The sequence below is a fragment of the Paraliobacillus quinghaiensis genome (genome assembly GCF_003426025.1).
GTDB lineage: Bacteria > Bacillota > Bacilli > Bacillales > Amphibacillaceae > Paraliobacillus_A > Paraliobacillus_A quinghaiensis.
This window is the reverse complement of record NZ_QJSH01000004.1, coordinates 57,672-115,342: the sequence shown is the minus strand read 5'-3', so window position 1 is coordinate 115,342 and position 57,671 is coordinate 57,672. Positions and strand designations below refer to the sequence as shown.

The following is a 57,671-nucleotide window of genomic DNA, read 5'->3' as shown; positions in this document are numbered from 1 at the left end:
ATTGGTGATGTTAATGTGGTAGCAGATGCATTAGTTGGAGTACGCTATCAACGACAAGCATTAGAAGAAGCACTAAAAGATATTGACGTACCGCATTATTTAGGAAAAATAACAAAAGAACAATTAATCGATTTGATATATTAATTTTAAACTGCCCTTATTTTTCGATAAGGGTAGTTTTCTATATTGAATGAAATGGAGTGCGAACATGAAGAAAATACTGCTTTCCTATTTTATTTACACAGTTATTGTATTCGGTTATTTTCTATATTTCTATCCGCTAGAATCTTTTAGTGATACCAAGTATGCAGCAATTGCGCATGCAATTTTCTTTAGCAAACTTCCGCTTGTCTTTATTCTTTTATATGCTGTGATCACAAAACAGTGGATAAAGAAGTGGCAAACAATCTTTCAGTGGCGGAATCGATTAATTGAAACGAGTATGATTGGATTGTTTCTACTGTTACTATATCGATTGATCCAATTACCATTCGTTCTTTTTTGGTTTTACGTTACCCATGCTGTTGGAGTAAGTCATCAATCTTTATTGGATTGGTTTTGGGAATTAGGTTTAGATCTTTTGCTACTATGGTTAGCTTTAACAGCTCTTTTGTTAGTCTTTCAATTATTAGTAAAAAAAACAGAACGTTTCTGGCCGTTGTTTCTGTGGTTGGTCACCATACCTGTAGCTGTATTTGTAATCTACGTTCAGCCAGTTTGGATTGATCCACTATATGAAGATTTCACGCCATTACCAGAAGGAGACTTGCGTACGTCAATTGAAGCACTAACAGCTGAGGCTGGATTAGAAGATGCCACACTATTACAGGTTGATATGAGTGAAAAGGTAACAACATTTAATGCCTATGTGACAGGTATTTTTGGAAATGCACGTATTGTCTTATGGGATACAACGTTAGAGGGCATGAATCAGTCTGAGATATTATTTATTTTAGCTCATGAAATCGGTCACTATGTGATGCACCACGTATACTGGGGAGTTACAGGTTATCTTGTATTTGCACTCGTTTTACTAGTTCTGATTGCACGTGTTTACCATGCTATTATGCGCAAAAAGTTTCCACATACACGGCTTTATGATGTGCGCGCGATTCCAGTTCTTCTTTTTATTACCATGCTTTTCTTAACTGTACTTGAACCAATTTCTTTATATGTGTCTCGGGAAATGGAAAAACAGGCAGATGCCTATGCGATAGAACATACAGAAGAACTAGAACCAGCTATTGAGGGTTCAATACGAATGGCGGTTCAATCTAAAAGTGATATTGATCCCGTCTTTTGGGTGAAGTGGATGCGTTATAGCCATCCACCAATGCAAGATCGGATTGAATCAATTAAAAATGCGATTGAAGAACGTGAAACCAAATGAATAATAGGATCGTAGACAATATAGAGGTGATATGATGCGTGTAGAACATAGTCAATTAATCAAAGCTAAGGAAAATATTCGATCCTTAGAAAAACTTGAACGGGAGTTAGTGAAGATAGATCAAGAACATAACGAGCTGGAGCTTAAGGAAAAACGGTATCATAAAAAGTTAATGGAAGAGAAAGTCGATGTTGAACGATTAGAAGGTATTAGTGTTACGGGAATATTCACAACGCTTATCGGCAAAAAACAAGAAAAATTAACAAAAGAAAAACGTGAAGTAGCAGAAGCGCAATTAAAATACCAAGAAGCAAAACAATCAAAAGCTGAAACCCGTCAAGAATTGGAAGAAATAAAAGAAAAAATGCAAGCGCTTGGAAATCCAAAAGAAACATATGAACATTTGCTTAAACAAAAACAACAAGAAATAGTAGCTGAAACAAGTGAAACTGGTGTAAAGTTGTTGGAATTAGATGATACGATCGCAGATTTGAAATCGAATAAAAAGGAAATGGAAGAAGCGTTTGTAGCAGGTCAACAAGCAAAGCATGCATTATCTGAAGCGTTAACCTCCTTAGATAAAGCAAAAAATTGGGGAACAGTTGACATGTTTGGTGGTGGTTTTATCACAACGACGATTAAACATGGAAAAATTGATGATGCTAGCCGAGAGGTTCACCAAGCGCAATCCCTATTAAGAAAATTCAGTAGGGAATTAGATGATATTGGACAGCAATTTAACGCTGACTTATCCATTTCTGGTGGGTTAACATTTATGGATTACTTTTTTGATGGGATTATTTCTGATTGGCTTGTTCAAGATGAGATTAACCATTCAATAGAAAAAGTAGAAAATATCTATCAGCAGACAAATGACACGTTAGTTAAACTTGAAAAATTAATTGAGGAAACATATAACACACTTAAGTTAATGAATGAGAGATGGGAAAGACTTATTTTAACGATCTTAGGCGAGAATTCCTCCACCTCCTACGGAGTGTAAGGTGGGGGATGAATCGCTCTTTTTTATTTCTTTTCCGATTAGAAAAAGATGAATATTGGAGAAAATTAGATAGTTTGTTATAATTTATTAAGAACATATATTCTTGTTCTAGGAGGTGAAAATGATGATCCGAGCGCATAAAACAAAGTTTTTTGCTACGAAATATAATATAGATCGATTATTCGAATGCAATCGAATCTCTGGAGATATTTGGAATGATGTACTAGAAATCGCAAAATTTTATTATGTATCGCACGGAAAATGGGTTAACAAAACACAGTTGCAGGCGGAAACCAAAGGAAATTATCCGATCCATTCTCAATCGATACAAGCAGTATGCCATAAGTATCTCTTCTCTCGAGATGCTGCAAAGAAAGCTCGAGACAAAGGGTTCAAAGATACCAAATATCCTTATAAGAAGAAAAAACACTTCAACACAAAATGGGTGGACCTTGGCTACAAAATCTATGAAAATGGAAAAATTGAATTAAGTCTAGGCCGCGGAAGAAAACCTATTATAGTATGGGTTAAACCTGATAACCTTCCCGAAGGGAAGATCAAAGAGATTGAGCTCTCTTATGATAACGGTCTCTTGCTAAGTATGTCTTATGACGATGGAAAAGAAGAAAAAGAAAACACTAACACCAATCGCGTCGCGATTGATCCAGGAGAGATCCACTCCATTTCTGCTTTCGCAGAAAATGGGCAAGCAACCATTATTACGGGGCGAAAGGTTCGTTCCATTAAGCGACTGCGCAATAAGAAGTTGGGTGAACTTCAAAAGAAGATGTCCAAATGCAAAAAAGGCTCGAAGAAATGGAAAAAATACAATCGAGTAAAGCGCTACATCCTATTAAAGTCCGGAAGACAACTGAAAGATGCACTGCATAAAACCACACGCCAATTCGTGGAATGGTGTAAAGAAAACGAGATCAAAGAGGTCGCTATCGGTGATGTTGAAGGTGTTCAACGAAATACATCAAAGCGAAAGAAAAATAAAAAGAAACGCAGAAGTCGTAAGACAAACCAAAAAACTGCTCAATGGCATTTTGGTCAAATCTACAAATATCTAGAATATAAATTGCATGCCGAAGGCATGTCTATTAACAAACAGGAAGAATCCTACACATCGCAAACGTGTCCCGTTTGCGGGAAGAAAAAGAAAGTTTCTTCTAGAAATTATAAATGTAAATGTGGTTATGAATGTCACCGAGATATTCATGGGGCTCGGAATATCCTTTCGAAGTATATCTATAAAGATATTCGAGACCTTAAAATCGATATCGAAAACATAACGTATCTACGTATTGCTTAACGCAAGAAGTAGTAGATGGTCTGTCACGACCCTCGCACCTACGGTGCGTGTTGCTTGTTGTACCCTTTTGCGTATTCTTCCGCACCAATGTGCATGTAGATTTGAGCAAACCTCGAACTACTTAGAAGGAACCTGAAGGTTTTGACAAGAAACCCCCACTTCAAATTTTCGTCAGAAAATTAAGTGGCGGGAGTGTTCATGGGATACTCCCTTTTCGGTGCACTGATTAGGAATGCATAAAATTTTAGCAGCCAACGTAGTAAAAATTTTTTAGGAAATCAGTATAAGTCCAACTAGGCAATCACCTGCGCCAGGAGGAATGGTGCTAGCCAAGTTTTCTTTATTATCTAGGACGTACATTCGTAATCAGATTTTCTTCATCGGTGATATAAAACTCAGCGTGTGGTCGGTAGTCTAGTAGGTTTAATTTCTCTAATTTATGATAACTTACTTTGTGGTAAGGATCGCCATGAATGACCGGGAGATCATCCAATTGTTGCACATAGGTATCAACAGCACGTTGTACGTTATCAAAATCAACAGCGAGTTGTCGATCTTCTTCTTCAAATAAATCATATGTTTCACGAGACATGTAATAGTTTTTACGAGGGATCCCTTTTAAAATTGGAGCAAGCAATTGATAATCAATACTTAAGTCATCTTTAACTACTATACTTAATGGAATTTCTTTTGGGAGCTCCATTCCATATTCATGAAGAGCATGTTTTAATTCGGTTATTGATATATCAATAATCGGATAATCTTTTTTCTTGTCAGATTCATTTGTTTTCTTTTTTTTGAATGGGTTCCACATATAATACTCCTTCCTAGTCCCGACAAGGACGATGTTAGTCTGTTCCCATATAACTATGTCTATATAGATTATACTTAATACCTATGCTCAGTATAACAAAATAAAGTTTTAATACGTAAATGTGACAAATTTGGGTACAAATCACTTTTATACTACCATTTTTTACAAAGTAATAGTATATTATAAATGTGTTTTCGGTTAAATATTCCATTTATTATAAGAATTTAGGTGATAAAGGTTGAAATTAATCGAAAAAGAGAATGAAGAAAGGAGAAACAGTTCATTAGTAAAGTAATTTAATTATGAAAGGAAGGCTGAGTAGATGGAAGAAAACAAAATCGAGAAGGGAATGGAGAATGTGAAAGATGAAACGGAAGTAAAGTCGGATTATGAAATTAACCCTTTAACAATTGCTATAATTGCAATGAAGGTGAATGGACATTACCATTCAAAAGTGATTGAAGCTAGTGAAGAATCAATTCAGCACATTAAACGTTCACCAAGAAAGATAATGGATTTAGGTTGTAAATACTTTGGAAGTAGTTTACAAGGCAGGCAAGAAGGCGCGCGAGATGTCTGCGGTATTCAAAATAAAGTTCCAATATCAGTCGATCCATCAAGTGGAATGTACTTTTTTCCGACTGCGTCTCCTCAGAATCCATATTGTTCTTGGATCTCACACACATATATTGACCGCATCCGTAAAGCTCCAGGCCGGGGTACAGAATTTGTTTTTAAAGATGGTAGCGTTATCATTTTAGAAGTTTCCTATGGCTCTATGATTAATCAACTTCAACGTACTGCACAATTCCGTTATTTATTGGATAAAAGAATTCATTTTACTACAATGAAGAAAAAGAATAAGGATACTAAAGAGACAGAGGAAGAAGATTTTTTCCTGTTTACGTAAAGATATTTTAAAAAACGTGTGTTCACAAATGCAAATTATTAATTGGTTATTCGTTTCATTCGAAAATATGTTGTATAACCCATAGATAATCTATAAGTAATACATACGAATACCTATATTTGTGAAAATCGTAACAAACTTTAAAAGAGTCCACTTTAATACTCGTGTGACTCTTTTAATTTAGACTTTTTTAAGACTAAATTAATATAAAGTACGACGTATATTAGTCAACCTACAGCATATTGTGGTTTTTGAAAAGTGTTTTTTTGAAAACGTCCTTTTTGGGGGGCTAACCATATGATGCGTCGTAAGAATCTAATCTGCTAAGTCAGCAATTAGTAACATATGTTACTAACCCGTTCCGGAAGCAAGGCTTTCCCTTTCCACGGGCACGGCCTTAGCTAACTTAGTAAAGCAAAAATTGCTTTACTAAGTGGATCTTCGGCTCGCGCTGTTCCCGTAGGACAAGGAATGCTTCAGTGAATTAACATCGCACGCAGAAAATCGGTTTGTATTTTCAAGGAGTGTCAAGCCTTTGCTTCCTTCACTAGTTTAGAGGGTTTAATCTGAGTGTATAGTAAAATTTATAAAACGAAAAAACTAGCGAATCAAATGAAACTGGCGACACTCCTGCAGGAACAGCAAATGTTTTCGATGGGGCGAGTAATCGCAGTCCCACGGAGCGAAAATCCATTTTTAGAAGTGATCTCCTTCTAAAAATTAGTTGAGGTCGTGCCTGCGGAAAGGGAGCCAATTTCATTTGAGTAGCGGGTAAAGAATTGATATCCTTAGTTATTGTGCATTTTCTATCAAGTACGTCTATTAAAAAGCAACAATGTTTATCCCGGTGTAATCGTCCGTAAAACTCCCACTTCAAAACATCGAGAAAAATCAAGTTGATTAAGTGGGAGTAAACGGACGCTAACACCCCGAATGGTTCAGCTAACAATCAGTGGGGGAAGTGCAAAACCCCCCACTGATTGAAGGTTCACTTTATGTGAATGGTCTTATTTTCAGGAGTTGGTTAAATATTGACTAGAAAAGGTGGTGGTATTCTCCATTAATTCACGTATGATCTGTTCAACTTTTTTGCGAATAGTAGGATTAAAATAATTGCGTTTTTCTTCTCTTCCTTGGCAAACGTATAAGTAAGAAGAAAAAGTATCATTTTTTTCTAGAGAAATGACTTTTACATTTTGCTTTCTCATATACTTATGCAATTGCTTTCTTTCTAAAAATGCCCTCTTTTCCATCTTCTGTAATAATTCAAGATATGGTTCTTTTATTTTAATTGAAGTTTCTTTTTCAATTGTTACTAAATCTTTTTGAATGACAACAATAGCCATCGATAAAAATAAAAATCTTGAGCCTAAGGCATATTCAGATTCTGTTAAATAACGCATGGTGTAACCTCCTTTTAAGAACGTTTGTTCTATTATAACGTATTATATGCATATTTGAAATACAAAATACATCAAATTAAAAAGAATTATTAAATATTAGGAAAGTTTGTTTGTTTACTTTAAAATAAGAAGTGGAATAATAAAAAGAAATGGTAAGATAAGGGGTCAAAGTCATATGTATCTATCTAACATAAATAACATCGATCAAATACAGGAATTAATAGAAGCAAATCAATTTGATACACTATTGAAACAATTGTTAAAAACATATGAAGGTTTTGGACCTATACCTGGATTGCTTCTACCATTTGTTGAAGCATTTTTACCATTTTTACCTTTAGTAGTTTTTGTAATGACAAATGCTGCAGCGTATGGTTTATTAGAAGGTTTCTTGCTTTCTTGGGCAGGTGCAAGTACCGGTGCTCTAGCTGTTTTCTTTCTAGTTCGTAAGCTAGGTGACAAACGATTTTTCCTATGGATTCGTAGGAATAAACAAGTACAACGTGTGACGCATTGGTTAGAACGTCACGGATTTGGTCCTTTATTTATTTTAATGTGCTTCCCATTTTCACCATCCGCGATAATTAACACGGTTGCAGCACTTTCGAATATTAGCAAATATCAATTTATATTAGCGGTTTTATTAGGTAAAACAGTAATGATCTTTACACTTGCGTATGTAGGGAGTAGTATTGCATCCTTTGCACAAAATCCAGTGAAAACAATTATAGTGGGTATTAGTATCTCGTTATTTTGGTTAGTTGGTAAATATATTGAGCGGCTATTGCAAAGAAGAACAAGGTATCCACAAGACTAGAAGAGTGACATGGGTATGAACACAACAGATGTTCATGCTCTATTTTTTTGATCATACGTGTTAAAATAAAATAAACGAACAAATAGTCGATTGATCTAGAAGGGGAGGGTAAATACTATGGGGATTCGGTTTTTAGTAGGAAATGCTACAGTTTCTAAAAGTACGCAATGTTTAGATGAAATAAAACAGTCATTGGAAGATGATCCACAAGGTTCAGCCATTATCTATTTAGTGCCAGACCAAATGACTTTCCAACAAGAATATGCCCTTTTGCAAGGAGAGCGTGTGAACGGCAGTATTCGTGCTCAGGTATTTAGCTTTTCACGTCTTGCATGGCGTGTACTGCAAGAAACTGGGGGAGCGACCAAGCAATTTGTTAGCTCAACTGGTGTACAAATGATGTTACGCAAAATTATTGAAGAGCATACGTCGGATTGGAAGATGTTTCAGAAATCAATTGAGAAAAAAGGTTTCATTGAACAAATGGAAAGAGTTATTACGGAATTTAAGCGTTATTGTGTAACACCAGACCTACTGCAGATACAAATTGCGGAAATGGATCGATTCCATCACCTTTCTCAAAGTGAACTTGGTTTAAAACATAAATTAGAAGATTTACATTATATCTATGAAAATCTCGCAAATGTGTTGTATGGACAATACATAGACAATGAAGATCAACTTGCTTTACTAGCAGAAAAAATCCCGCAAACGTCTTTTTTAGATGACGCGACAATTTATATTGATGGTTTTCATCGCTTTACACCGCAGGAACAACAAGTAATCGCAGCGTTAATGGAAAAAACGGATGATATGACTATTGCGTTAACACTGGATCAAGCGAGTCAAGATGAGGTCTCTTCATTTGATCTGTTTTCTCAAACAAAAGAAACGTATCATGTGTTAACACAAATAGCTGGGGATATTGGATTAAATGTGAAGACGGAAGTAATCCCAACAGATGAATCAGATGTACAACCATATTTTGCACACTTGGAAAAGCATTTTGAAACACGCCCTGCTCCCGCATACCAAGGGGAAGCACCGATTCAAATTGCCCAAGCCGTGCATCCTCGTGCAGAAGTGGAAGGTACAGCGCAGGAGATTTTAAGATTAGTGAGAGAGGAAGGCTATCGTTATCAAGACATGGTTGTGTTAGTTCGGGAAACAGATGTGTATCATGATTTAATTGCAACCATTTTTGAAGATTATCAGATTCCGGCTTTTATCGATGAAAAACGGACAATGCTACACCACCCACTAATAGAGTTAATTCGTTCTGCATTAGATGTGGTAGTTGGTAATTGGCGCTATGATGCTGTTTTCCGTTTATTGAAGACAGGATTAATTCCAGCGCAGGATAAGGAGTCTCCACTTGACGCAGACGCAATTGATACATTAGAAAACTATGTATTGGAGTATGGTATACGAGGACGTAATCAATGGCTTGGAGACAATGATTGGATTTTCCAACGTTTTCGTGGATTTGATCATGCCACACAAACAGACCAAGAAAGAAAAATGCAACAGCAAATCAATCGCTATCGAAAGCAAGTAGTCGAGGCTCTTGAACCATTAGAAGAAGGGTTACATCAAGCAGAAACTGTCGAGCAAAAAGCAGTCGCTATCTATACATGGTTAGAAGCGCTCCAGATCCCTGTCCAACTAGAAAAGCTTCGCGATAAATTAGATGATACCGGTAAAATTGAAGCGGCTCGTGAGCAAGAACAAGTTTGGGATGCGATCATGCAGTTATTAGATGAAATGGTTGAGATTATTGGTAATGAGAATATATCGTTACAGTTATTTCAGCAAAGTTTAGAAACAGGTTTTGAAACACTGAAGTTCGCACATGTTCCACCAAGTATTGATCATATTGTCATTGGAACAATCGATCGTTCGAGGGTTAGTGGCATTAAAGCAGCTTTCTTACTTGGTGTGAATGAAGGCACTTGGCCAATGAAGCCAAGTATTGATGGTGTGTTGTCAGAAGAAGATCGTTCCTCTTTACAGGAACATGGCATGCAGTTAGCGGATGGTGAAAGACAACAACTATTAGATGATTGGTTTTATGTTTATTTAGCATGCACTGTTGCGTCTGATCGTATTTGGGTAAGTTATTTACTAAGTGATGCTGAAGGAAAAGCAAAAATGCCATCAACCGTGATCAAACGGATACAGGATCTTTTTCCTGCTTGTAGTGAACCAGTCTTATTACAAGATCCAGAAGAAATGACACAAGCTGATCGCTTTGTTACAACACCAGCTAAGACAAAAGCAGCACTAACAGCGCAACTAGCAAAATATCAACGAGGATATCCAGTTGAACCAATTTGGTGGAGTGTGTTTAATTGGTTTGTTAGAAGTGAGAAGCAAGATAGTAAGACAAGCAGAATACTACAAAGTCTCTTTTATCAAAATAGTACGACCAATTTATCAAAGGATACAATAGAAGAGCTTTATCCAAAACAAATAAAAGCAAGTGTTTCACGTATGGAAATGTATCATCGTTGTTCTTATCAACATTTTGCCCAATACAGTTTAGGCCTACAAGAACGGCAGACATATAAGCTAGATGCACCAGATATCGGGCAACTGTTCCACGAGGCATTAAGGCAAATTACCGAATGGATTCAAGGGGAAGGAAAAGCATTTAATGATATTTATCAGGAAGATGCAACACAATATGCAACGCGAGCAGTTGAGAAGCTAGCACCAATTTTGCAACATCAAATATTACACAGTTCGAATCGCTATCATTATATGAAAACAAAGCTCGAACGCATTATTGCAAGAGCGACTTACGTGTTAAGTGAACAATCAAGAAAAAGTGATTTTTCTCCGATCGGTTTAGAGATGGGATTTGGGTTACCAAAAAGTGAGTTAGATCCACTGCAATTACAATTGCCTAATGGATATGAATTAGTTTTACGTGGTCGAATTGACCGTGTTGATAAGGCTACTTTAAACGAGGCGCTTTATTTACGAATTATTGATTACAAATCAAGTGCTAAGGGATTGAACTTAGTTGAGGTTTACTATGGATTAGCATTGCAGATGCTTGCCTATTTAGATGTGATTTTATCCAATTCGGAAAATTGGTTGGGACTTAAGGCCACACCTGCAGGAGTATTGTATTTTCATGTCCATAACCCAATGCTGTCAGAATCAAAAGCATTGAACGAACAGTCCATTGAGGAAAAATTGTTTAAGAAATTTAAAATGCAAGGTTTGTTAATGGAAGATGAAAATGTACTGCAAAAGATGGATACTGATTTAGATACCGGCATGAGTTCCATTGTGCCAGCTGGTTTGAAAAAGGATGGGACATTTAGAAGTGGTTCACAAATCGCTACGTCAGATACATTTAATGATCTGCAAGGTTATGTACGGCAGTTGATGACAGAAGCTGGAGTAGATATTAGTAATGGTGGGGTAACATTGAACCCTTATCAACAAAAGCAACAGACAGCATGTACCTATTGTGCATTCCGTTCTGTTTGTCAGTTTGATGCTACTTTACCAGAAAATAATTATCGCCGTTTGCAAGCTCTAAAAGATGATGAAGTATTACAGAAAATGAAAGAAAAGGGGGAGCTCTAATGCCACAATGGACAAAAGAACAAGAAGAGGCGATCTACACGAGTGGGAGTGATACGTTAGTAGCAGCTGCAGCTGGGTCAGGAAAAACCGCTGTACTAGTTGAGCGTATGATTCAAAAAGTAATTAACAAAGATGCACCAATTGATATTGATTCATTACTTGTTGTGACGTTTACCAATGCAGCTGCTCAAGAAATGCGTAACCGGGTGGCAGAAGCTTTAGATGCTGCATTAGAAGCTAACCCTGGCTCTTTTCATCTAAAAAAACAGCTATCTTTATTACAGCAAGCTTCTATTTCGACATTGCACTCTTTTTGCATGGATTTAATTCGTCGTAACGCGTATTTACTTGATATTGATCCAGGCTTTAGAATTGCAAATGATGTGGAAGCGGACTTGCTCCGTCAAGAAGTGTTAGAGGAGTTATTTGAAAGCTGGTATGGAAAAGAAGCGGAACAACAGGAAGCTTTCTTTTCAGTAGTCGATAGATTTTCAAATGATCGAAATGATTTAGAAGTAGAATCACTTGTTCTTAAATTATATGATTTCGCCATGCAAAATCCGTGGCCAGAACAGTGGTTGGATAACCTTGCAGCGATGTATCAGGTTAATCCAGATATGGAGGAAGACCAGCTTGTTTGGTTGAAAATCTTAAAAGAAGATGTGAAAAGACAACTTTATGCGATGCGTATAGAAGTGGAAAAGGCACTTGCATTGACAAGAGAAAGTGATGGGCCTTATCACTACGGGGAAGCACTTGATGCAGATTTATTAATGATCCAAGAAGCTAGCGCAATGCTAGAAATGGGCTGGGAAAATGTCCAACCTATATTTTTAGACGGAAAGTTCAAAGCTCTATCACGTAAAAAAGTTGACTGTGATGAAGAGAAGAAAGAACAAGTTAAAAATATTCGAAACAAGTACAAAAAACGATGGAATGACCTAGCAAGTGATTGGTTTTCTAGAAAACTATCTTCCTATTTAGCGGATATGGAAGCTTTATATCCAACGATGAAACAACTAGTAGTATTAGTAAAAGAGTTTAAAGAAAGTTATGCCACACTGAAAAAAGAGAAAGCGCTTGTTGATTTTTCTGACTTAGAGCATTATGCATTGGAAATTTTGTTGTCGGAAAAAGCCACACCAGAAGAGCCTCTTCCTTCTGCTGTAGCACAGGCATTACGGGCTAAATTCACGGAAGTACTTGTTGATGAGTACCAGGATACAAATGTGGTACAGGAAACAATTTTAAGTTTGGTCTCACAAAAAGATCCTGGGAACATGTTTATGGTTGGAGATGTTAAGCAGAGTATTTATCGTTTCCGTCATGCGGAGCCATCTTTATTTATCGAAAAGTATAAGCAATTTTCATATGAAGATCATCCAGCAAAACGAATTGACTTAGCACGGAACTTCAGGAGTAGACAAGAAGTATTAACGGCAACTAACTATATCTTCAGGCAGTTGTTAGATGAAGAAGTTGGTGAGATTGTCTATGATCAAGACGCAGAGTTAATTTATTCGAACTTCATTTATGATGAATTAACATTAACAGATGCGGATGCGGAAGTCGTCGTGATTGATCGGGAAGCACAGGAAGAAACAGAAGGAGAGGAAGAAACCGAAAGCTTAGAGGATTTGGAAAAAGCACAGATTGAAGCGAGAGCTTATGCAGCACGGATTAAACGTTGGATTGGCAATCAGGATACAGCTCCAATGCAAGTAGTAGATAAAGCAACCGGACAGAAGCGGAATATCCATTACCGCGATATTGTTATTTTAATGCGTTCCATGACTTGGGCACCAACCATAATGGAAGAGTTAAAGCAACAAGGGATTCCAGTCTATGCGGAACTTGCTACAGGTTATTTAGAAGCAATTGAAATAAAAGTAATGTTAAGCTTGTTAAAAGTAATTGATAATCCGAAACAAGATATTCCGCTGGCAAGTGTTTTACGTTCACCGATTGTTGGATTAAATGAGGATGACCTTGCCCAGATTCGGTTAGCTAAAAAACATGTCAGCTATTATGAGGCCTTACAACAATTTGTAAAGGCAACACAGAATCAAGCTAAACGAGCATCTGTTGAACTATTTTTACAACAATTACAAGCATGGCGCACAGAAGCACGTCAAGGCGCATTAGCCGATTTGATTTGGCAAATTTACCGTGAGACAGGATATTATGACTTTGTTGGTGGCATTCCAGGTGGAAGACAACGCCAAGCGAATTTACGTGCACTGTATGACCGAGCACGCGGTTATGAGGCAACCTCATTCCGTGGTTTATTCCGATTTTTACGTTTTATCGATCGGATGGAGGAAAAAGGGGATGACCTAGGCGCAGCGCGTGCTTTAGGGGAGCAGGAAGACGTAGTCCGTATTATGACAATTCATAAAAGTAAAGGATTAGAGTTTCCGGTTGTTATTCTAGGCGCAATGGATAAACAGTTTAATCAACAAGATTTACGTCAAAAGTATTTGTTACACAAAGATTTAGGACTTGGAAGTAAATACATTGACCCGGAAAAACGAATCATGTATCCAACCCTAGCTTATCATGCACTGAAGCAACAAATGCAGCGGGAAATGTGGGCAGAGGAAATGCGTGTATTATATGTTGCGTTAACGCGTGCGAAAGAGAAGTTGGTCATGATTGGAACAGTTGCTTCTTTTGAAAAGAAAAAGGCAAAATGGCAAGAGGTTGCAGAACATCCAGATTGGGTATTGCCTGCACACTATCGTTTGGAAACAAATACGTATCTGGATTGGGTAGGATCTGCTTTGATTCGAAATGAACAAGCGGATGTATTACGTGATCAACCAATAGATGTACAAGTTTCTGCTGTTATCAGAGAAGATGAAGCGAGATGGAATGTACAAGTTGAGCACGCGGATACGTATCGAGCCATGGAAGAAGAGGCTGATTTGGCATCAGTTGACCTGACAGATAAAATAAAAAACTGGCAGGAGATTGATCAAGTCGATCCAACCTTAGATGAAAAGGTTACAAAACGGCTGACTTTCACCTATCCATATCAACAAGCAGCAAGTTACCGTGCCAAGCAAACAGTGACAGAGATTAAGCGACAAAAAGAAGTAAAGGATGCATACAGTGATACCCAGCTTGTTCAATCATTTCAAGCACCAATTATTAGACGTCCAGCTTTTATGCAAAAAGAGAAACGATTAAGTGCGACAGAAATAGGAACAGCAATGCACACGGTAATGCAGCACATTCCGTTCACTAAGAAATGGAAGGCAGCAGAAGTAGCAGAAGTAGTGCAAGCAATGGTTGAAAAAGAAATCCTTACACAGGATCAAGCAGATGTAATCGATTTAGAGGCAATTGCTCATTTTTTTGAAACACCTATTGGAAAACGTGTGATTGAATCAACAGATCTTCACCGTGAGGTTCCATTTAGTTTGACTGTAAATGCAGAAGAGGTTTACTCAAATTGGGATGATCGCGAACAAGAGCGCGTCTTTATTCAGGGGGTAATGGATCTATTATTACCTGTTGAGGATGGATGGGCATTGGTTGATTATAAAACCGATACAATCCAAGGAAATATTGACCAACAAAAAGAGGAAACATTACGTGAACGCTATCGCGTACAAATGAACTTATATGCAAAAGCATTAGAACAGATATGGAAACAACCTGTTAAAGAAAAGTACTTGTACTTTTTTGATAAGGGAATAGTAGTGGAAGTAGAATAGTTAGTTCCTTTTAATTGAGTATATGTAAAAAAAAGTGGGGATTCCCCACTTTTTTTATGCATTTCCACTTACAACTTGATCGACAGCATCAGGGTCAAAAGAATTGGTTGCGTTTAAGCCGTTATTGGTGTTAATGAAGTCACCTGTGTTAAAAGCACCTGAACCAGCGGCTGTTTTAGAAGCGCTTTTTGGTGACAGGTAAAAGCTATCACCAAAGTTTATAACCCCTCCAACTTCATTTATTTTAATTGGACCGACTATTGATGGCATTTTTTTCACATCCTATATATTGATTTATTTATCTTATACTATTCAATTCATCATCAGCCTGTTCATCTTCTAGAATACGAATGTGCTTAATTCGTGATTCTGCCTCCACATTTTTTAGATTTCCTAATTGCACGACACCAGAACTAGTGACACCTGTGATATTAATTGCATCGACATGAAGTGATTTTTTGTGGTTGTATGTTTTTTTTGGGACATTGGTTATTGGGGGAAGTGGAGGTTTTTGTTTATCAAACAAGGAATACTTGTCAAATTCGTATCCTTCATCAGATTCAACTCCACCTTCCTTTTGAACAGCAATGATGTTAGTTTCAGGATAACAATGGGTAGCATCCCCAATCTCCAGGATTGATGAAAAAGCGACAGAGTTAACTCTAAAAAAGTTAACCTTGGTTGTTCGTATCATTAGCTGTTTCCACACCACCCACGCGACTTAATGGTACCAGTGATCCGACAATATAAGAATCCGGTGGAGTGTCATAGAAGGAATAAAGTTGCATACAATCATTATCCCCAACTAAAAATAACGAGGAGGAGGAGACTGCTTTGATATCTACATTCCCAACCTTTAAATCCCAGTTATGCACTTCAAAATACATAGGCTTTACTCTCCTTGATTTTTAAAGAATTGACGTAATGAATGGTCAATTTCCGTTTGGATTTGTTGATACATATATTTTTCAAACTGTTGCTTGGGAATACCTTGTTGTTTCGCTTCTTTTTCATAATAGGCAACGCGTGTAGGGAGTTGTTTTCGAATATCCTGTATGATTAAGTTCTTTTTTGTATCATCTAATGGTGATTGAAATTCAGTTTCAAATTGTTGTAACATCGCAGGCCCATCTTGATCTACGAATTCTTCCAAATGCCGAATCAACTGCGGGTATGGTTGATTGCTTGGTTGATTACGAAGAGGTAATGAGAAGTTATCCATTTTAGTTAGATCTTCAGGTGACAAACCAATATGCAACGTACCATCCATTCGCTCAATTTTTAGCTGATCAAAATGGTATTCTAATTTTTCAATCGTCGTTTGCTGGCCTTTATTTGGTTGCTGATATTCCAATTGATCTATGCGATCTGTAAGGTTTTGAATCTTTTTATCTTGTTCGATTATATGTTGATGCAGTTGATTAATATAGTCATACCAAGCCTGATCATTCATAATTCTCCCCTCCCTACAATTGTTTCAGTAGTAATAACATATGTGAAAATAGCCCAAGTGTGATTAAAGTGTGGGAGGAGTTAGTGGGACCAATGGTGTTTCGATAGCTGGCTCCGCCTCTTCAGCTAATTCCTGAAATTCCCCTGTATTGTTAAGATCAGCTGTAGATTGGATCGAGCCCGCACTACCGATTTGAAGAACAGAAGCATTTGAAACACTTCCTATTTTTAACATTTGAATCATAATTGATTGATGGACGGTTAAATGCATGTGCAGCACCTCTATATACTGGAAACTATTTGATCAAATTTATCTTGATCATTTATAAGTGTATTTGACTTATTTAACTCAACAGTAATACCATCTCCCGTGATAAAGGAGCCACCACCTGCAAAAGTTTTTGCGTTTGAGTAAGGTTGCATCATATAAACATCACCAATATGAAAAATACTGGATGAACCAATAGAAATAACTTTAACTGCCCCAACTATAGCAGGCATTTTAGATTCCTCCTTTTCTAGCAGTTTATGAAAATCGTCCAATTTTGTTCCTTTTGTGTAGAGTAAGATGTTCTTTTCATATAGAATAGAAGTCAGTACATATCGCGTAAAATAGAAAGGGGAGAAGCTCTCTTTATGAATTCAAATGCCACACCACTTACAGAGAAAAAAAGATTAACATGGATAGATGCTGCAAGAGGATTTGCTATTTTTGGGATTTTTATGGTAAATGTTCCAGCGTTTAATGCACCTTACTTTTTATATGGTGGAGAAGAAGTATTTCAGTCTAGTACTGCAGGTCATGTAATTCAAACGATTATTGATATTTTTTTTCAATCAAGTTTTTATACGTTATTTTCTTTTTTATTTGGATTCGGTATTCAAATCATTGTTGAAAATATTCAGAAGAGACAACAACCCGTTAATAAATTACTGTTTCGTCGTTTAGTAATTTTAATCGGATTTGGCTTGATTCACGCTTTTTTCATATGGCATGGTGATATCCTATTAACATACGGCATCATTGGCATGTTTCTATTTCTATTCTTTAAAAGAGCAGATCGGACTTTGGTTGTATGGGCACTTAGTTTATTGGTTATCCCGACTTTGCTATATACAGGTTTATTATATCTAGTGAGAGATCAATTAGATGGCTATAATCTAGCTGGGATACAGCAAGCAATTGCACATTATGGAACTGGTAGTTTATTTGAGGTATGGCAACAGAATTTTAAAGATTGGTCTTACAGTAATGGCATTTTCACATATATTATTTTGATATTTAACCTGTTACCATTATTTCTTTTGGGAATGGTGACAGCACGTAGGAAATGGTTACATGATATAGAAAGAAATCACTTGTTTTTGAAAAGAGTATGGCTCATTTCATTCATTTTATTTATTGGAATAAAAGCTGGTGTTTATCTATGGGGGAATCCAACCTGGTTATCGATGTTGCAAGATACAATTGGAGGCTCTGCTTCTGCGATCTTCTATTTAACTTCTATTACATTAATTTATCGGAGTAGTATTGGGGAAAAACTTTTCCAGCCGTTTACGTATGTTGGGAAAATGTCGTTATCCAATTACATCTTTCAATCAGTCGTTTGCTTTATTTTGTTTTATTCAGTTGGCTTTGGGTTATATGGTAGTATAAGCCCGCTTGGAAGTATCGGAATTGTATTTGCTGTTTATCTCGGGCAAATTTTCTTAAGCCGGATTTACATGGAACGCTATCGTTTCGGTCCTTTAGAGTGGTTATGGAGACGATTGATGTATATGGAAAGACTACCAAATAAAAGATAAAAAACTTATTAGAATGAAAAGTGAAAGAAAACATGCTAAGATTATATTAGTTTGGATGGAGGGAAAAGAATATGATTCATTTACACATTACATCTTGGGTATTAGCGCTTATTTTATTTGCGGTAACATATTCGCTTTATAAACAGGATAAACAAAAACCTGCAAAAATCAGCCATATGATTACAAGGGTAACGTATTTATTGATTATTTATTCAGGTGGCGATTTGTTGTATGGCTATATCACATCAGGTACGTGGGATGCATATATGGCAGAAATGATTGTGAAAATTGCCGCTGGTTTATGGGTAGTAGCTTGTTTAGAAATGTTATTAGTCCGTTATGCTAAAGGTAAACCGATAAAGGGCTTTTTTGTACAACTAATTGTAGCGCTAGTTATTGTGCTTGCCTTAGGATTTGGTCGCTTGCCATGGGGACTTTTACCGTTATAATATTATGAGGTGAAAGGGTTCTGCTTTTTAAAAATAACTAAATAATTTATACGTGAATAGAAAAGTGTTTTTGCTAAAAGGCAGAAACACTTTTTATTTTTTTAAGTTTACTTTAATAAAGTTAAAATAATTTTAAATTTTATTAAATATATAATTTATTTATGGTATAATTAAATAAAGGGGTGGTAATGGTGTCAATAAATAATTTGCCTGACTGGGCATCGAATTTGGATGAAGAAGATTGGGGCTTTATAAAAAGATTCATGCTTTCATCTGGTTCACTTAAAGAGGTTGCTACTCAATATGATGTAAGTTACCCTACGGTCCGTTTGAGACTAGATAAATTGATTCAAAAGATTAAAATTAACGATGATATCTCGAATGAACCATATATTTCACTGATTAAAAAGTTAGCAATCAACGATAAAATTGATCTTGATACAACGAAGTTACTAATAAATGAATACAAAAAATCGATGAAAGGGGAGAAAGAATAGTGCATATTATTTGGATATTAGTGACCATTCCAATGATTGTAGGGATCTGTTTGGTAGAATTTCTGTTACTTAGAATCAATAATAAACTAGGATTATTGATCCCTGTTTTTTCTGTGGTTTCAATTATTCCATTAGGAATTATAGGTATTATCCTAACAGTTCTAACCTTTTTAATCTATTTCATACAAAGTTACGTATGGGACAAAAAGAGAAGGAGGCAAAAGGAGGTTGAAAAGACGCGTATTAATGATTTGTAATTAAAGGAGGAGAATTACTTTGAAAAAAAGTAAAAAGATTTTCTTATTAATTTCATCTGCAATTATACTGTTTGGAATGTTATATGGTACCACTTATATTCCCAAAAAGATTATAACAATGGACGCGTCTGAAGTATCAAAAATAGATGTTTTTGACGGAAATCGGGGTGAACAGATTACTGTAATCGATTCAGAGCAAATAAAACATATAATATCCAATCTTAACAAGATCACCTTTAACAAAGGTAAACCAAGTATTGGGTACACGGGGTACAAATTTCGTATGACAATATACGATGGCAACGGAAAAGAACAAAAAGAACTTATAATTAATAGTAATAATAAAATAAGATATAAAGGTTTCTTCTATACAGGTAAAAAAAGCAGTATTGATTTTGATTATATAGACAAAATTTTCAAAAAAAGTTGAAATTTTAAATTAGTAGGTGCGTGCGTTTAACTAAGAGAAATATGCGTAAAGAGCTTTGGAAAATCGATTTTTAGAGCTCTTTTTGTTTTTAACAATCCGGATGACTTATAAAACTTACAGTTCCAAAAAATGTCGAGTTACGCTATACTAAAAGAAAAATAAAAAGGAGGTTCTTGTTTTTTGATTATTTTACCCCATCAAAAAACCCCCACTCAAATACAATTAGAAACACTTACCCCTAGACTGTCTACCCAAGATCCGTTATATCCAACATTACTTGAATATTTGAAGCGGGAGCAATCCGGATTTAGTGGAGAACGATCGCTTGATTTTTACTACAAACAGCTGCCTAAAACTCCTCTTCTACTTCATGGTCTTCGACTACGTGATGAATCATCTGCCTATTTTCAAATTGACACATTGATGTTTTTTCAAAATTTTATTCTTATAGTAGAAGTGAAAAATTATGCAGGTGTTTTAGCCTATGATGTTGAGACAGGATTACTTACACGTGAAAAGGAAAATGGCAAGATTGATCGATTTGATGATCCTATTGCACAAGTTCAACTTCAACGCTACCGATTGCAAAGGTACTTAAGTTTCGGCAACCTTCCTATTTACACTCTAGTTGTATTTTCCAACCCAAATTGCTTATTGCATATTCTTGGTCAACAACCAAACATGCTCCTACGAGAAAGACTACCACAACGAATCACTGAATTATTAACTGCAAATAAAAGCATTAATTGTAAGCAGTCAGAACTGTTGCAAATTGCAACTCAATTAAAAGATGCACACGAGCCATCTACAGTAAATATAATTGAAAAATTTCAGATTAACCACAGTGTAATACAGAGTGGCGTATGGTGCACAAGCTGTAAGCGCGAGTATATGATTCGCAAAAGTCGAAATTGGTATTGTCCAAGCTGTAGGCATAGAGATCCTGATGCATCATTCAAAACATTGCAAGAATATAAAACTCTTTTTGGAAGAGAGATTACTAGTAATCAAGCGGAAAGATTTTTGAATCTAGATTCCAGAAAAATAGTAAAAAATATACTGGTGCGTTCAAATTGTAAAAAAGTCGGAGAAAATAAAGGTGCAAAATATATAATTCCGTAAATTTTATACGAAGGGTAGATATATCTTGAGAAAGGGCCGATATAATCTCGTGAAGGGTAGATATCTCAGTCTAGAGGGTAGATATTTTCAGATGAAGGGTAGATATTTCCATGCGAAGGGCAGATATATCAATTTTCCTGAGCTATATCAACCCTTCAAGAACAAAATTTCAAAAACAACAAAAAAATAATCCCATAGGCACAATCTCACTACGTCATCATATAGATACATATACAGATAATCTTCAATAAGCGAAAGGATGTGGTGGTTAGATTATGTGTGGGATAACGGGTTTGATTGATTTTAACAATGATTTAACGAAGCAGGAAAGTCAGATAAAAACGATGGCTAATGCATTGCAACACCGCGGTCCAGACGAGCAACAGGAGTGGATCTCAGAGCATGTTGCATTTGGTCATAAAAGATTAATAGTAGTTGATCCAGCCGGTGGTAAACAACCAATGCATTGCCTACAAGAGGGAAACGACTACGTACTTGTTTATAACGGAGAACTTTATAATACGGAAGATATCCGAAAGGAACTACAAACGAAAGGGTGGAGTTTTAATTCACATTCTGACACAGAAGTACTCTTAAAAAGTTATATTGAATGGAAAGAGAAGTGTGTAGAAAAATTTAATGGTATTTTTGCTTTTGCTGTTTGGGACTCAAATAAAGAAGCACTCTTTCTTGCCCGTGATCGCCTAGGAGTTAAACCGTTATTTTATACAGAACAAGATGGTGCGTTGTTATTTACGTCTGAGCTCAAAGCATTATTAGCTCATGATGCTGTAAAACCAATTCTAGATGAAGAAGGTCTTAGTGAAATTTTATCACTTGGTCCATCGAGAACACCGGGAAATGGTGTCTTCAAGGGAATTCATGAATTACGAGCTGCCCATGTAGCGATCTTTGACAGAGATGGCTTGCGAACCAGGAGGTATTGGGATGTTGAAAGCAAAGCACATACAGAAACCCTCGAAGAAACAGCGCAAAGTGTTCGTACATTATTAGTAGATGCTGTAGAACGACAACTTGTATCAGATGTTCCAATAGGTACATTTCTCTCAGGTGGTATTGATTCTAGTGCAATAACTGCGATAGCTGCCAATTATTTAAAAAAACACAAAAATCAAACGCTCCCGACATTCTCAATTGATTATGAAGATAATGCACGTTATTTTGAAAAAAGCACTTTTCAACCGAATAGCGATGCGGACTTTATTGGAAAAATGGTAGATGCACATCAAACCGAGCAATACACCTATATATTGGATAATAAGACACTAGCAGAATTATTAAAAGAGGCAGTCGAATATCGTGACTTACCAGGGATGGCTGACGTTGATAGCTCATTATTATGGTTTTGTCAAAAAACAAAAAATGAAGTGACTGTGGCATTATCTGGTGAATGTGCAGATGAGATATTTGGAGGATACCCTTGGTTTTATCGGGAAGAAGATTTAGAGCGTGAAGGATTTCCTTGGATTCGCTCAAGCGATGTTCGTACAGGGTTACTTACAAAAGAATGGCAAGAAAAATTGGATCTTCACACCTATATGCTAAATAGATACCAAGAGACAATAGATGAAACACCAAAATATGAAGGCGATAGTGAATCAGAAAAAAAGCGTAGAGAAATGTTTTACTTAAACATGCACTGGTTCATGCCGACCTTATTAGATCGAAAAGACCGGATGAGTATGGGGGCTAGCTTTGAAGCTCGTGTTCCTTTTAGTGATCACCGATTAGTTGAATATGTTTGGAATATACCGTGGGAAGTGAAAAATTACCAAAATAGAGAAAAAGGAATTCTCCGAAAAGCACTTGAAGGTTTATTACCAGATGATATTTTATATCGAAAGAAGAGTCCTTATCCAAAGACTCACCATCCAGCTTATACAAATGCAGTAGTAGAGTGGATGGAACAAATTCTAGATGATCCAGATGCACGTTTATTTGAACTTTTTGACAAAGAAGCAATAAGAGAACTTGTCGCAACAAAAGGAGAAGAAATTGATGCACCATGGTTTGGGCAATTAATGAAGGGTCCACAATTATTAGCTTATTTAGCGCAAGTAGATTATTGGTTGCGTAAATACGAAGTTGAAATAGAAAAATAAAAAACAAGCAGAGCATTAATGCTCTGCTTGTTTTACATAAGATTTACGGACCCAAATTTTAGAACGCCAACGTCTAAGCATAAGAATGCCACGTAACCATTCATCTGCAATAAATCCGATCCAAATACCGATAAGTCCAAGGCCAAGGAAGATCCCGAAGAACCAAGCAACTGTCACACTAACACCCCACATCGATAGAATGCCCACGAATACTGGGAATTTCACATCGCCTGTAGCACGTAAGGAATTAATAATAACAATGTTAAATGCACGACCAGGTTCCAAAATAATAGTTACAAGTAAAAGCAAAGCGCCCTCTTCAATAATCGTTGGATTATCCGTAAATATCCCTAATAAAAAGTCACTTGAAAAATAGATGGCAATAGCAGCGAATGTACTAACTGCAATTGCAATTTTTAAACTTTTTAGCCCACGTTTATAAGCAGAGTCAATGTCACCTGCCCCAATCATATGACCAATTAAAATTTGTGAGCCTTGGCCAATTGCAATCGAGAATAAGAGGATAAACATCATAATATTTTGGACATATACTTTAGTTGTAATTGCCATTGTTCCTATTTGCGCAATAAAATAAGTGATTGCCATCTGACTGGCATTGTAAGAGAGCTGTTCTCCAGCTGATGGAATCCCAATATTCAACAAATCTTTTACATGTGCTTTCTCGTATTTATAAAACGACTTAAATGGAAAAGTACCTTTATTTCGTTTCACTAAAATAAATAATAATGTCAGAAATCCAAGGAAACGACTTGTAATTGTAGAGTATGCTACACCTTCAACACCAAGTACAGGGAATCCAAATGGGCCAAAAATAACAAAATAGTTACCAATTATATTTACAATATTCATACCAATTGTGACATACATCGTATCCTTAGTGAAGCCGTAACTTCTTAATATAGCAGACGTTGTCATGATTAATGCTTGCACGAATATTAATCCCCCAACAACATTCATATAGGAATCAGCTTCATGCATTAATTCGATTGGTAAGTCCATCATCTTTAAAATAGTTTGACTAAATAAAAATAATCCAAGGCTCAATAATAAAGAAAAAATTAAATTAAGACTTAAGGAGGTTACAGCAACTTTTCCTGCAACAATGGGCTTTTCTGCACCAAGGTTCTGTGCTACTAAAATTGCAGCCCCGGCTGCAACAAAACCAAACATAACGATAACAACAGATAAAATCTGATTTGATACACCTACAGCTGCAACAGCATTATCGGAATATTGGCTGAGCATAAGTGTATCAGCATTTCCCATTAACATGTGGAGCAATATTTCAATGAAAATGGGCCAAGTTAATGCAAATAATGTCATTTTCTTTGTTGTATTTGAATCTTTCAAAAAAACACCCCTTTATTTTCAGAAAAGAAATAGAACACTTAAAAGAACGTGTGGCTATTTCTTTACACACTTCATTACTTTACTGCTACTACAAAAAAAAGGCAATGACTTTTTAAAGAACCTAATACATTTTTCAATTTTTTACACAAGTTCACAAATATAAAAAGCAGGATCCTTTAAAAAGAATCCCACTTTCTCTGTTACTTTTAGAATATATATTAGATAGAATTTGAATAACTTTCCTCAGTCATACTTCACTGATCGATCACCCTAAACTTTTTTCTTAACCATTTACAATAACGCCACCATTTACATGGAGCATTTGTCCTGTGACATAGCTAGAATCTTGACTAGCTAAATAAACATATGCTGGAGCAAGTTCATACGGTTGACCAGGTCTTCCACTTGGGTTATCAGAACCGAATTGACCAACAGATTTAGCATCAAAGGTAGAAGGAATAAGTGGTGTCCATATTGGACCTGGTGCAACGCCATTGACTCGAATTTTTTTAGATACTAAAGATTGAGATAAGGAACGCGTTAATGACGTGATTGCTCCTTTGGTGCTGGAATAATCAAGTAAGTTAGCACTTCCATGATAGGCTGTAATGGAAGAACTGTTAATGATTGAACTGCCCTCAGTCATATGTGGCAAAGCAGCTTTAATCATATAAAAGAACGAAAATATGTTTACACGAAATGTCTTCTCAAGTTGTTCATTACTGATGTTTAAAATATCGTTCTGTGGATATTGTACAGCGGCATTATTTACTAGTATGTCAACTTTTTTAAACTGATCAATCGTTTGATCAACTGCTGATTGACAGAAAGTAGGATCACCAAGGTCACCACTAATGAGTAAGCAATTTCTACCTTCCTTTTCAATAGCAGTTTTGGTTACTTGTGCATCATCATGTTCATCAAAATAAATTATTGCTACGTCAGCACCTTCTTTAGCAAAGTGAACACTGACAGCACGGCCAATCCCGCTATCACCACCTGTAACAATAGCAGTTTTGTTTTGTAATTTACCACTTCCTTGATAGGATCCATTATCATAAATAGGTAGTGGTTGCATCTGTGATTCGATACCTGGCTGTCTGTTTTGATGCTGTTCTGGTTGAATTGTTTGCTTTTGATTATTTGGCATGATCAGGTCCCCTTACATAGTTAAAGTTACACTATGTATACCCTTATTTTTTACTCAATATACAAATAAGACTAGTAAATCTCAAACAATAATCAATAAAAAACCGCTACTATGTTTAGGTACACATAGTAGCGGTTTTATTACATATGAAGAATATAATTTCAATATCTTATTTATAAGTGTCATTCAGAAAAAATAATGCAATAGTACCTGGACCTGAATGTGCCCCAATACTCGAACCAACCATATTAATATGAATATCTTTTATACCAAATCTTTCCTCAATCATATCAGCCAATTGTTTTGCTGTATCATACGCATCACCATGGCTAATTGCAATCCGTTGGTTTATTAAGTCTTCTCCACGTTCTTCCATAATATCAAGCATACGTTTCCAAACTTTTTTAGATCCACGAATTTTTTCTAATGGGATTAATTTGCCACCTTCCATGTGAAGTAATGGTTTTATTTTAAGTAATGTACCAACAAATGCAGCTGATTTACTTACACGACCACCTCGATATAAGTATTCAAGATCGTCAACAGTAAAGATATGCTCCATATGGTCAACATGATATTGGGCAATTGTTGTAACTTCATTTAATTCTAAACCATTTTGTGCAGCTTCTGCAGCACGCATAACAACTAAACCAAAGCCGAGTGATGCGCATTTGGTATCTATAATTGTTAGTTTCCAATCAGGGTAAGTTGCTTTGATTTCTTCCTCCGCAATTTTAGCTGATTGATACGTACCTGAAAGTTCTGACGAAAAAGCAAGGTAGAGACAGGGTGTGTTCTCTTTTGCATATTTTGTAAATGTAGACATAAATGCTTCGGGTGTAACTTGTGATGTCTTAGGAATTTTTCCATCACGCATCGCATCATATATTGTTTTAGCTGAAATTGTCTTCCCGTCTTCATAGTCTTGATCATCTAAATGTACAGTTAATGATACTCTTTCGACTTGATAGTGTTGATAATCCTCAGATGATAAATCACTAGCTGAGTCAGCAATAATTTGAACAGTCATACACTTTCACCTCCAAATTTAATCTACCCATCTTTTGTAGAAAAAATAGATCTTTTATTTTTAAGCTTATAATCCATTGCATAGCAACTACTTCTAGTTTATAGTTAGCGAAGGTATTCGTCAAAGTAATTATAGTTTTTTGTATAGCTTTTTTAAAAAAATGTCTCTTTAACGCAAATATTGTTGCTATTTAAATTTTTCACGGACATTTAATACGTTATTTATACTAAAAACAGCTATTTTAAGCGGATGGCGGACATTTAGTACGTTATTTTAGGAGAATCACTTGAAATTGGTCGCTTTAGAGACAAATAGCGGAACAAATGTCCACAGCAGACCAGTCATAAATAGCAATATTTTAGAAAAGAACCTAAAAAATAGCTTACTTAGTTGTAATAATGGGTATGTATAACATATGTGCAGTAGAAACTATGGATGAGTTTGGTTAATAAGGGGGTTACATATTTTATGTTTTTGTTTGAAGCAAAAAGAATTATTGTGGTTATTATTGGTGCATTATTAAATGCATTAGCACTTAACTTCTTCTTGATTGGAGCAGATGTATATGCCAGTGGTTTTACTGGTATCGCACAGCTATTATCTACAGTCTTTTCGCAATACTTGGGAATAGATGCGGTAAGTACAGGTATTTTACTATTACTATTAAATATTCCAGTTGCTATATTAGGTTGGTTTAAAGTCGGTCGCTATTTTACGATTTATAGTTTCATTTCTGTTGCAGTTACAACAATATTTCTTGAGATTATCCCGATTATGAGCTTTTCAAGTGATATCATGCTGAATGCTGTATTTGGTGGGGTAATTGCTGGTATTGGTATTGGTATCACATTAAAGTGGGGTGCTTCCACGGGTGGTTCTGATATTGTTGCAATGGTGCTTTCACGAGTGAAAGATCGCCCGATTGGCAGCTATTTGATGATTATTAATGGTGTTATCATTGTATTAGCAGGTTACTTAAATGAACCAGAAAATGCGCTTTATACACTTTTGGCACTTTATGTCTCAACGCGTGTTATTGATGGATTGCATACGCGTCACGAAAAAGTTACAGCAATGATTGTAACGAAGAAAACAGATGAATTACAACAAGCTATCCACGATACCATGGTTCGTGGTATTACAATTTTACCAGCACGCGGCGCATATTCGAAAGAAGATAAGTCAATGCTCGTTTTGGTTATAACTAGATATGAATTATATGATTTAGAAAGAATCATTTATGAAGTGGATCCACATGCATTTACAAATATTGTACAGACAACAGGAATCTTTGGCTTCTTCAGAAAAGGAGATTAAATCTAATTATTTTTAACAATTAATATAATTGAATTTAAAAACGTCTGTGCTAGAGTTCAATCTAACACGGACGTTTTTTTAATAACCATATTTATTAATTATTTCTTCAACTTGAGGAACAAGGTTATCCCATTCCACATCCATTTTTTTATTAATTGTAATGAAATGCTGATAACCAAATACGTTATCGACACCTTCTAATTTCATTAAATCATTCATAATTTGAAATTCACTTGTTTGACCAGGCATAACCGATATACTGGCATCCCCTTCGAATATTAATGAATCAGTTGAGAACTTCATTGCATTTGGATTCGGTGTTGCTTCTACTATGACACTCATTGCTGTTTCCTCCTAAATCAATTAATGTATAAATAGTGTAGCAAATTTTTATTTAATACTAAAGCCAAAAAGCTTATTGCCATAGATACAATCATACTTTACGATGGATATAGATAGTAATAGAGTTAACAGATTATAAATAGTAGTAGAATATACAGTATACAATTGTTTAAAGTCATAACCCATTGGAGGTGGACACAATAAATAACTATCAAGATATCTTTATGAAACGATATAAAAATATAGTGGAAAGATGGAAGCACTCTGATGCCATTACATATGAAGAACTATATCAATTTTTAAAAGAGATAACAAATAGTGCTCATCACATTAAATTAAATAATTTATCTGAGGTTGCATCTACCTTACTAAATGAAATGGATAATCAGCCTGAAAAGTTATGGTCTGAAGAGGAATGGAGTAATTTTATTCAACCGCTTATCCTTTTATTTAGTGGAGAAGACACTAAGGTGATAAGTCGCAGGTCAGTATTATTGGTAGATGATAATATGGATTCACTAAATTATCTGAAGGAAGAATTAGAAGAACGAAATTATGAAGTCCTAATGGCAACAAAAATACAACGAGCAATGCAAATGTTTTATGATTATCATCCAGATATTATTCTGATTAATGGCTATTTGAAAGAAGAAGGTAAAATATTAAATATTTTAAATCAGTTTAGCCAACGCGCAAGTGAAACGATGATTCCAATTTTTGTGATTGGTGAGAAAGATTCTGACCATTTAAAAGTTAAAGTCTATGATGCAGGGGCGACAGATTTTATTGAAATGCCAATTCAATATGAGGTGTTAGATAGTTTACTGCGTAATCGATTAAGACAACAATTTTATTTTAAAAAGAATGTTCTAGTTGATGAGTTAACACAAGCTTTTAACCGTATTTCATTAGTTAATATATGGAAGGGTTTATATAAAAAATTTACTGATAGAGACCAAACCTTCAGTTTAGCATTAATAGATCTTGATTATTTCAAACGAGTGAATGATCAATATGGCCATGCGGTAGGGGATGTTATTCTAAAGAATTTTTCAACTTATATATTGGAGCATAAGCGCCAACAGGATGCCTTCATACGTTATGGTGGTGAGGAATTTATTTTACTTATGCCTGAATTAATGCTGGGTGAAGCTGCAGAATTTATAAATCAGCTATTACAAGGATTCACTAAGGTAGCGCATCAAGTAAAAGAGGATGAAATTCATATAAGCTTCACTGCTGGTGTTGCGGAGATGACCAAAGAGATCGATAAAATGGAATTATTAATTGAACAAAGTGATAGAGCTTTATATTACGGGAAAGAACAAGGACGAAAAAGGGTTGAAGTATACCAGTCAGAATTATACAATGATCCTGAATTTTCGAAATTACAACCTGTCCTAAAAATCGCCATTGTTGATGATGATCGTTTTATTCAACGTGTTTTACATGATAAGTTAAATAAGTTAGAAATTGAGCCATACAAGATTGAGAACACAACATTTAAGGATGGAGAAACATTTTTATCATCAGATTGGTATAAAGGACGAGAGAAAAAAATTGTGTTATTAGATGGTGTTTTACCAAAAATGGATGGGCTTGAGGTATTAAATTTATTGCGAGAAATGGTTAATGAAACAGAATTGGGTATCATTATGTTAACTGGCAGGAAAAAAGACAGTGATATGGTAAAAGCTTTGGAATTAGGGGCAGATGATTATATCACGAAACCATTTAGTTTAGAACAACTAGAAGCGAGAATTAAGCGGTTGGTAAAACGATTATTTACGAAATAAAGCCAAGCAGTATACCTTAAAGTATACCGCTTGGTTTTTTGCGTCTAGCGAGACTTCCCTCAATACGAGGGCCCGGAAAGTGGGGCGAATAATCTAGGGTCCCCAGTCCGTACATCGCTCCCCGGGCGCCTGGAGCTTTTGTTCTTATTGTAATTCTTGGTGATCTCTTAACTGCTGTTCTAATTGTTGTAATTCTTTTTGTTCTTCAGGTGTTGCTTTTGTATAAGCTGCTTGTATTGCATTGGTAGCAGCTTGCTTATCCTGATTTGAATAGTTTTCTCCAGTTGTCATGCGCTGTACAGCTTGTTTTGCTTGTTGGATAAATTGATTGGCCATAGTGTATTCCTCCTACAAGTCTGTTTTATTGGTTGTGTTATTTACTGTTTCGTCTAATCTTCCGCGATATGGAAAGCGTTCATCATGCTTTTTAACTGACTCTGCTCCTTGAGCAGTAAAGCGTTTTGATTTACTTTTTTTAGTCATGCTTTACCCTCCTATATCAATATGCGAAAAAAGCTTGCACCCAATTATGGATGCAAGCTTAGTTTGAAACAAATTAATAATTTTATTCAGACAAATGAATGAGTAAAGGATCTAGTTTGAATCAGATCGCATTACTTTTAAATTCAAATATTGCTCTAAAAATAAACCAACACCATCTTCTTGATTGGTCAGTGTTACGTGCTTTGAAACATCCTTAAGTTCTGTTATTGCATTTCCCATTGCAACACCAACCCCAGCATACTCAAGCATTTCTAAGTCATTGTCTTCATCACCAAACGCAATTATATTATCTTCTGAAATATGATAATAATGAGCAATACGTTGCAAACCAACTGCCTTGTTCATCCCTTTTCGTACAATTTCAATTATGTTCCATGGTGCTCCCCACTTGCGGTGCTCAATAACTTCTGCATGATCAAGGTCAAGTTGTTCGCGCAAGTTACTAATATGATCTTCACGTGGGTGAATTAATATGGATGTAGGATCCTCCTTTAATTCATTTTTAAGACTTCCTACCGTAATCGGGTTATCTTCATTGTCGGTATGTAAGATTTCCATGAATTGCTCATCGTATTGGTCTAGGTAGACGTCATCAATAACTTCTGCCATGATATTTTTAACTTCTAAGTCATAACAGGTCTGAATAATCGCTTTTGCGGTTCGAATAGAGAGCGGACTATGTAATGCATCCCATTTCGAGTCAGTTGGATGATGTATTAATGCGCCATTAAAGTTTACCATTGGTGTATGTAGACCCAGTTCGTGGTAATAATCAATACTTGCACGATGTGGTCGTCCAGTTGCAATTACAACAATATGTCCTTCTTCTTTTGCTTTTAAAACTGTTCTTTTTGTTCGTTCACTAATAACTTTGTCATCTGTTAATAATGTTCCATCTAGATCCAAAGCAATTAAATGTTGTTTATTTGTCATGTAAATATCACCTCTTATTAGTAAGTATAGTGTAAAGAAGAATTTAGTGTCTGTAAAGAATTTGTTGTTTTTGATAGCATATTTTTTGCATCTGACTAATGGAAAATATATGATAAGATTACATATATAATATTAGGTAGAGAGGAAAAATCGAATGATACATATTGAAAAAGAATATTGGCATGATATACCTATACTAATTGTTGTAGATAGCTTCAAAAAAGAACAGCCTTTACCAGTATTAACGTATATGCATGGTTTTACAAGTGCGAAAGAACATAATCTAACGATTGCATATTTGATGGCTGAAAGAGGTTATCGCGTTTTGCTTCCAGATTGCTTTTTACATGGGGAACGCGTAGTTGAAGTGAATGAAAAAGAGCGACAATTAAAATTTTTTGAAATTGTAAAACAAAACTTATTTGATCTTCAAACAATTAAAGATGAGCTTGATGCGCGTGGTTGGATAAAAGATAATCGTTTTGGTTTAGCGGGTACTAGTATGGGTGGAATTACTACTGCAGCAGCCTTAACACAATTTTCTTGGATTAAAGCAGCCGCTATTTTAATGGGGACACCTAAAATCACTTCTTATGCGCGTGAAGTGATAAACACGATCCAACAACAAGGAGCTCAGTTATCACTGACAGATAATGAGATAGAAGAAACACTTGAAAGTTTACATGAAATTGATTTGTCTATACATCCTAGCTTACTTGCTGAACGCCCGTTATTTTTCTGGCATGGGGAAGAAGATCAAGTTGTTCCATTTGATCATTCATACAGTTTTCATGAACAAGTCGTTAAAGATTATAAAAACCCAGAAAATATACGATTTTTACGTGAAGTCGGCAGAGGACATAAAGTAAGTCGTTTTGCAACTTTAGAAACAATTGATTGGTTCGATTTACAACTTTAAAATTTTGTGATTTAGATCATTTAATTTTAAAGCTTTTATGTTTATAATGTATTATAAGATGTATTATAAGTTAGAAAGGGGTTCATTATTATGGAAGAAGCATTACAAGAAAATTTAATGGGCGCTTTGGAGAATGTAATTGATCCGGAGCTTGGAATAGATATTGTAAACTTAGGACTTATATATGGTGTTGAACTTCAGGATGATGGGGTTGCGGTTGTAACTATGACTCTAACAGCAATGGGTTGTCCTTTAGCAGCACATATTGAAGAAGATGTTAAGCGAGTGCTTGAAGATCTGCCTGAAGTAAAAGATACACAAGTAAATATTGTATGGAGTCCACCATGGAGCAAAGATCGTATGTCACGTTACGCGAAAATTGCACTTGGTATTCCAGATTGATTAAAAAAAGTCTCTTCTGCTGAAGAGACTTTTTTTAATAATGGTCAATGAATAATAATTGATTTAATTTGTCTTTATCTAACATTAGGTTGCCGGAGGAATCTTTGGTAATAATTTGTTGCTTTTTCAGTTTGGAAAGTGTGCGGCTAATGGTTTCTCTACTAGAACCAATCATATTTGCAAGTTGTTGATTTGAGAATGCTGTATCTATCGTGATCCATCCGGTTGAATTTTTTTTACCATGTCTATCAGCAAGGCGTAATAATAACATAATGATTTGTTCGTAGGTATTATGTAATATTTGCTGTTCTAACCGCTTTTGTAAATCAATAATTAACTCGCCAAGTACATGAATTAATTTAATACTAATAGAAGGATTTTGAACTAAAAAATTTTCAAAAGTTTTGATAGGTAGAGAATAGATATCTGCATGTTCTGCGACTTCTGCATGTGCAGGATAGTTCCCTTGTCTGAAAAAGCCTTGATGCGGAAACATATCCCCTTTAGTTAATACGTTAACGATTTGCTCTTTCCCGTGAATATCTGTTTTGTAAATTTTTACACTTCCGCTTTTAATAAAATAAACAGTTGTTATTGGTTCATCTTGCATAAAAATATGTGCACCACGAGGGTACACTTGGGAATTTGTAAGGGAAAGGATAGGGTCAATTTCTTCTGTTGATAAATCTTTAAATAACGGAAGAGACTGAAATAGTTCTCTCATGGAGTCGTTTGCCATGTATCTTTTCTCCTTTTCTTTTGATGCTTTTTAGTCAATCGTACAGAGTACTATTGGACAGTTTTCGCAATTTATTTCGTCTTTTAGATAGTCTAAATCGTAAATGGTTATCTTTCCCTTTTCCATTCCGATGATTTCATTTCTTTTTAACTCATTTAATAAACGGTTAACACTTTCACGTGATGTGCCACAAAAATTAGCTAATTCTTGATTGGTTAGATTAATATTTAGTAAAATGCCGTCTTGCTTTTTTTCACCATAACTATTTGAAAGACGAATAAGTGTAGAATATAATGCACCTTTTTTACCATGTAATACTAAATCTCTAAATTTTGTTTGGTCGCGCCGATAATTGAGATTCATAATCTTTAAGAATTCCATTGCTAGTTTTGAATCAGTAAGCAACTTTTCATCTAATGTCTGTTTCTTAATAACTCCAACTTCACCGTCTTCCATTACCTTAGCGTTTAAAATGTATTTAATCTCTTCGTCATCAAGCGCTAGTTCACCGACAATATCATGCTTTGTACAAATTCTTAGCGTTAATTCCCTACCATCAGGTGATATTTTTCCGATTTGAACTCTACCAGATAGAATAATGTATATTTCTGATACTGTTTCTCCCTGCTGAAAGAGAAAAGTATTTTTTTTGATAGGCATCTTATGATCTACTGTTGACAAAATATTTGCAAGTTCTGGAGATACGCTTTGTGATCCAGGGATTTTAGGCACGTGCATCAGCTCCTAACAAATCAATTTTCGTTATAATTATTCTAAGCTTTTTTACAATAAAATAAAAGCAATGAATCCGACAATAAAACAATAAAAAGCAAAGTATTTTAAATTGCCACGTGCCATTATATGCATGAACCATCGTAGTGAAAAGTAAGTTGCGATAATTGCTGTCATAAATGCTAATAAATAAGGGATCACTAAATTTTGTGCCGTACTTTCGAATAGGTCATCTATTTTTAATAAAAGTGTTCCTAAGCTTACTGGAATATAAAGTAAGAATGAAAATCGTAAAGCTGTTTCTTGCTTCGTACCAATTAACATCGCGGCGACTATTGTTGCGCCAGAACGACTGATACCTGGAATAAGAGCGACAGATTGAGCTAATCCAATAATAATCGCATCTTTGATCGTTAATGCGCTATCACCTTTTTTACCACGTAAGTTTCGTATAATCCATAATGCGATACCTGTGATAATCAAAGTGATCCCAACTGTTTTTGATTTATCAAATGTCTCAGCAATTTGATCTTCAAATAAAATACCGATTACACCAGCTGGAATCGTAGCAACAATAAGATAAAAGATAAAGTTAAAATCCTCTTTCGCATCCGCTTCTTTTTTTACCATGAAGCGTAATCCATTTTGAATTAGACGAATAATATCATTTCTATAAATAATTAAAACAGCAATTAAAGAACCAAAGTTAACGAGTATTTCAAAAGATAAATTCTCCATTTTTAATCCAAATAAATCTTGTAAAATTACTAGGTGTCCACTTGACGATATTGGAATTGGTTCTGTAAACCCTTGTACAAATCCAAAAAAGATATATTTCACTAACAACTCAAAACTGTCTAAAGACGCCATTTTATTTCCCCCGATTAATTAAAATTTCCGCGTTTGACACGCATCATAGTAAAAAAGCATATCATATGGGTGAGAAAGGAAGGTTATAAGATGAATCAACCTAAATATAATCCAACCCAACACCATATGTATGAAGTTTGTAAAAATCACATGCATAGTTATGTATTACTAGAAGTTACTGACGGCTCTGTTATCGATGGAATCATTATCGATGTTGACGAGAATAATGTCCATCTTGCCATTCCAAATGTATCAGGAATGGAAACTAATGAGCGCTTTGTTCCATATGGTGGTTATCCGTATGGTCCAGTGCCACCTTATGGATACTATCCTTATCCTTATGGTGGACCAGTTCGTTTTAGAAGATTAGTTTTACCATTAGCAGCCTTAACTGCTCTTAGTGTTCTTCCGTGGATTTGAATTAAGATTAATCCTGTTAGAAAAGTTGAACCCTTGCCAATAGGTTTGGCAAGGGTTCATTACCGAACTATTCGACTGTTTTCTTTGTATCTGGGGTAATGATACCATCCCCAACGATCGCAACGATTATACTAAATGCTACGGTCATAACTAGAACCGGTGCAAATGAAAATGGGTCACCAGTCATACTTGTTAATACATAACCAAGTAATGTACTGATTAGAAAAGACCAAAAAATACCACCTAAATAACGCATAGTCTCACCTCAATTTATTGATACTCTTTTAATAATAACAAATAAAAGTTTAGAAATAAAGCTAATTTTATTTGTCATAAAAGGCTCAGATTGATTTTATTTTTAGTTTGTAAGAAAGTCTATTTTTAATTCGAAAGGTGTGAAGAAATGTTTGTCATAATTGGTTGTTTTAACTGGATTGGCTTTCATCTATTGGAAACACTATTACAAAATGGGGAAGAGGTAATTGGAGTTGATCAATTAGATCACCCTAAGAGAGAACATCTATCTATGTTTGTTGGTAGGAATGCAAACTTTACCTATTATGAAACGTTAGACCAGGTGAAAAAAAATAATTTGAATAACCACATTCAAGCAGTATTTATGTGTGATCAGGTACAATCATTCAATAGAAAATCTATTTCTTCATTAAAATATATTCAATTCTTTCCAAAGCAAAAAGGGCAACAAGAAGTGATAGAGGTTAAGCTCCCTCTTTTATATGGAGAGTGGATGGATCGAGATGAGAACGGCATTTATAATAGTAATGAATTTATTCAATATGATAGTGCGTTGTTTAAAGAAAAAGCAATCTATATAAAAGATTTTATTGGTGCGATAATTCAATTGAGTGATGCATCGAATTCTCCATCAACAGTTAGCTATTATACACCGGAGCAATTACAGGAACAACAATCAAGTGTAACTGATCTATTTATTTTGCCGAGTAATTCACCAACAAGGAACTTAGAAAAAGTTGAAGCGCATTATCAACGGTTTAATGAAATGTACTAAGAATTAACAATGTTGTATTTTGCTTTTTTGTTTACGCATTCATAAAGAAAAGGTAAAATGGTTGTGAAGTCTCTTAAACAGAGGAGTGCTTGTAATTGAAACAAGCTATTGTATTTATATTTAGTATTATTCTTTTTATTCCGTTATTAGCTAGTTGTAACACTGGTGGAGAAATTAATAAAGTCGGAATGCTGGTTGCTAATTCAATTAATGACCAGACATGGGGTTCAAAAGGATATCAGGGTCTTTTAGATATTAAGGAATCATTAGATGTAGATGTTTTTTTAAAAGAAGAAATTAATACTCAACTTGAAGTAAATCGTTCCGTTGAAGAATTTGTTCAACGTGGTGTGAATATTATTTTTGGACATGGCAATACATATGGTGAGTATTTTGATAATATTCGTTCAGCGTATCCAAATGTTCACTTTGTCTATTTTAATGGTACACATCAAGGAAATAATTTAACAAGTTTGCATTTCAATTCTAATGCAATGGGCTTTTTTGCAGGAATGGTTGCCGGGAAAATGACAACAACTAACCATGTAGGAATTATCGGTGCATATAGGTGGCAACCTGAAATTGAAGGATTTTATGAAGGTGTTAATTATGAAAATCCTAATGCAGAGATTTCAATAAAATATGTTAATAGTTGGGAGAATGTTAGCCGAGCTTTGACTATATTTGAAACAATGAATCAACAGGAGGTTGATGTATTCTTTCCTGTCGGTGATATGTATAGTTCCGATGTAATTAAACGAGCGAAGCAATACGATAAATATGCAATCGGCTTTGTTACAGATCAATCAAATATTGGCGGATCGACGGTATTAACAAGTACAGTGCAACATGTGGACAAGCTTTATTTAAAAGCTGCTAACCTTTTTGATCAGGGAGAATTAACTGGAGGTATTTACACTTATGATTTTCAAGATGAGGTTATTTCATTAGGTGAATTCAGCCCAGATGTTCCACAAACGTATCAGGATAAAATTGAAAATGAGATTGATCAATATATTGAAACTAATTTATTACCAAATGAAAGACAGGATTAAAGCAATGTGCTTTGATTCTGTTTTTTTATCCTGAAATGTTAAAAGGGCTATCATAATTTTAAACTTTGAGGAGAAAGTAAGACTTGATTATCTGGAAAAATTCGATTATATTAGTACCAAGTCTTAATAATTGATTATAATCCGATTTTATAGTGAGAGGTTGAATAAAATGGCAACAGGTATTATTGGAGTTGGACATTATGTGCCAGAAAAGGTTTTAACAAATGCAGATCTAGAAAAAATAGTTGATACAAATGATGAATGGATTCGAACCAGAACAGGTATTGAGGAACGTCGTATTGCAGATGATTCAGTGGATACATCTGATATGGCATATGAAGCAGCCCAAAAAGCATTGGCTGATGCTGATATAACAGGTGAAGATATTGATCTTATCTTAGTAGCTACAGTTACGCCTGACATGCCTTTTCCTACAGTATCTTGCATATTACAAGATAAATTAAATGCAAAAAAAGCAGCTGCTATGGACTTAAGTGCTGCATGTGCAGGGTTTATGTATGGTGTTGTGACCGCAAAGCAATTTATTGATTCAGGAGTATATAAAAATATATTAGTAATTGGTACGGAAAAGCTCTCAAAAATTACCGATTGGTCTGATCGTAATACAGCCGTATTATTTGGAGATGGTGCTGGTGCTGTTGTGGTTAGTGAGGTAAGTAACGATAAAGGAATATTATCCTTTGAATTAGGTGCAGACGGTAGTGGTGGGAAATATCTATTGCAAGAAAGTGATTATATTAGTATGAACGGTCGAGAAGTATTCAAATTTGCTGTTCGTCAAATGCCGGAATCATCTTTAAATGTTGTGGAGAAAGCAGGATATAACAAGGAAGATGTTGATTATTTAATCCCACATCAAGCAAATATTCGTATTATGGAAGCTGCCAGAGCTAAATTAGGCATTCCAGTCGAGAAAATGGCTACTTCAGTGAAAAAATATGGTAATACATCTTCTGCTTCTATTCCAATTGCTTTATCTGAAAGTGTAAAAGAAGGTAAGGTTAAGGATGGAGACCTAGTGGTACTAGTTGGCTTTGGTGGTGGCCTTACTTGGGGCGCAATCACTATTAGATGGGGAAAATAATTTAGTATAAGTAGTAAGGAGGAGAATCTGAATGGAAAAAAAACGTGTAGTTATAACAGGTTTAGGAACGGTAAGTCCATTAGGAAATACAGTTGATTCACTTTGGGGTAATTTAATAGAAGGAAATTCTGGTATAGATTATCTTACAAGAGTAAATAAAGATGATTTTCCAGCAAAAGTAGCAGCTGAAGTGAAAGATTGGGATCCAACGCTCTATATGGATAAAAAAGAAGCAAAACGAATGGATCTATTTACACAATACGCAGTTGGCGCAGCGAAAATGGCAGTTGAAGATGCGAAGTTAGAGATAACAGATGCACTTGCCCCTCGCGTAGGTGTTTGGGTTGGTTCTGGTATAGGTGGTATGGGAACGTTTGAAGACCAGTATAAACGTTTTTTAGATAAAGGTTATCGCCGTGTGAGTCCATTCTTTGTTCCAATGCTGATTCCTGATATGGCAGCTGGCCAGATTTCAATTCAGTTAGGTGCAAAAGGAATTAACTCTTGTACCGTAACTGCATGTGCGACAGGTACAAATTCAATAGGTGATGCATATAAGGTTATTGAACGTGGAGACGCAGATATTATGATCACTGGTGGTGCAGAAGCCCCACTTACTGAAATGTCATTTGCTGGTTTTTCTACAGCAAAAGCATTATCGTTTAATGAAGATCCTAAAACTGCAAGTCGTCCATTTGATAAAAACCGTGATGGTTTCATTATGGGTGAAGGCGCTGGAATCCTTGTAATAGAATCACTAGAATCAGCGCAGGCTCGTGGTGCAACGATCTATGCTGAAATCGTCGGTTATGGTTCTGCAGGTGATGCCCACCATATTACAGCGCCAGCTCCAGAAGGGGAAGGTGCATCACGTTCAATGAGACAAGCAATTGAGGACGCAGAAATTGACGCTAGTGCTATTGATTATGTTAATGCACATGGTACAAGTACACCTTTAAACGATTCTTTTGAAACAAAATCTATGAAAACAGTTTTTGGTGACCATGCCTACAATGTTGCCATTTCTTCTACTAAATCGATGACAGGACACTTGTTAGGAGCGGCTGGAGCTGTGGAAGCAATTGCATGTATCAAAGCGATTCAAGATAGTATCATTCCTCCGACTATTAATTATGAAACTCCTGATCCTGAATGTGATTTAGACTATGTGCCAAATAAAGCTCGTAAAGCTAACGTGGATGTAGCCTTAAGTAACTCATTAGGTTTTGGTGGACATAACGCTACATTAATATTCAAAAAATATGAGTAAAGGCTCTTTTCTTAAAGATTGATGCTTGTAACTATTCGGACTTCCAGTAACGTAAGTTACTAGTACTAACCCGCTACTCAAATGAAATGGGCTCCCTTTCCGCAGGCACGGCCTCAACTAATTTTTAGAAGAAGAGCACTTCTAAAAATGGATTTTCGGCCCGTGCTGTTCCTGCAGGAGTGTCGCCAATTTCATTTGATCCGCTAGATAGTGTGAAAAGTTGTTGATAATGTATTACAGCATTGGTTAGAACTATGCATAAAAAGCTTATTGAATATGATTAGATCTTCTAACTAGTGTAGGAAGCAAATGGATGACACTCCTGTGGGAACAGCTCAAGTCTCAGCTAACTTGGTAAAGTGTTTTTCTTTACCAAGTTAGCTGAGACTGAGCCCACGGAAAGGGAATCCATTTGTTTCAGGAGCGGGTTAGTAGTTTAATTTGCATTTTATTTAAATTGTGTCATAAACAACAATCTTCTAGAAAAAAGTGTAAGTGTTAATAAAAAAACAGAAAGTCTCTACTGCTAAACAAAGCGGTAGAGGCTTTTTTTTATCATTTTTCTCTATTACGTAACATATAGTTAGACAAACGAAGGACAAGCTAAAAGGAGGAGTGATAGACCTTGTATTATTTAAGTCTGTTTTTAGTTGGTTTTGGCCTAGCTGTCTCAGGGGGCGTAACCATTATTTTATATATAAACCTAGTTCCGGCAGGTCTATCATGGCTTGAATACCTTCAGTTTATCTCATCAAGAAGTGAATGTTACTTGTTTCTTATTGGGATTGTGATTATTTTTTTTACTATTCCCAAACTATCGTCTCTATTAAAGTGAATAATTTATAGTGAATAATTTTTTTTGAATTGGTCATACTGATTGCTAAATTAATAATCAACTTAATTTGATCGATACAAAGCCGGTGAGAACTGGAAGTGAGGTTTTACATATGATGTATTTACATGATGTTTGGGTAAATTGGTTTGAAGGTGAAGAAAACAGTTATAATGTCTGCGCTTTTCATGAATGGCGAAAACAGGATGGAATTGAAATTCTAGACCAAGTACCAATTGTTTATACAGATGCTACATTGTATGAACAAATTGAAAACGATCTAGTTGATGTACCTACTGATTTGCTAGAATACATCCATAATCGCGCGTACCTTAGGAAAAACCAAGAAAGAATACCGCTAGAATATGCTAGTATTATAACAGATGGAAAATCTGTATTAGCATTTGATACGATGGGGTATGGTATTCCTGTTCGCAAGAGTCGATTAATCCCGCGGCAAGAACGACTAGTTTTTGAAATGTTAGAAGACACTTCTAAAAAGCAATTTAGCATACAAGGTAATCCTATAGAAAAACCATATCATATTCTTTCATTACCACCAGAAGCTATGGTTGGCTTAACTCGCAGAGAAAGAAAATTAAAGCAGTTACTCATGATGGCACTTGATCAATTAGAACAAACCAATAATAAAAAAGAGATACACTATTGGTTAACAGAGTGGATGCCGAATAACTATCAAGCAATTAAGCAAATGGATTGCTATACTGCGTGGAATGAGCTCTACCAAGAATTATACCAAGGCTGGTCAGCTGCACATGAGGATTTTTGCAAAAAAATTATTAAAGGTCAATCTTACTTTGAAAAAATGTGGGAATTAGAAAATGATGAACAAAAATTACAGACATATAAGCGCATAATATAAAAACAGTTGTAAATGAATAACGGAATGAGGATTTTATCCGCCAATTGGCGAATCCTCCCTTCCGTTATTTTCTTTTTATTTTTTCTTCACACGACCTAATCCCATTGCCTTTTTGGCTTTGGCGATAGTTTTGTTAGCTGTTAATGCAGCTTTTTCAGCACCTTTATCAAGGATATCATCTAATTCAGTAGATTGTTTTAAAGCATGATAGCGTTCTTGAATCGGCTCTAATAGATTAATTACAGCATTCGCTGTATCTTGTTTGAATTGACCATAACCAACACCTGCATATTTTGCTTCTAATTCTTCAATTGATTCCCCAGTACAACTAGCATAAATCGTTAGTAAATTGCTTACTCCAGGTTTATTCTCTTTATCAAATTTTACAATGCCTTCAGAATCAGTAACAGCACTCTTAATTTTCTTTTCAATTTTTTTAGGTTCATCTAACATAAAGATAGATGCCTTTTGATTTTCATCCGACTTGCTCATTTTTTTAGTAGGCTCTTGTAATGACATAATCCTAGCTCCAACTTTCGGGACGCTAATCTCTGGAATAGTAAAAATATCATTGTATTTTCGGTTAAAGCGTTGCGCTAAATTTCGGGTTAATTCCAAATGTTGCTTTTGGTCATCCCCGACAGGCACAATATCTGTATTATAGAGTAATATGTCCGAAGCCATTAGTGGTGGATACGTTAATAATGCTGATGAAACAGCTTCTTTTCCATCAGATTTATCCTTGAATTGCGTCATACGTTCTAATTCACCAATGTAACTGATTGTTTGCATCATCCATCCAAGTTGCGTGTGTGCAGGAACTTCTGATTGAATAAATAATGTTGCTTTATCAGAGTCAATGCCTGAAGCCAAATAAAGTGCAGCAAGTGATCGAATATTATCACGTAACTTCAATCGATCTTGAGGTACTGTAATTGCATGCTCGTCAACCACACAAAAATAACATTGGTGATCTTCCTGTAAATCAACAAAATGTTTCATCGCTCCTAAATAGTTCCCAATGGTTAACATACCACTAGGTTGAATACCTGAAAAAATAGTTTTCATCTGTTATCACCTTTCTTTTTTAAGCATAAAAAAACTCATAGCTCGTTAAATAAAAAGGGACGATTAAACCGCGGTGCCACCCTTATTATCTCACGAATATGAGATCACTTTTGTCCAGTTAACGCCTAGAATACGTCGACATAATGATATGTCTTGATTGCTCCAGAGCCCAATTCCATTGTCCCTTGATATCTGCTTCCAGCTTTACAGACTCTCTATTAATCAGAGGGGAGTAAGTACTTATCTCTATCATTGCTTTTTTAGTATAATTATTTAATTAGATTATAGAGAAAAACAAGCGATAGTGCAACTTTCATATGTATTTTCTTTACATATAATAGAAAACTAACAACGCGATCATTATTAAGAGTAAAACAACACCTTGAAAAGTAATAGCGCGTAAAAACGTTTTATTTACTTGTTCAGAAGGAAGTGGTCTGTCTTCCCAGTCGTCTGAGTAATCTTTTTGTTTAGTAGATTTATTTATAAACCTTCTGAATCCATAAGTAATCCCATCAAAAAAGCGTTCTCTCATAATGAAGAGAAGAAGGGCAAGGGTAATATAAATAGCTACTAAAAAGAAGTAGGAATTAATATAAGTAGTAAGAGATTTAACTTGCTGAAACAAGAAAATAAGATGAATTACAATGAAATTGATCAATAAAAAATACCATTTGTTTTTAAAGAGCTTCACAGAAATACACAACCTTTTTATGTTTAATAAAATAATCAACTAATGTGTCTAAGGTTTATAATATTATAATTCTTCCCTAATTGAATTAAATTTAATTGATTGGTAAGTATAATTATAAGTTATTGAACAAGATGGAACAAATTTTAACAAAACGATTACATGGGTATAAAGTTCTATTTTAGAGCTAGAAACCCTAATTATATTAGTGTTTCTAAAAAAAGTTTTAAAAAAATAATGCAAAATTGTTAGAAAACTTGTATAATTCATCTTACGGATATTTATTATCCACAAAAAATTTAGAAAATTCATATTTTAAGGGGAGGTCATGATTTTGAAGAATTCAAAATGGTTATTATTAGTACTTGCAATGTTGCTAAGTGCTGTACTTGTAGCTTGTTCTGGTGATGACGATACAACAGAACAGAACGATGGAGATAATAATACGGAAAATCAAGGAGAAGAGGTTGAAAAGGCATCAATTGGTGAGATGATGTCTAATGAGAACTTCAGAAAAGCAATCGCAAAAGGTTTTGATAAGCAGCAATTTATTAATATCGTATATGGTAATGATTCAATTCCAACAAATGCATTTGTACCAAGAGACTTTGTTCAACACCCAGAAACTGGTGAAGATTTCCAACAAGGTGACGAGGCACTTGCTTTTGATGTAGAAGCAGCGCAAGAACATTGGACTACTGCTAAAGAAGAATTAGGATTTGACGAAGTTACAATTAGCTTCTTAAGTGGTGACACAACAGTAAGTAAAGATATTAGTGAGTTTTTCAAAACAGAACTAGAGAAAAACTTAGAAGGTTTAACAATCGAATCAGTAAATGTACCTTGGTCTCAGCAACTAGAGATTATGGACGCAAAAGAATATGAACTAACATTCTCTGGTTGGGGACCTGACTACAAAGATGCGGTAACATTCGTAGACCTTTGGACAACAGATAACCCTAACAACGACATTGGTTATTCTAATGAAGAATATGATGCACTTGTAAAAGCTGCAGGAACTGAACTAGCATTAAAGCCTGTTGAGCGTTTCGAAGCACTACAAGAAGCTGAGAAAATTGCACTTGAAGAAGCTGCAATTGCACCAGTTATGCAACGTAAGGCATCAGTACTTTCAAAACCATATGTAACTGGAATGGATGCTCTAAATCCATTTGGACCAGACTATAGTTACAAATATGTAAATGTAGACAAAGATGAAAAGGTTCTTAACCTTTCTGCAACAGCTGAAATTCCATCTATGGATCCAGCTTTACCAACTGATAATGTTAGTTTCCAATACTTAGATTCTGTTTATGAAGGTCTTTACCGCATTGGTCAAGGTGGCGTAATCGAATCAGGTGTTGCCGATAAAGATGCAACAGAAGTAAGTGAAGATGGTTTAACTTATACTTTCCACTTAAATGAAGATGCAAAATGGTCAAACGGTGACCCAGTAACAGCGCATGATTTCGTTTATGCTTGGCAACGTGCGATTGACCCAGCAACAGCATCTGTTTATGGTGAGTACTTACTAAGTGGAAAAGTAGTTAATGCTACTGAAATCTACAATGAAGAACTTGCTCCAGAAGAATTAGGAGTTAGTGCTACTGATGATCACACATTTGTTGTAGAACTTCTTAAGCCAGTTCCATACTTTGATTCAATTGCAGCATTCCCAACATTTGTACCATTGAATCAAGAATTTGTTGAAGCTCAAGGCGAAAACTTTGCTCTTGAAGCAGACACTATGCTTTATAACGGACCATATGCTTTAACTGAATGGGATACAGGAACTAATGGTTCTTGGGTACTTTCTAAAAATGACCAGTACTGGGACAAAGAAAATGTAGCTCTTGATGCAATCAATGTTCAAGTAGTTAAAGACCAAGATACTAGACTTCAACTTTATCAAGAAGGTACTATTGACCGTGTAGGATTGTCAGGTACACAAGTTGATGCTAATAAAACTAGTCCTGAATATGCTTCATTAAGTGAAATGGTTGTATTCTGGTTGAAATTTAACCAAGACTCAGTAAACTAATAAAACACTATAGTGGAATAATTTGTGTGTAGAAAGAGAGTATATGTCATGTCATAATGGGCATATACTCTCTTTTCCCTTGAGATAAAAAAGTTTGAATTTTGTATAATATTCGAAAAATTATAGGAGGTGCAACAGATGGGGAAATATGTTTTACAGCGTATTGCTTATATGTTAGTTACGTTGTTTATAATTGCAACAGCAACATTCTTCTTAATGAAACTTCTACCAGGTTCTCCCTTTAATTCGGTCGCCTCGAAGTTATCTGATGAGCAGATGGCAATACTACTAAGTAGATATGGTTTAGATGAACCGATTCCTGTTCAATATTTTAAGTATATAGCAGGGATGATCCAAGGAGATTTAGGAATCTCTTTTCAGTTTAACAACCGTGAAGTAACAGACCTGATTACAAGTCGAATTGGTCCTTCTGCCCAATTGGGTGCACAAGCAATGGTGATTGGTTCTATTATAGGGATTTTTGTAGGAATGGCTGCAGCTATACGTCATAATAGCTGGGTCGATTATACTGCTAACTTTGTATCAATTATTGGGATTTCAATTCCATCATTTGTTTTTGCAGGACTTCTGCAATATTATTTAGCAGGTGAATTAAGCCTATTCCCTACCGCTTTTTGGGACGGGCCAGAATATACAGTATTACCGACTTTAGCGTTAATGATATTTCCATTAGCGATTTGTGCACGTTTCATGCGTACTGAAATGATGGAAGTATTAGGATCAGATTATATTGAGCTAGCACGCGCGAAGGGTGTCAATAATTCTGCAATTATGTTTAAACACGCAATGCGTAATGCTCTAGTACCAGTTATTACAGTTATGGGTCCTATGACAGTTAGTTTAATGACGGGAACACTTGTTATTGAACAAATCTTTGTTATTCCTGGATTAGGTGAGCAATTTGTTAGCTCTATTAACTCAAATGATTATCCTATGATAATGGGAACAACGATGTTCTATTCTATCTTATTTATTTCCGTAATTTTAATCGTAGACCTATTATATGGTGTAATTGATCCACGAATCCGTGTGTCAGGAGGGAAAGACTAATGGCAAATAACGATAAGAAAATATCAAAAGACCAATTTCAACCCATCGAATTGTCAGCAGATAAAGGGGAAGAACTTTCTCGTCCTGAAATTTCCTATTGGAAAGATGCTTGGATTCGTTTACGAAAAAACAAAGGTGCGATTACTGGTTTAATTGTACTAATATTTATTGTTTTTATGGCATTAGTTGGTCCTATTATGAATGAATATGCATTTGATGAAGACAATTATGAAGCAACTAATTTACCTCCTCGAGTTGAAGGTTTAGAATGGTTAGGTTTAAATGGACATCAATCGTGGGAAGTTCAAGGTGAAACGCCAGAAGCAGCGATTGAGAATGGTTTAACAGGTTATGAAGTAGACGAACAATATCTAATTTCATCAGAAATAGTAGAAGAACCAACTGAAGAAAATAATAACTACTATACAGTTGAAATGACAGTTGATATATACCCAGCCAAAGGATTACAAGAAGAGAATTATTGGTTTGGTACAGACAAATTTGGACGTGACTTGTGGACTAGGATTTGGAAAGGTACACAAATCTCACTTTATATTGGTCTTCTAGCAGCTTTAATTGATATGGTAATTGGTGTTATTTATGGTGGAGTTTCCGGTTACTATGGTGGCCGTATCGATAATTTTATGCAACGTATAATTGAAATATTAACAGGTATTCCGAATTTAGTAGTTGTAATTTTAGCAATTATCGTGTTAGACCCAGGTATATTAGCAATAACAATAGCATTGACGATTACAGGTTGGACAGGTATGGCTAGGATTGTTCGTGGTCAAGTGTTGAAACTTAAAAACCAAGAATTTGTACTTGCTGCAAGAACATTAGGTTCTAATGATACACGTATTTTAATGAAGCATTTAATACCTAACGTTACTGGTATGATTATCATTAATACGATGTTTACGATCCCAAGTGCTATTTTCTTCGAAGCATTCTTAAGCTTTATTGGTTTAGGTTTACAAGCGCCAATAGCATCACTTGGTACGTTAATTGACTCTGCGTTTGATTCATATAGAACGTATCCTTATATGTTGGTATACCCAGCGATCATCATCTCTCTTCTCATGATTGGCTTTAACATTTTAGCTGACGGTCTAAGAGATGCTTTAGATCCGAAAATGAGAAAATAGGAAAGGCAGGTGCAAAAATGGACAAGATTCTTGAAGTAAAAGACTTAAAAGTTACGTTTGATACGTATGGAGGAAGTGTACAAGCCGTACGAGGAATAAACTTTGATCTTCACAAAGGTGAGACTTTGGCTATTGTTGGCGAGTCAGGTTCAGGTAAATCTGTCACAACAAAAGCGTTAATGGGCTTAATACCGAAACCAGCTGGAAAAATTCCATCTGGTGAGATTATGTTTGAAGGCAAAGATATTGCTAAAATGAAAGATAAAGATATGCAGAAAATTCGTGGTCGAGATATATCTATGATTTTTCAGGATCCTATGACATCCTTAAATCCAACTATGAAAGTTAAGACTCAGATTATGGAAGGCTTGATTAAGCACCAAAAAATGAGCAGTTCTAAAGCAAAAGAACGAGCGATTGAATTGTTGGAGCTAGTAGGTATTCCTGATCCTAAAACAAGAATAGAACAATATCCACACCAATTCTCTGGTGGTATGCGTCAACGTGTAGTTATTGCAATTGCACTTGCATGTAATCCGAAAATATTGTTAGCAGATGAACCAACAACTGCGCTTGATGTTACGATTCAAGCTCAAATTTTAGAATTAATGAAAGATATCCAGAAAAAGACAGAAGCATCTATTATTTTTATCACGCATGATTTAGGTGTAGTTGCGAATGTTGCTGACCGAGTAGCGGTTATGTATGCAGGAAAAATTGTTGAGATCGGTACAGTAGATGATATTTTCTATAATCCAAAGCATCCATACACATGGGGATTGTTAGGATCGATGCCTACAGTGGATAGCAAAGAGGATGAATTATTTGCTATTCCAGGTACACCACCTGACTTAATGAATCCACCAAAAGGAGATGCTTTTGCAGCACGTAATCCATTTGCTATGAAAATTGATACTGAAGAAGAACCACCAATGTTCAAAGTATCAGATACGCATTATGCAGCTACGTGGTTACTTCATGAAGATGCACCCGAAGTAGATCCACCGGAATCGGTGAAGCGTCGTATGAAAGATATTACTGCAAATGGTTCTGATCAGAAAGGTGATGAGTCATGAGCGAAGAAAAATTGTTAGAAGTTACGAATTTAAAACAACATTTTAAAACTGGACGTCATAGCGTAGTGAAAGCTATTGATGGGATTAGTTTTGATATCTATAAAGGGGAAACATTTGGATTAGTTGGAGAATCTGGTTGTGGTAAATCTACTACTGGACGTACAATTATTCGTTTATACGATGCTACTGATGGCGATGTTAAGTTTAATGGTGTCGATGTTCATGGTAAAAAATCAAAATCAGACTTAAAAATGTTTAATCGAAAAATGCAAATGATTTTTCAAGACCCTTATGCTTCTCTAAACCCTAGAATGACTGTTAAAGAAATTATTTCTGAAGGCCTGGATATTCATGGTTTAGTAAAAGATGATAAAGCTAGAACCCAGAGAGTGCATGACCTACTAGAGACTGTTGGTCTTAACAAAGAACATGCGAATCGTTACCCTCATGAGTTTAGTGGAGGACAACGACAAAGAATTGGGATTGCACGAGCATTAGCTGTGGATCCAGAATTTATAATTGCTGATGAGCCAATCTCTGCATTGGATGTATCAATACAAGCGCAAGTAGTAAATCTTTTGAAACAACTTCAAAAAGAGAAGGGTTTAACGTACTTGTTTATTGCGCACGATCTTTCAATGGTTAAATACATTAGTGATCGTATTGCGGTTATGTATTTTGGTAAAATTGTAGAATTAGCAGATAGTGATGAATTATATAAAAATCCATTACACCCGTATACAAAATCACTTTTATCAGCAATTCCATTACCTGATCCAGATTATGAGCGTAATCGTGTTCGTACCTCTTATGACCCAGCGGATCATGACACAAGCGAAGTACCAGAATTTCGCGAAGTTCGTCCAAAACATTGGGTTTTATGTACAACAAAAGAATTTGACGCTTATAAAAAGCAATTAGCTGAATGATGAAAAGTTGCTACCATTTTGGTGGCAGCTTTTTCTTATGCATTTCTTTATACAAAAAAATACATAAAAAATCTTAAATATACCGTATTATTCTGTTACGATATCTTATATAATAAAGGTAAATAAATTATGGGGAGTTTGATGAAATGGACAAGCAGCTACAGAATATACTTATCATTACTATTCTCCTTCTTAGTTTCGTGATACCTACAACAACTTATGGTGCACAAGATGCAGAAGAGATGAAGGCTAGTGAACATGCAACAAAAATGATTAAGCTAAGCGCTTATGATAATTCGATACGGTTAGCAAGGTTTGTATTCGATTCTGGATTAACGTTTACATATCCGGATGCAGTACGTGGCATCTATCTAACAGGACACTCTGCTGGTGGAAGTCGATTTAATACATTGCTTGATTTGGTCGGCTCAACTGATCTAAATGCTATGGTTATTGATATTAAAGATGATTTTGGTAATATCACTTTTAAACCAGATGAAGATTCACCATATTATGATATCGCTAGAAATTACATTGATAATCCAAGGGAAATGTTAGAAGTACTTGAAGAAGAAGGGATTTATCCAATTGCTCGAATTGTAGTTTTTAAAGACACTGTACTTGCAAAAAAACGTCCAGATTTATCTTTTACTGAAAATGGACAAGTCTGGAGTAATAATAAAGGTGACTCATTTGTTAGCCCATTTCAGAAAGAAGTTTGGAAGTATAATGTAGATATTGCAAAAATGGCTGTAGAATTGGGTTTTCAAGATATCCAATTTGACTATGTTCGTTTTCCAGAGGGATTCGAAAAGCGTGATGAAGAGTTAAACTATACCTTAGGTGATTATGAAGATCTAGACATGAACAATATAAAAAAACGTGTAAAAGCAGTAACTGATTTTGTTGCATATGCCAGAGAAGAAATCAATTCATATGGTATTGATGTTTCCGTAGATATTTTTGGCTATTCTGCTACAATAGAAGAAGCACCAGGTATCGGACAAAACTTCTCTAAGATATCGGATAATGTTGATGTAATATCTTCAATGATTTATCCAAGTCATTGGACACCTTATTTTGATATTTCTTTTCCTGATAAAGAACCATATAAATTAGTTGACGCATATAGTAAAGTGGAAAATGAGGTATTAGGAGCATTGGAAAATCCTCCTGTTTCAAGACCTTGGATTCAAGATTTTGAAGCGCCATGGCTATACAGCGGTCCAACAAAGCAATATGGTGTTGCTGAAGTAGAAGCACAAATTAGAGCACTTAATGAAAATGGTATTCAAGAGTTTTTACTTTGGAATGCTGGAAACACGTATACTGAAGGTGTTGACTATACACCATTAGATTAAGCCAATCACTATGTAAAACCTCCTTTTCACTCGTGAGAAGGAGGTTTTTAAATTATATAACCCTTATAACAGTATGAATAAGGATATATCAGGGTATATATAAACAGATCGTACTTTAACCGGTTTAACAAATCTGACACTTTTCGTTATACTTAATAATGCAAACAAATTATATTTGTACAACGGAGAAAAACTAAAACGTAAGGGAGCAGATCAATGAATTGGTATGAGAAATTAAATGAGTATTTCCCAATTGAAGAGATGAAGTCACAAGAACATATGGAGATGCTCTTAAAAGAAAAAGGTGACGTTTATTATAAGGATGAAGGTTCAAATCATGTCTTAATGTACGCAGAATTTAAAACATTTATTTTTATTGATTATTTATATGTTTCTTCTAAGTCAAGAGGACAAGGATTAGGGCATAAGATAATTGATAAATTAAAAGCAAAAGCAAAACCCATTATACTGGAAGTAGAGCCAGTTGATTATGAAGATACAGATTCAGAAAAAAGGTTACGCTTTTATAAGCGCGAAGGTTTTAAACACGCACAGTCAATAGGGTATAATCGGCGCTCTTTAGCTACTAACGAAGAGAATCCAATGGAAATACTTTATTGGGCTCCAGATGATGAAGATGAAGAAATGATTTATAAACAAATGCGTAAAATGTATGAGGATATCCATACGTATAAAGATGAACAACTTTATGGAAAAGCATATCAACCTGCCGAAGAAGTATTATCTTATGATGATGAACGTACTGCAAATGATATCTTTGATGTTATAACAGAAAAAGTATAATATATTTAGATAAACATTCGTATGTTGAGTTGGGATTGAAGAATTAAGTTCAAGGTTATAATGTGCCTTGAGCTTTTTTTATTTTCAATTGAGGTTCGCTTATTGAAAATAGATTCTTTTTAACTCTCGGAATATAATAAACCCTAGTTTCAAGGTAATTATATGGATTCAGCAATAATGTTTGGATTGATTAGTTTGATGCAAAGTTTGCTTATATTCTATCAAAGAGTTGAAAGCTTGCTATAATAGGCGAAAAAAAATGATTGAAAAGGTTTAGGCCTATAGATAAATGGGAATAATAAAATATAGATATAAAGAATTATTTTTAAAAGTATGTAATTTCTGTGGAAAAAAGATAATACTATATCACACTATTGACAACTGTAGTATACTAATACATAGAGAGTTATTTAAACTTATTGTTAAATAAAAGTTCTTTTCATTTAAATACAAAAAAAGTAAAATTAAATTATAATTGAGGAGTGGTACAATGGTAACACTTTATACCTCACCAAGTTGTACATCATGTAGAAAAGCAAAAGCATGGTTAGCAGAACACGATATTCCTTTTACAGAAAGAAATATTTTTTCTGACACTATGACATTGGATGAGATCAAAGAAATTTTGCGTATGACTGAAGATGGAACAGATGAAATTATCTCAACGAGATCCAAGGTCTTTCAAGAATTAGAAGTGGACTTTGATCAAATGCCATTAAAAGATTTAATTGACGTAATTCAAGAGAATCCGGGCATATTGCGTCGGCCAATTATTATTGATGAAAAGCGTCTCCAGGTAGGTTACAACGAAGACGAAATTAGACGTTTCTTACCAAGAAAAGTACGTACTTTCCAACTACGTGAAGCACAACGTATGGTTAATTAATTTCAAACGCAGACCTGAAATAGGTTCTGCGTTTTCATTTTTTCAATAATGGTAATTATTTATCTGTATGACTTATCCACAATAAGATGACAAGCAAGTGAAAATAAGTTAAGATAAGTATTCAACAGTATTAATTTTAAGAAAATGTGTATGGATATCTGTAACAAAGTAAAAAAAATATTTTTTTTAGACATTTTTATTTTCAATTATCGTTTATTTATCATAAAATAGAAGAAAGCTAAGTAATCAAGGATATGATTAGCTGGTTTTTGATTTGGGTAAGGTATAATAGGTGAAGTTATCCCTTCCACCTAATTATCTTTAGAAGGGAGAGGTAAAGAAAATGGAAATAGAAAGAATTAATGAAAATACGGTAAAATTTTATATATCATATAATGATATTGAAAATCGTGGATTTGATCGAGAAGAAATATGGTATAATCGTGAAAAAAGTGAGCAACTTTTTTGGCAAGTTATGGATGAAGTGAATTATAATGATGAAGAATTTAACATAGATGGACCGCTATGGATTCAGGTTCAAGCTTTGGATAAAGGATTAGAAATCGTCGTAACGAAGGCACAAATTTCTAAGGATGGTCAAAACTTAGAATTACCAACAGAGAATGGTAGTACATTTGATTTGCCGATGGATGAAAAAATCGAATCTTTATTAGATGAGAAATTTGGATCTAATGAAGAAGAGGAAGACGATGAGTTACTTGATAATGTTGATCAAGATTTAATCTTTGTCATCAGCTTTGCTGACTTTGAAGATGTGATCCAATTAAGTTATCAGTTTAATTCAACTGAAGGACTAGAAGATACACTTTATCATTATCGAGATCGATATGTGTTACTTGTCCAATTCGATGATGTATTCTTAAATGAAGATCAACAAGATGACATGGCCAGTCAATTATTAGAGTATGGTCAAGAGTCCAATATCACTATACACTTGCTACAAGAATATGGGAAAGTAATTTTCGAACAAGATTCCCTTGAACAAATAAAAAAATATTTTCCACAGAAATAAAGCATTCGCTAACTGAATGCTTTATTTTTTTGGGGAGATTGTTTATGACTTAATTTAAATAGTAAAAAAAAAATTCTAGACTCGCTTCTCAAATGAAATTGGTTCCCTTTCCGTGGGCAGGGCTTTATGATGGGGCGAGTAATCGCAGCCCCACGGCTTCAGCTAACTCGGAAGTAAATAACTTTTCCGAGTGGCTCTTCAGCTCGCGCTGTTCCCACAGGAGTGTCACCAATTTAATTTGATCCGCTAGATAGTCTAAAAATATAATAATACATTACAGCCTATTTTTGCGGCCGAAAAACGTATTGGTTAAATCACAATTAGTTCTTCTAACTAGCGAAGGAAGCAAATGGATGCCACTGCAGAGGCCCGACAAGGGTCATGCAGGCGTTGTCCTACGAGAACGGTTTTAGCCTGTGATCCGATCGTTCCAAGTCGAAGGTCCACTTGGTAAAGTGATTTTCTTTACCAAGTTAGCTGAAACTGAGCGTACAGAAAGGGAATATATTTGGGGGCTGCGATTACTCGCCCGACCAAAACCATCTGCTGACGTAGCGGGGTTAGTAATAGTAACTTACTTTACTTACTAATGCACAATTTCTATCAAGTCCGAAGGTTCAAAAGAATTTTGTTTCAACTTTTTGGTAAATAAGGGAGGAATAATGTTGTGACTTGTCGAATGAATCAAGATTAAAAGGGGGAATGTGTATGTTACAAGCTGTCTGTGATGATGGCCAATTATTAACTTTAGCATTGCTAGAGCATAGTAAAATTGATGAATACAAACGGAACAACAAATTCTTTTGCCCGATATGTCGTGAACAAGTAATTATAAAGGCTGGAATGAAGATGGTTGCTCATTTTGCGCATCAGAAACAAAGTAATTGTTCTATCGCAACAAATGGAGAAGGACAGTATCATGAGCGTGGAAAGTTAGATTTGTATCATTGGTTAAAGCGACAAGGTATCTCAACTCAAATTGAAAAATACCTGCCAATGATTGCACAACGTCCAGATATATTAGTGACAATTGGTAAAAAACAAATAGCTATTGAATACCAATGCGCGAACCTCTCATTACCAGAACTTATTAAACGAACAAATGGGTATCGTACGGAAAATATTACCCCTATATGGATTTTAGGTGGTAATCGAATGAAGCGAAAGTCGAATAATAGTTTAGCATTAACTTCTAATGATCTACATTATATCCATCAATTTAATCAAGCATTTCCAAACACCCTCTACTACTACTGTCCGAATACCAAACAAATTGCCCGCTTTCAAGATATTTTGTTAACAGGTAGAAAAAAAGCAATTGGCTCGTTAGAGTTTTATTCCATTAGTGATTGTTCATTACCTGGTTTATTCCAACCGATTGTTTTAAATTCAAATCAAATCCGTTATCAACTATGGCTTAAAGAAAAATTACGGTTTCGTACAGAACCACCAATACATCTATCTAGAACAGAGCGACAATGGAGGGAATGGCTTTATTTAAAAAGGCTATCACCAAGCACTTTGACTGCAGTTATACACCTTCCTACAAAAAGTCAGTGGCAAATGAAAGTACCCCCATGGAATTGGCAAAGTAGATTATGTATCGATTTTTTAAACAAAAAGACGACATTCACCTTACGCGAATGTCAGGCGTTTCTAAGGAAGTATTGGCAAACACCATCAATTTTTCCACTCATTTATCCCACGAGTAATCCCATCTCAGAATATCTTGATTGTTTAATCCAACTCGGTTTCATAAAAAGAATAAATTCTCACTATCATGTTCAAAAGAAAATGGAAGGTTATGCTACTTTGGACTCTGCAATTAAACAGGATGAGACACTCATGCTTAAATTGGAAAGATTGAGCAGTATAACACATGAAAATTAGATAGTACGTTATACTATTTATTAAAGGAATTTTCTTTTTTCATAACGAATAAATATAGAAGGATTTACTATAGGAGGTTATTATTTTGGCAAAGGAAAATCAGGCACTACAAACAAGAGATGAGGTCCCAGTAGAAAAAACATGGCGATTGGAAGATATTTTTTCTACAGATGAGACGTGGGAAGAGGAACTTAAGGCACTTAAACAAGCGATTCCACAAGTTGAACAGTACCAAGGTAAACTAGCAGAATCAGCCGATCAACTTTATAATTTATTTGTTTTACAGGACAAGATTTCAGAGCGACTTGGCAAACTTTATACATATGCGCACATGCGCTATGACCAGGATACAACTAATTCATTTTACCAAGCATTAAATGCAAAGGCTGAAAATTTGATTACACAAGCATCCAGTGCAATGAGTTTTATTGTGCCAGAGATTTTACAAATAGATGAGGATACGTTAGCTGGATTTTTCAAAGAACAACCAGCATTGGAACATTATCGTCATACGTTAGACGAAATTACTAGGCAACGTGCTCACATCTTATCTAAAAAAGAAGAGGCATTATTGGCTGAAGTTTCAGAAGTGACGGATAATGCTGCACAAACATTTGGTATGTTAAACAATGCAGATTTAACTTTTCCAAATGTTAAGAATGATGAGGGAGAGGATGTTGAATTAACACAGGGGCGTTATATTAACTTTTTAGAATCTGACAAACAAGAAGTGCGTCAAGGCGCATTTAAAGCAATGTATGATACGTATGGAAGTTATATCAATACATTTGCATCCACCTTATCAGGCGCAATAAAAAAACATAACTTTAATGCAAAGGTACGTCATTATGACTCTGCAAGGCAAGCTGCTTTAAATAATAATAATATTCCAGAGAAAGTCTACGACAATCTGGTTGAAGCAATAAATGATCGAATTGAATTGTTACATCGTTATGTGGCACTACGCAAACGGATTTTAGAATTAGATGAATTACACATGTATGACTTATACACACCACTAGTCAAGGATGTTTCAATGAAATACACCTATGAAGAAGCACAAACACATATTTTAAAGGGGCTAGAACCACTAGGTGAAGAATATGTTGCAAGAGTGAAAGAGGGATTTGACAACCGTTGGATCGATGTTGAAGAGAATAAAGGGAAAAGAAGTGGTGCTTATTCATCAGGAACATATGGTACGAACCCATATATCTTAATGAATTGGCAAGATAACTTAAATAACCTATTTACACTTGGACATGAATTAGGTCACTCTTTACACAGCTATTATACGAGAGAGAACCAGCCATTCCGTTATGGGGATTATTCTATATTTGTTGCAGAGGTTGCTTCGACTTGTAATGAAGCACTTTTAAATGAATATATGATTAATCAAACAACAGATGATAAAGAAAAATTATTCTTATTGAATAATTACTTGGAAGGTTTTCGAGGTACTGTATTCAGACAAACAATGTTTGCTGAATTTGAGCATTCCATCCACCAGCTAGCGCAAGAAGGAGAAGCATTAACACCAGATAAGTTAACTGAAGTGTATTACGCTTTAAACAAGAAATACTTTGGTGAAGAAATTACAATAGATGAGGAAATTGGTTTAGAGTGGGCGCGTATCCCACATTTCTATTACAATTATTACGTTTATCAATACGCTACAGGTTATGCTGCAGCACAATCGTTAGCATCACAAATATTAAAAGAAAAAGCACCTGCAGTCGAACGTTACCTTGGTTTCTTAAAAGCTGGGAGCAGTGATTATCCGATTGAGGTATTGAAAAAAGCTGGCGTAGATATGACAGAGAAAACACCGATCTTACAAGCGTTGGATGTTTTTGAAGA

At 35.2% G+C, this 57,671-nt stretch carries 58 protein-coding genes and 1 other annotated feature (2 of these 59 cut by a window edge); of the genes, 37 read left to right on the top strand and 21 right to left on the bottom strand.

What is annotated here, in order from left to right; translation table 11 throughout:
* From D2K40_RS04250 to D2K40_RS04235, 4 genes are all read left to right on the top strand, one after another.
* On the top strand, positions 1–144 hold the 3' end of the coding sequence (locus D2K40_RS04250) for a lipoate--protein ligase (RefSeq protein ID WP_117153330.1). 852 nt of this gene lie to the left of the window's left edge; only the last 144 of its 996 coding nucleotides appear in the window; its start codon lies off the left edge, out of view; the stop codon is at positions 142–144.
* Between the two features lie 64 nt (positions 145–208).
* Positions 209–1,390 (top strand): M48 family metalloprotease, encoded by a 1,182-nt coding sequence (locus D2K40_RS04245; RefSeq protein WP_162879132.1) that lies wholly within the window; start codon positions 209–211, stop codon positions 1,388–1,390.
* Positions 1,391–1,424: 34 nt separating this feature from the next.
* Positions 1,425–2,393, top strand: coding sequence for a hypothetical protein (locus tag D2K40_RS04240; RefSeq protein ID WP_117153326.1), 969 nt, complete (start codon positions 1,425–1,427; stop codon positions 2,391–2,393).
* A 121-nt stretch (positions 2,394–2,514) separates the two neighbouring features.
* On the top strand, positions 2,515–3,708 hold the full coding sequence (locus D2K40_RS04235) for an RNA-guided endonuclease InsQ/TnpB family protein (RefSeq protein WP_229666615.1): 1,194 nt from the start codon (positions 2,515–2,517) through the stop codon (positions 3,706–3,708).
* 343 nt (positions 3,709–4,051) lie between these two features.
* On the opposite strand, the gene D2K40_RS04230 is transcribed toward D2K40_RS04235, so the two are convergent.
* The gene (locus D2K40_RS04230; RefSeq protein ID WP_117153323.1) at positions 4,052–4,522 is read right to left on the bottom strand and encodes a DUF3939 domain-containing protein; all 471 of its coding nucleotides are present in this window, start codon (positions 4,520–4,522) and stop codon (positions 4,052–4,054) included.
* A gap of 322 nt (positions 4,523–4,844) precedes the next feature.
* On the opposite strand from D2K40_RS04230, the gene D2K40_RS04225 reads away from it, so the two are divergent.
* A complete protein-coding gene (locus tag D2K40_RS04225; protein ID WP_229666614.1) occupies positions 4,845–5,432 on the top strand; it encodes a competence protein ComK in 588 nt (195 codons plus the stop codon).
* A gap of 1,013 nt (positions 5,433–6,445) precedes the next feature.
* On the opposite strand, the gene D2K40_RS04220 is transcribed toward D2K40_RS04225, so the two are convergent.
* A complete protein-coding gene (locus D2K40_RS04220) occupies positions 6,446–6,835 on the bottom strand; it encodes a YhjD family protein (protein WP_117153321.1) in 390 nt (129 codons plus the stop codon).
* 175 nt (positions 6,836–7,010) lie between these two features.
* On the opposite strand from D2K40_RS04220, the gene D2K40_RS04215 reads away from it, so the two are divergent.
* The 3 genes from D2K40_RS04215 (at position 7,011) to addA (ending at position 14,977) form a co-directional block, all read left to right on the top strand.
* On the top strand, positions 7,011–7,652 hold the full coding sequence (locus D2K40_RS04215; RefSeq protein WP_117153320.1) for a TVP38/TMEM64 family protein: 642 nt from the start codon (positions 7,011–7,013) through the stop codon (positions 7,650–7,652).
* Positions 7,653–7,769: 117 nt separating this feature from the next.
* On the top strand, positions 7,770–11,255 hold the full coding sequence (gene addB, locus D2K40_RS04210) for a helicase-exonuclease AddAB subunit AddB (RefSeq protein WP_117153318.1): 3,486 nt from the start codon (positions 7,770–7,772) through the stop codon (positions 11,253–11,255).
* Positions 11,255–14,977, top strand: a complete 3,723-nt coding sequence (gene addA / locus D2K40_RS04205) for a helicase-exonuclease AddAB subunit AddA (protein WP_117153316.1) — start codon at positions 11,255–11,257, stop codon at positions 14,975–14,977. Before addB ends, addA begins: the two co-directional genes overlap by 1 nt.
* 54 nt (positions 14,978–15,031) lie before the next feature.
* On the opposite strand, the gene D2K40_RS04200 is transcribed toward addA, so the two are convergent.
* From D2K40_RS04200 to D2K40_RS04175, 6 genes are all read right to left on the bottom strand, one after another.
* Positions 15,032–15,247, bottom strand: a complete 216-nt coding sequence (locus D2K40_RS04200; RefSeq protein WP_117153314.1) for a spore germination protein — start codon at positions 15,245–15,247, stop codon at positions 15,032–15,034.
* A 28-nt stretch (positions 15,248–15,275) separates the two neighbouring features.
* Positions 15,276–15,671 carry a spore germination protein GerPE gene (locus D2K40_RS04195; protein ID WP_117153312.1) on the bottom strand — a complete coding sequence of 132 codons (396 nt, stop codon included), beginning with the start codon at positions 15,669–15,671 and terminating at the stop codon, positions 15,276–15,278.
* The gene (locus tag D2K40_RS04190; protein WP_117153310.1) at positions 15,649–15,864 is read right to left on the bottom strand and encodes a spore gernimation protein GerPD; all 216 of its coding nucleotides are present in this window, start codon (positions 15,862–15,864) and stop codon (positions 15,649–15,651) included. The genes D2K40_RS04195 and D2K40_RS04190 overlap by 23 nt, the downstream gene beginning before the upstream one ends.
* A 5-nt stretch (positions 15,865–15,869) precedes the next feature.
* Positions 15,870–16,430 (bottom strand): spore germination protein GerPC, encoded by a 561-nt coding sequence (gene gerPC / locus D2K40_RS04185; RefSeq protein ID WP_117153309.1) that lies wholly within the window; start codon positions 16,428–16,430, stop codon positions 15,870–15,872.
* 63 nt (positions 16,431–16,493) lie between these two features.
* Entirely contained in the window at positions 16,494–16,700 is a 207-nt protein-coding gene (locus tag D2K40_RS04180; protein WP_117153307.1) for a spore germination protein GerPB, read from the bottom strand.
* 11 nt (positions 16,701–16,711) lie between these two features.
* Entirely contained in the window at positions 16,712–16,930 is a 219-nt protein-coding gene (locus tag D2K40_RS04175) for a spore germination protein (protein WP_117153305.1), read from the bottom strand.
* Positions 16,931–17,065: 135 nt separating this feature from the next.
* Between D2K40_RS04175 and D2K40_RS04170 the strand changes: the two genes are divergently transcribed.
* The 7 genes from D2K40_RS04170 (at position 17,066) to asnB (ending at position 23,113) form a co-directional block, all read left to right on the top strand.
* A complete protein-coding gene (locus D2K40_RS04170; protein ID WP_117153304.1) occupies positions 17,066–18,235 on the top strand; it encodes a DUF418 domain-containing protein in 1,170 nt (389 codons plus the stop codon).
* Between the two features lie 71 nt (positions 18,236–18,306).
* Positions 18,307–18,684, top strand: a complete 378-nt coding sequence (locus D2K40_RS04165) for a YisL family protein (RefSeq protein ID WP_117153302.1) — start codon at positions 18,307–18,309, stop codon at positions 18,682–18,684.
* Positions 18,685–18,875: 191 nt separating this feature from the next.
* Complete coding sequence (locus tag D2K40_RS04160; protein WP_117153301.1) at positions 18,876–19,181, top strand: DUF2089 family protein; 306 nt, start codon at positions 18,876–18,878, stop codon at positions 19,179–19,181.
* The gene (locus tag D2K40_RS04155) at positions 19,181–19,438 is read left to right on the top strand and encodes a hypothetical protein (RefSeq protein WP_117153300.1); all 258 of its coding nucleotides are present in this window, start codon (positions 19,181–19,183) and stop codon (positions 19,436–19,438) included. Before D2K40_RS04160 ends, D2K40_RS04155 begins: the two co-directional genes overlap by 1 nt.
* 19 nt (positions 19,439–19,457) lie before the next feature.
* Positions 19,458–19,868 carry a hypothetical protein gene (locus D2K40_RS04150; protein ID WP_117153299.1) on the top strand — a complete coding sequence of 137 codons (411 nt, stop codon included), beginning with the start codon at positions 19,458–19,460 and terminating at the stop codon, positions 19,866–19,868.
* A gap of 180 nt (positions 19,869–20,048) precedes the next feature.
* A complete protein-coding gene (locus D2K40_RS04145; protein ID WP_117153298.1) occupies positions 20,049–20,990 on the top strand; it encodes a nuclease-related domain-containing protein in 942 nt (313 codons plus the stop codon).
* A 275-nt stretch (positions 20,991–21,265) separates the two neighbouring features.
* Positions 21,266–23,113: an asparagine synthase (glutamine-hydrolyzing) gene (gene asnB / locus D2K40_RS04140; RefSeq protein WP_117153297.1), complete on the top strand. Its 1,848-nt coding sequence runs from the start codon at positions 21,266–21,268 to the stop codon at positions 23,111–23,113.
* A gap of 15 nt (positions 23,114–23,128) precedes the next feature.
* Here the strand turns inward: asnB and D2K40_RS04135 are convergent, their stop codons facing one another.
* From D2K40_RS04135 to D2K40_RS04125, 3 genes are all read right to left on the bottom strand, one after another.
* The gene (locus D2K40_RS04135; protein ID WP_117153518.1) at positions 23,129–24,457 is read right to left on the bottom strand and encodes an MATE family efflux transporter; all 1,329 of its coding nucleotides are present in this window, start codon (positions 24,455–24,457) and stop codon (positions 23,129–23,131) included.
* 310 nt (positions 24,458–24,767) lie between these two features.
* Positions 24,768–25,634: an SDR family oxidoreductase gene (locus D2K40_RS04130; RefSeq protein WP_117153296.1), complete on the bottom strand. Its 867-nt coding sequence runs from the start codon at positions 25,632–25,634 to the stop codon at positions 24,768–24,770.
* A 169-nt stretch (positions 25,635–25,803) separates the two neighbouring features.
* Entirely contained in the window at positions 25,804–26,664 is an 861-nt protein-coding gene (locus D2K40_RS04125) for a DegV family protein (protein WP_117153295.1), read from the bottom strand.
* Positions 26,665–27,132: 468 nt separating this feature from the next.
* Here D2K40_RS04125 and D2K40_RS04120 point away from each other — a divergent pair, with 468 nt between their 5' ends.
* Complete coding sequence (locus D2K40_RS04120; protein WP_117153294.1) at positions 27,133–27,981, top strand: YitT family protein; 849 nt, start codon at positions 27,133–27,135, stop codon at positions 27,979–27,981.
* Between the two features lie 78 nt (positions 27,982–28,059).
* Here D2K40_RS04120 and D2K40_RS04115 read toward each other — a convergent pair whose 3' ends face one another.
* On the bottom strand, positions 28,060–28,323 hold the full coding sequence (locus tag D2K40_RS04115; RefSeq protein ID WP_117153293.1) for a NifU N-terminal domain-containing protein: 264 nt from the start codon (positions 28,321–28,323) through the stop codon (positions 28,060–28,062).
* Positions 28,324–28,547: 224 nt separating this feature from the next.
* On the opposite strand from D2K40_RS04115, the gene D2K40_RS04110 reads away from it, so the two are divergent.
* Entirely contained in the window at positions 28,548–30,119 is a 1,572-nt protein-coding gene (locus tag D2K40_RS04110) for a GGDEF domain-containing response regulator (RefSeq protein ID WP_117153291.1), read from the top strand.
* Positions 30,120–30,263: 144 nt separating this feature from the next.
* Here the strand turns inward: D2K40_RS04110 and D2K40_RS04105 are convergent, their stop codons facing one another.
* The 3 genes from D2K40_RS04105 to D2K40_RS04095 all read right to left on the bottom strand — a co-directional run bounded on the left by D2K40_RS04105 (position 30,264) and on the right by D2K40_RS04095 (position 31,556).
* Positions 30,264–30,455, bottom strand: a complete 192-nt coding sequence (locus D2K40_RS04105) for a DUF3813 family protein (protein ID WP_117153290.1) — start codon at positions 30,453–30,455, stop codon at positions 30,264–30,266.
* Between the two features lie 12 nt (positions 30,456–30,467).
* Positions 30,468–30,602 carry a competence protein gene (locus D2K40_RS04100; protein WP_117153288.1) on the bottom strand — a complete coding sequence of 45 codons (135 nt, stop codon included), beginning with the start codon at positions 30,600–30,602 and terminating at the stop codon, positions 30,468–30,470.
* Positions 30,603–30,713: 111 nt separating this feature from the next.
* Entirely contained in the window at positions 30,714–31,556 is an 843-nt protein-coding gene (locus D2K40_RS04095; RefSeq protein WP_117153286.1) for a Cof-type HAD-IIB family hydrolase, read from the bottom strand.
* Positions 31,557–31,710: 154 nt separating this feature from the next.
* On the opposite strand from D2K40_RS04095, the gene D2K40_RS04090 reads away from it, so the two are divergent.
* Both D2K40_RS04090 and D2K40_RS04085 read left to right on the top strand, forming a co-directional pair.
* Positions 31,711–32,475 (top strand): prolyl oligopeptidase family serine peptidase, encoded by a 765-nt coding sequence (locus D2K40_RS04090; protein ID WP_117153285.1) that lies wholly within the window; start codon positions 31,711–31,713, stop codon positions 32,473–32,475.
* A 90-nt stretch (positions 32,476–32,565) separates the two neighbouring features.
* Positions 32,566–32,877 carry a metal-sulfur cluster assembly factor gene (locus tag D2K40_RS04085; protein WP_117153283.1) on the top strand — a complete coding sequence of 104 codons (312 nt, stop codon included), beginning with the start codon at positions 32,566–32,568 and terminating at the stop codon, positions 32,875–32,877.
* A gap of 34 nt (positions 32,878–32,911) precedes the next feature.
* On the opposite strand, the gene D2K40_RS04080 is transcribed toward D2K40_RS04085, so the two are convergent.
* From D2K40_RS04080 to D2K40_RS04070, 3 genes are read right to left on the bottom strand one after another with little or no spacing between them, the layout of a single operon-like run.
* Positions 32,912–33,616 (bottom strand): Crp/Fnr family transcriptional regulator, encoded by a 705-nt coding sequence (locus D2K40_RS04080; RefSeq protein ID WP_117153282.1) that lies wholly within the window; start codon positions 33,614–33,616, stop codon positions 32,912–32,914.
* 30 nt (positions 33,617–33,646) lie between these two features.
* On the bottom strand, positions 33,647–34,339 hold the full coding sequence (locus tag D2K40_RS04075; RefSeq protein ID WP_373285549.1) for a Crp/Fnr family transcriptional regulator: 693 nt from the start codon (positions 34,337–34,339) through the stop codon (positions 33,647–33,649).
* A 60-nt stretch (positions 34,340–34,399) separates the two neighbouring features.
* Complete coding sequence (locus D2K40_RS04070; protein WP_117153279.1) at positions 34,400–35,218, bottom strand: undecaprenyl-diphosphate phosphatase; 819 nt, start codon at positions 35,216–35,218, stop codon at positions 34,400–34,402.
* Positions 35,219–35,308: 90 nt separating this feature from the next.
* On the opposite strand from D2K40_RS04070, the gene D2K40_RS04065 reads away from it, so the two are divergent.
* Positions 35,309–35,638, top strand: a complete 330-nt coding sequence (locus D2K40_RS04065) for a hypothetical protein (RefSeq protein ID WP_117153277.1) — start codon at positions 35,309–35,311, stop codon at positions 35,636–35,638.
* Between the two features lie 67 nt (positions 35,639–35,705).
* Here D2K40_RS04065 and D2K40_RS04060 read toward each other — a convergent pair whose 3' ends face one another.
* Positions 35,706–35,894, bottom strand: a complete 189-nt coding sequence (locus D2K40_RS04060) for a DUF2929 family protein (protein ID WP_117153276.1) — start codon at positions 35,892–35,894, stop codon at positions 35,706–35,708.
* Between the two features lie 147 nt (positions 35,895–36,041).
* On the opposite strand from D2K40_RS04060, the gene D2K40_RS04055 reads away from it, so the two are divergent.
* The 6 genes from D2K40_RS04055 (at position 36,042) to D2K40_RS04030 (ending at position 41,813) form a co-directional block, all read left to right on the top strand.
* Positions 36,042–36,668 carry an NAD-dependent epimerase/dehydratase family protein gene (locus tag D2K40_RS04055; protein WP_117153274.1) on the top strand — a complete coding sequence of 209 codons (627 nt, stop codon included), beginning with the start codon at positions 36,042–36,044 and terminating at the stop codon, positions 36,666–36,668.
* A gap of 95 nt (positions 36,669–36,763) precedes the next feature.
* Positions 36,764–37,723 carry a BMP family ABC transporter substrate-binding protein gene (locus D2K40_RS04050; protein ID WP_229666613.1) on the top strand — a complete coding sequence of 320 codons (960 nt, stop codon included), beginning with the start codon at positions 36,764–36,766 and terminating at the stop codon, positions 37,721–37,723.
* Positions 37,724–37,892: 169 nt separating this feature from the next.
* Positions 37,893–38,828 carry a beta-ketoacyl-ACP synthase III gene (locus D2K40_RS04045; RefSeq protein ID WP_117153272.1) on the top strand — a complete coding sequence of 312 codons (936 nt, stop codon included), beginning with the start codon at positions 37,893–37,895 and terminating at the stop codon, positions 38,826–38,828.
* A 31-nt stretch (positions 38,829–38,859) separates the two neighbouring features.
* The gene (gene fabF, locus D2K40_RS04040) at positions 38,860–40,098 is read left to right on the top strand and encodes a beta-ketoacyl-ACP synthase II (RefSeq protein ID WP_117153270.1); all 1,239 of its coding nucleotides are present in this window, start codon (positions 38,860–38,862) and stop codon (positions 40,096–40,098) included.
* A 625-nt stretch (positions 40,099–40,723) separates the two neighbouring features.
* Positions 40,724–40,933 (top strand): YuzI family membrane protein, encoded by a 210-nt coding sequence (locus D2K40_RS16855; protein WP_117153269.1) that lies wholly within the window; start codon positions 40,724–40,726, stop codon positions 40,931–40,933.
* 112 nt (positions 40,934–41,045) lie between these two features.
* Positions 41,046–41,813 (top strand): DUF3603 family protein, encoded by a 768-nt coding sequence (locus tag D2K40_RS04030; protein ID WP_117153267.1) that lies wholly within the window; start codon positions 41,046–41,048, stop codon positions 41,811–41,813.
* A gap of 75 nt (positions 41,814–41,888) precedes the next feature.
* Here D2K40_RS04030 and trpS read toward each other — a convergent pair whose 3' ends face one another.
* A complete protein-coding gene (gene trpS, locus D2K40_RS04025) occupies positions 41,889–42,881 on the bottom strand; it encodes a tryptophan--tRNA ligase (protein WP_117153266.1) in 993 nt (330 codons plus the stop codon).
* A gap of 52 nt (positions 42,882–42,933) precedes the next feature.
* Positions 42,934–43,143, bottom strand: a binding site (T-box leader).
* A gap of 66 nt (positions 43,144–43,209) precedes the next feature.
* On the bottom strand, positions 43,210–43,575 hold the full coding sequence (locus D2K40_RS04020; RefSeq protein WP_117153264.1) for a DUF3899 domain-containing protein: 366 nt from the start codon (positions 43,573–43,575) through the stop codon (positions 43,210–43,212).
* 331 nt (positions 43,576–43,906) lie between these two features.
* On the opposite strand from D2K40_RS04020, the gene D2K40_RS04015 reads away from it, so the two are divergent.
* The 11 genes from D2K40_RS04015 to pepF form a co-directional block, all read left to right on the top strand.
* Positions 43,907–45,613, top strand: a complete 1,707-nt coding sequence (locus D2K40_RS04015; protein ID WP_162879131.1) for an ABC transporter substrate-binding protein — start codon at positions 43,907–43,909, stop codon at positions 45,611–45,613.
* A gap of 138 nt (positions 45,614–45,751) precedes the next feature.
* Positions 45,752–46,684 (top strand): oligopeptide ABC transporter permease, encoded by a 933-nt coding sequence (opp3b, locus tag D2K40_RS04010; protein ID WP_117153261.1) that lies wholly within the window; start codon positions 45,752–45,754, stop codon positions 46,682–46,684.
* Complete coding sequence (opp3C, locus tag D2K40_RS04005) at positions 46,684–47,832, top strand: oligopeptide ABC transporter permease (protein ID WP_117153260.1); 1,149 nt, start codon at positions 46,684–46,686, stop codon at positions 47,830–47,832. The genes opp3b and opp3C overlap by 1 nt, the downstream gene beginning before the upstream one ends.
* A gap of 17 nt (positions 47,833–47,849) precedes the next feature.
* A complete protein-coding gene (locus tag D2K40_RS04000) occupies positions 47,850–48,908 on the top strand; it encodes an ABC transporter ATP-binding protein (RefSeq protein ID WP_117153258.1) in 1,059 nt (352 codons plus the stop codon).
* Entirely contained in the window at positions 48,905–49,837 is a 933-nt protein-coding gene (locus D2K40_RS03995) for an ABC transporter ATP-binding protein (RefSeq protein WP_117153256.1), read from the top strand. Before D2K40_RS04000 ends, D2K40_RS03995 begins: the two co-directional genes overlap by 4 nt.
* A 146-nt stretch (positions 49,838–49,983) precedes the next feature.
* Positions 49,984–51,198 carry a putative glycoside hydrolase gene (locus D2K40_RS03990; protein ID WP_117153254.1) on the top strand — a complete coding sequence of 405 codons (1,215 nt, stop codon included), beginning with the start codon at positions 49,984–49,986 and terminating at the stop codon, positions 51,196–51,198.
* 216 nt (positions 51,199–51,414) lie between these two features.
* Entirely contained in the window at positions 51,415–52,002 is a 588-nt protein-coding gene (locus D2K40_RS03985; protein WP_117153252.1) for a GNAT family N-acetyltransferase, read from the top strand.
* Positions 52,003–52,492: 490 nt separating this feature from the next.
* Complete coding sequence (spxA, locus tag D2K40_RS03980) at positions 52,493–52,888, top strand: transcriptional regulator SpxA (RefSeq protein WP_117153250.1); 396 nt, start codon at positions 52,493–52,495, stop codon at positions 52,886–52,888.
* A 343-nt stretch (positions 52,889–53,231) separates the two neighbouring features.
* Positions 53,232–53,921, top strand: coding sequence for an adaptor protein MecA (gene mecA / locus D2K40_RS03975; RefSeq protein ID WP_117153248.1), 690 nt, complete (start codon positions 53,232–53,234; stop codon positions 53,919–53,921).
* Between the two features lie 708 nt (positions 53,922–54,629).
* Positions 54,630–55,811, top strand: a complete 1,182-nt coding sequence (locus tag D2K40_RS03970; protein ID WP_162879130.1) for a competence protein CoiA — start codon at positions 54,630–54,632, stop codon at positions 55,809–55,811.
* 85 nt (positions 55,812–55,896) lie between these two features.
* Positions 55,897–57,671: the 5' portion of an oligoendopeptidase F gene (pepF, locus tag D2K40_RS03965; RefSeq protein WP_117153244.1), read on the top strand. The gene runs 43 nt beyond the window's last position; the window shows 1,775 of its 1,818 coding nt (coding positions 1–1,775); its start codon is at positions 55,897–55,899; its stop codon lies beyond the right edge, outside the window.

Coding starts and splice junctions, on each gene's coding strand:
- D2K40_RS04110 (WP_117153291.1), top strand. CDS start 28,548: ATGAAACGATATAAAAATATAGTGGAAAGATGGAAGCACTCTGATGCC.
- addB (WP_117153318.1), top strand. CDS start 7,770: ATGGGGATTCGGTTTTTAGTAGGAAATGCTACAGTTTCTAAAAGTACG.
- D2K40_RS04195 (WP_117153312.1), bottom strand. CDS start 15,671: ATGATACGAACAACCAAGGTTAACTTTTTTAGAGTTAACTCTGTCGCT.
- opp3b (WP_117153261.1), top strand. CDS start 45,752: ATGGGGAAATATGTTTTACAGCGTATTGCTTATATGTTAGTTACGTTG.
- D2K40_RS04095 (WP_117153286.1), bottom strand. CDS start 31,556: ATGACAAATAAACAACATTTAATTGCTTTGGATCTAGATGGAACATTA.
- spxA (WP_117153250.1), top strand. CDS start 52,493: ATGGTAACACTTTATACCTCACCAAGTTGTACATCATGTAGAAAAGCA.
- D2K40_RS04055 (WP_117153274.1), top strand. CDS start 36,042: ATGTTTGTCATAATTGGTTGTTTTAACTGGATTGGCTTTCATCTATTG.
- D2K40_RS04045 (WP_117153272.1), top strand. CDS start 37,893: ATGGCAACAGGTATTATTGGAGTTGGACATTATGTGCCAGAAAAGGTT.
- D2K40_RS04235 (WP_229666615.1), top strand. CDS start 2,515: ATGATGATCCGAGCGCATAAAACAAAGTTTTTTGCTACGAAATATAAT.
- D2K40_RS04105 (WP_117153290.1), bottom strand. CDS start 30,455: ATGGCCAATCAATTTATCCAACAAGCAAAACAAGCTGTACAGCGCATG.
- D2K40_RS04090 (WP_117153285.1), top strand. CDS start 31,711: ATGATACATATTGAAAAAGAATATTGGCATGATATACCTATACTAATT.
- trpS (WP_117153266.1), bottom strand. CDS start 42,881: ATGAAAACTATTTTTTCAGGTATTCAACCTAGTGGTATGTTAACCATT.
- D2K40_RS04065 (WP_117153277.1), top strand. CDS start 35,309: ATGAATCAACCTAAATATAATCCAACCCAACACCATATGTATGAAGTT.
- D2K40_RS04115 (WP_117153293.1), bottom strand. CDS start 28,323: ATGAGTGTCATAGTAGAAGCAACACCGAATCCAAATGCAATGAAGTTC.
- D2K40_RS04070 (WP_117153279.1), bottom strand. CDS start 35,218: ATGGCGTCTTTAGACAGTTTTGAGTTGTTAGTGAAATATATCTTTTTT.
- D2K40_RS04190 (WP_117153310.1), bottom strand. CDS start 15,864: ATGTATTTTGAAGTGCATAACTGGGATTTAAAGGTTGGGAATGTAGAT.
- mecA (WP_117153248.1), top strand. CDS start 53,232: ATGGAAATAGAAAGAATTAATGAAAATACGGTAAAATTTTATATATCA.
- D2K40_RS03995 (WP_117153256.1), top strand. CDS start 48,905: ATGAGCGAAGAAAAATTGTTAGAAGTTACGAATTTAAAACAACATTTT.
- D2K40_RS04135 (WP_117153518.1), bottom strand. CDS start 24,457: ATGACATTATTTGCATTAACTTGGCCCATTTTCATTGAAATATTGCTC.
- D2K40_RS03970 (WP_162879130.1), top strand. CDS start 54,630: ATGTTACAAGCTGTCTGTGATGATGGCCAATTATTAACTTTAGCATTG.
- D2K40_RS03990 (WP_117153254.1), top strand. CDS start 49,984: ATGGACAAGCAGCTACAGAATATACTTATCATTACTATTCTCCTTCTT.
- D2K40_RS04030 (WP_117153267.1), top strand. CDS start 41,046: ATGATGTATTTACATGATGTTTGGGTAAATTGGTTTGAAGGTGAAGAA.
- D2K40_RS04165 (WP_117153302.1), top strand. CDS start 18,307: ATGATTCATTTACACATTACATCTTGGGTATTAGCGCTTATTTTATTT.
- D2K40_RS04080 (WP_117153282.1), bottom strand. CDS start 33,616: ATGGCAAACGACTCCATGAGAGAACTATTTCAGTCTCTTCCGTTATTT.
- D2K40_RS04060 (WP_117153276.1), bottom strand. CDS start 35,894: ATGCGTTATTTAGGTGGTATTTTTTGGTCTTTTCTAATCAGTACATTA.
- asnB (WP_117153297.1), top strand. CDS start 21,266: ATGTGTGGGATAACGGGTTTGATTGATTTTAACAATGATTTAACGAAG.
- D2K40_RS04215 (WP_117153320.1), top strand. CDS start 7,011: ATGTATCTATCTAACATAAATAACATCGATCAAATACAGGAATTAATA.
- D2K40_RS04125 (WP_117153295.1), bottom strand. CDS start 26,664: ATGACTGTTCAAATTATTGCTGACTCAGCTAGTGATTTATCATCTGAG.
- D2K40_RS03985 (WP_117153252.1), top strand. CDS start 51,415: ATGAATTGGTATGAGAAATTAAATGAGTATTTCCCAATTGAAGAGATG.
- D2K40_RS04220 (WP_117153321.1), bottom strand. CDS start 6,835: ATGCGTTATTTAACAGAATCTGAATATGCCTTAGGCTCAAGATTTTTA.
- D2K40_RS04170 (WP_117153304.1), top strand. CDS start 17,066: ATGAATTCAAATGCCACACCACTTACAGAGAAAAAAAGATTAACATGG.
- D2K40_RS04000 (WP_117153258.1), top strand. CDS start 47,850: ATGGACAAGATTCTTGAAGTAAAAGACTTAAAAGTTACGTTTGATACG.
- D2K40_RS04100 (WP_117153288.1), bottom strand. CDS start 30,602: ATGACTAAAAAAAGTAAATCAAAACGCTTTACTGCTCAAGGAGCAGAG.
- D2K40_RS04120 (WP_117153294.1), top strand. CDS start 27,133: ATGTTTTTGTTTGAAGCAAAAAGAATTATTGTGGTTATTATTGGTGCA.
- D2K40_RS04225 (WP_229666614.1), top strand. CDS start 4,845: ATGGAAGAAAACAAAATCGAGAAGGGAATGGAGAATGTGAAAGATGAA.
- gerPC (WP_117153309.1), bottom strand. CDS start 16,430: ATGAATGATCAGGCTTGGTATGACTATATTAATCAACTGCATCAACAT.
- fabF (WP_117153270.1), top strand. CDS start 38,860: ATGGAAAAAAAACGTGTAGTTATAACAGGTTTAGGAACGGTAAGTCCA.
- D2K40_RS04180 (WP_117153307.1), bottom strand. CDS start 16,700: ATGCATTTAACCGTCCATCAATCAATTATGATTCAAATGTTAAAAATA.
- opp3C (WP_117153260.1), top strand. CDS start 46,684: ATGGCAAATAACGATAAGAAAATATCAAAAGACCAATTTCAACCCATC.
- D2K40_RS04175 (WP_117153305.1), bottom strand. CDS start 16,930: ATGCCTGCTATAGTTGGGGCAGTTAAAGTTATTTCTATTGGTTCATCC.
- D2K40_RS04130 (WP_117153296.1), bottom strand. CDS start 25,634: ATGCCAAATAATCAAAAGCAAACAATTCAACCAGAACAGCATCAAAAC.
- D2K40_RS04200 (WP_117153314.1), bottom strand. CDS start 15,247: ATGCCATCAATAGTCGGTCCAATTAAAATAAATGAAGTTGGAGGGGTT.
- addA (WP_117153316.1), top strand. CDS start 11,255: ATGCCACAATGGACAAAAGAACAAGAAGAGGCGATCTACACGAGTGGG.
- D2K40_RS04085 (WP_117153283.1), top strand. CDS start 32,566: ATGGAAGAAGCATTACAAGAAAATTTAATGGGCGCTTTGGAGAATGTA.
- D2K40_RS04230 (WP_117153323.1), bottom strand. CDS start 4,522: ATGTGGAACCCATTCAAAAAAAAGAAAACAAATGAATCTGACAAGAAA.
- D2K40_RS04245 (WP_162879132.1), top strand. CDS start 209: ATGAAGAAAATACTGCTTTCCTATTTTATTTACACAGTTATTGTATTC.
- D2K40_RS04240 (WP_117153326.1), top strand. CDS start 1,425: ATGCGTGTAGAACATAGTCAATTAATCAAAGCTAAGGAAAATATTCGA.